The 57,671-nt window shown below is 63.6% G+C and carries 44 protein-coding genes (1 of these 44 running past the window's edge); 19 read left to right on the top strand and 25 right to left on the bottom strand.

What is annotated here, in order from left to right; all coding sequences use genetic code 11:
• Nucleotides 1–334: the 5' portion of a TIGR02444 family protein gene (locus tag V3330_RS19280; protein ID WP_354697098.1), read on the bottom strand. The gene continues 269 nt to the left of window position 1, outside the view; the window shows 334 of its 603 coding nt (coding positions 1–334); it begins with the start codon at nucleotides 332–334; the stop codon falls past the left edge of the window.
• A gap of 151 nt (nucleotides 335–485) precedes the next feature.
• Between V3330_RS19280 and V3330_RS19275 the strand changes: the two genes are divergently transcribed.
• Entirely contained in the window at nucleotides 486–1,106 is a 621-nt protein-coding gene (locus tag V3330_RS19275; RefSeq protein WP_354697097.1) for a UbiX family flavin prenyltransferase, read from the top strand.
• Between the two features lie 14 nt (nucleotides 1,107–1,120).
• Here V3330_RS19275 and cofD read toward each other — a convergent pair whose 3' ends face one another.
• Nucleotides 1,121–2,086, bottom strand: a complete 966-nt coding sequence (gene cofD / locus V3330_RS19270; RefSeq protein WP_354697096.1) for a 2-phospho-L-lactate transferase — start codon at nucleotides 2,084–2,086, stop codon at nucleotides 1,121–1,123.
• On the bottom strand, nucleotides 2,083–3,516 hold the full coding sequence (gene cofE, locus V3330_RS19265; protein WP_354697095.1) for a coenzyme F420-0:L-glutamate ligase: 1,434 nt from the start codon (nucleotides 3,514–3,516) through the stop codon (nucleotides 2,083–2,085). The genes cofD and cofE overlap by 4 nt, the downstream gene beginning before the upstream one ends.
• Nucleotides 3,517–3,681: 165 nt before the next feature.
• Here cofE and npdG point away from each other — a divergent pair, with 165 nt between their 5' ends.
• The 3 genes from npdG to V3330_RS19250 are packed head-to-tail and all read left to right on the top strand — an operon-like array spanning nucleotide 3,682 to nucleotide 5,557.
• Nucleotides 3,682–4,356 (top strand): NADPH-dependent F420 reductase, encoded by a 675-nt coding sequence (npdG, locus tag V3330_RS19260; RefSeq protein WP_354697094.1) that lies wholly within the window; start codon nucleotides 3,682–3,684, stop codon nucleotides 4,354–4,356.
• A complete protein-coding gene (gene cofC, locus V3330_RS19255; RefSeq protein WP_354697093.1) occupies nucleotides 4,356–5,027 on the top strand; it encodes a 2-phospho-L-lactate guanylyltransferase in 672 nt (223 codons plus the stop codon). The genes npdG and cofC overlap by 1 nt, the downstream gene beginning before the upstream one ends.
• An 11-nt stretch (nucleotides 5,028–5,038) precedes the next feature.
• On the top strand, nucleotides 5,039–5,557 hold the full coding sequence (locus V3330_RS19250) for a hypothetical protein (RefSeq protein ID WP_354697092.1): 519 nt from the start codon (nucleotides 5,039–5,041) through the stop codon (nucleotides 5,555–5,557).
• A 645-nt stretch (nucleotides 5,558–6,202) separates the two neighbouring features.
• Here V3330_RS19250 and V3330_RS19245 read toward each other — a convergent pair.
• The 4 genes from V3330_RS19245 to V3330_RS19230 form a co-directional block, all read right to left on the bottom strand.
• On the bottom strand, nucleotides 6,203–7,393 hold the full coding sequence (locus tag V3330_RS19245; RefSeq protein ID WP_354697091.1) for a M24 family metallopeptidase: 1,191 nt from the start codon (nucleotides 7,391–7,393) through the stop codon (nucleotides 6,203–6,205).
• Nucleotides 7,390–8,328, bottom strand: a complete 939-nt coding sequence (locus tag V3330_RS19240) for a ketopantoate reductase family protein (RefSeq protein ID WP_354697090.1) — start codon at nucleotides 8,326–8,328, stop codon at nucleotides 7,390–7,392. The genes V3330_RS19245 and V3330_RS19240 overlap by 4 nt, the downstream gene beginning before the upstream one ends.
• 19 nt (nucleotides 8,329–8,347) lie before the next feature.
• Entirely contained in the window at nucleotides 8,348–9,304 is a 957-nt protein-coding gene (locus tag V3330_RS19235) for a ketopantoate reductase family protein (RefSeq protein WP_354697089.1), read from the bottom strand.
• A gap of 183 nt (nucleotides 9,305–9,487) precedes the next feature.
• Complete coding sequence (locus V3330_RS19230; protein WP_354697088.1) at nucleotides 9,488–10,477, bottom strand: helix-turn-helix domain-containing protein; 990 nt, start codon at nucleotides 10,475–10,477, stop codon at nucleotides 9,488–9,490.
• A gap of 185 nt (nucleotides 10,478–10,662) precedes the next feature.
• Between V3330_RS19230 and V3330_RS19225 the strand changes: the two genes are divergently transcribed.
• From V3330_RS19225 to V3330_RS19190, 8 genes are all read left to right on the top strand, one after another.
• On the top strand, nucleotides 10,663–11,760 hold the full coding sequence (locus tag V3330_RS19225; protein WP_354697087.1) for an LLM class flavin-dependent oxidoreductase: 1,098 nt from the start codon (nucleotides 10,663–10,665) through the stop codon (nucleotides 11,758–11,760).
• Nucleotides 11,761–11,770: 10 nt separating this feature from the next.
• Nucleotides 11,771–12,676 carry a fumarylacetoacetate hydrolase family protein gene (locus V3330_RS19220; protein WP_354697086.1) on the top strand — a complete coding sequence of 302 codons (906 nt, stop codon included), beginning with the start codon at nucleotides 11,771–11,773 and terminating at the stop codon, nucleotides 12,674–12,676.
• A gap of 51 nt (nucleotides 12,677–12,727) precedes the next feature.
• The gene (locus V3330_RS19215; protein ID WP_354697085.1) at nucleotides 12,728–13,999 is read left to right on the top strand and encodes a M20/M25/M40 family metallo-hydrolase; all 1,272 of its coding nucleotides are present in this window, start codon (nucleotides 12,728–12,730) and stop codon (nucleotides 13,997–13,999) included.
• Nucleotides 14,000–14,006: 7 nt separating this feature from the next.
• Entirely contained in the window at nucleotides 14,007–16,382 is a 2,376-nt protein-coding gene (gene cofH, locus V3330_RS19210; RefSeq protein WP_354697084.1) for a 5-amino-6-(D-ribitylamino)uracil--L-tyrosine 4-hydroxyphenyl transferase CofH, read from the top strand.
• Between the two features lie 28 nt (nucleotides 16,383–16,410).
• A complete protein-coding gene (locus V3330_RS19205; RefSeq protein ID WP_354697083.1) occupies nucleotides 16,411–17,298 on the top strand; it encodes a polysaccharide deacetylase family protein in 888 nt (295 codons plus the stop codon).
• Nucleotide 17,299: 1 nt separating this feature from the next.
• Nucleotides 17,300–18,505: a LeuA family protein gene (locus V3330_RS19200; protein WP_354697082.1), complete on the top strand. Its 1,206-nt coding sequence runs from the start codon at nucleotides 17,300–17,302 to the stop codon at nucleotides 18,503–18,505.
• Nucleotides 18,506–18,618: 113 nt separating this feature from the next.
• Complete coding sequence (locus tag V3330_RS19195; RefSeq protein ID WP_354697081.1) at nucleotides 18,619–18,834, top strand: hypothetical protein; 216 nt, start codon at nucleotides 18,619–18,621, stop codon at nucleotides 18,832–18,834.
• A gap of 297 nt (nucleotides 18,835–19,131) precedes the next feature.
• Complete coding sequence (locus V3330_RS19190; protein ID WP_354697080.1) at nucleotides 19,132–20,709, top strand: SulP family inorganic anion transporter; 1,578 nt, start codon at nucleotides 19,132–19,134, stop codon at nucleotides 20,707–20,709.
• 410 nt (nucleotides 20,710–21,119) lie between these two features.
• On the opposite strand, the gene V3330_RS19185 is transcribed toward V3330_RS19190, so the two are convergent.
• The 5 genes from V3330_RS19185 to V3330_RS19165 form a co-directional block, all read right to left on the bottom strand.
• Nucleotides 21,120–23,618, bottom strand: a complete 2,499-nt coding sequence (locus tag V3330_RS19185; protein ID WP_354697079.1) for an efflux RND transporter permease subunit — start codon at nucleotides 23,616–23,618, stop codon at nucleotides 21,120–21,122.
• The gene (locus tag V3330_RS19180) at nucleotides 23,615–24,598 is read right to left on the bottom strand and encodes a WD40/YVTN/BNR-like repeat-containing protein (RefSeq protein ID WP_354697078.1); all 984 of its coding nucleotides are present in this window, start codon (nucleotides 24,596–24,598) and stop codon (nucleotides 23,615–23,617) included. Before V3330_RS19180 ends, V3330_RS19185 begins: the two co-directional genes overlap by 4 nt.
• A gap of 99 nt (nucleotides 24,599–24,697) precedes the next feature.
• Complete coding sequence (locus tag V3330_RS19175) at nucleotides 24,698–26,062, bottom strand: DUF1329 domain-containing protein (protein WP_354697077.1); 1,365 nt, start codon at nucleotides 26,060–26,062, stop codon at nucleotides 24,698–24,700.
• Between the two features lie 15 nt (nucleotides 26,063–26,077).
• Entirely contained in the window at nucleotides 26,078–27,997 is a 1,920-nt protein-coding gene (locus V3330_RS19170) for a DUF1302 domain-containing protein (protein WP_354697076.1), read from the bottom strand.
• Nucleotides 27,998–28,009: 12 nt separating this feature from the next.
• A complete protein-coding gene (locus V3330_RS19165; RefSeq protein ID WP_354697075.1) occupies nucleotides 28,010–30,151 on the bottom strand; it encodes an alpha/beta hydrolase in 2,142 nt (713 codons plus the stop codon).
• A gap of 222 nt (nucleotides 30,152–30,373) precedes the next feature.
• On the opposite strand from V3330_RS19165, the gene V3330_RS19160 reads away from it, so the two are divergent.
• Together V3330_RS19160 and V3330_RS19155 are read left to right on the top strand one after the other, a co-directional pair.
• Nucleotides 30,374–31,738 carry an SLC13 family permease gene (locus tag V3330_RS19160; RefSeq protein ID WP_354697074.1) on the top strand — a complete coding sequence of 455 codons (1,365 nt, stop codon included), beginning with the start codon at nucleotides 30,374–30,376 and terminating at the stop codon, nucleotides 31,736–31,738.
• Nucleotides 31,739–31,879: 141 nt separating this feature from the next.
• A complete protein-coding gene (locus tag V3330_RS19155; RefSeq protein ID WP_354697073.1) occupies nucleotides 31,880–32,641 on the top strand; it encodes a class I SAM-dependent methyltransferase in 762 nt (253 codons plus the stop codon).
• 51 nt (nucleotides 32,642–32,692) lie between these two features.
• Here the strand turns inward: V3330_RS19155 and lpdA are convergent, their stop codons facing one another.
• The 7 genes from lpdA to pyk form a co-directional block, all read right to left on the bottom strand.
• Nucleotides 32,693–34,525, bottom strand: coding sequence for a dihydrolipoyl dehydrogenase (gene lpdA / locus V3330_RS19150; protein WP_354697072.1), 1,833 nt, complete (start codon nucleotides 34,523–34,525; stop codon nucleotides 32,693–32,695).
• A gap of 12 nt (nucleotides 34,526–34,537) precedes the next feature.
• Nucleotides 34,538–35,053, bottom strand: coding sequence for a retropepsin-like aspartic protease family protein (locus tag V3330_RS19145; protein ID WP_354697071.1), 516 nt, complete (start codon nucleotides 35,051–35,053; stop codon nucleotides 34,538–34,540).
• A gap of 19 nt (nucleotides 35,054–35,072) precedes the next feature.
• The gene (locus V3330_RS19140; protein WP_354697070.1) at nucleotides 35,073–36,518 is read right to left on the bottom strand and encodes a dihydrolipoyllysine-residue acetyltransferase; all 1,446 of its coding nucleotides are present in this window, start codon (nucleotides 36,516–36,518) and stop codon (nucleotides 35,073–35,075) included.
• Nucleotides 36,519–36,547: 29 nt separating this feature from the next.
• Entirely contained in the window at nucleotides 36,548–39,220 is a 2,673-nt protein-coding gene (aceE, locus tag V3330_RS19135) for a pyruvate dehydrogenase (acetyl-transferring), homodimeric type (RefSeq protein ID WP_354697069.1), read from the bottom strand.
• Entirely contained in the window at nucleotides 39,217–41,529 is a 2,313-nt protein-coding gene (locus V3330_RS19130) for an NADP-dependent malic enzyme (protein ID WP_354697068.1), read from the bottom strand. The genes aceE and V3330_RS19130 overlap by 4 nt, the downstream gene beginning before the upstream one ends.
• A gap of 101 nt (nucleotides 41,530–41,630) precedes the next feature.
• Entirely contained in the window at nucleotides 41,631–42,650 is a 1,020-nt protein-coding gene (locus tag V3330_RS19125; RefSeq protein WP_354697067.1) for a class I fructose-bisphosphate aldolase, read from the bottom strand.
• A gap of 140 nt (nucleotides 42,651–42,790) precedes the next feature.
• Nucleotides 42,791–44,284 (bottom strand): pyruvate kinase, encoded by a 1,494-nt coding sequence (gene pyk / locus V3330_RS19120; protein WP_354697066.1) that lies wholly within the window; start codon nucleotides 44,282–44,284, stop codon nucleotides 42,791–42,793.
• 118 nt (nucleotides 44,285–44,402) lie between these two features.
• Here pyk and V3330_RS19115 point away from each other — a divergent pair, with 118 nt between their 5' ends.
• Nucleotides 44,403–45,920 (top strand): tetratricopeptide repeat-containing sulfotransferase family protein, encoded by a 1,518-nt coding sequence (locus tag V3330_RS19115; RefSeq protein ID WP_354697065.1) that lies wholly within the window; start codon nucleotides 44,403–44,405, stop codon nucleotides 45,918–45,920.
• 13 nt (nucleotides 45,921–45,933) lie between these two features.
• Here the strand turns inward: V3330_RS19115 and V3330_RS19110 are convergent, their stop codons facing one another.
• From V3330_RS19110 to V3330_RS19085, 6 genes are all read right to left on the bottom strand, one after another.
• On the bottom strand, nucleotides 45,934–47,112 hold the full coding sequence (locus V3330_RS19110) for a phosphoglycerate kinase (protein WP_354697064.1): 1,179 nt from the start codon (nucleotides 47,110–47,112) through the stop codon (nucleotides 45,934–45,936).
• A 51-nt stretch (nucleotides 47,113–47,163) separates the two neighbouring features.
• On the bottom strand, nucleotides 47,164–48,171 hold the full coding sequence (gap, locus tag V3330_RS19105; protein ID WP_354697063.1) for a type I glyceraldehyde-3-phosphate dehydrogenase: 1,008 nt from the start codon (nucleotides 48,169–48,171) through the stop codon (nucleotides 47,164–47,166).
• A 48-nt stretch (nucleotides 48,172–48,219) separates the two neighbouring features.
• The gene (gene tkt, locus V3330_RS19100) at nucleotides 48,220–50,232 is read right to left on the bottom strand and encodes a transketolase (RefSeq protein WP_354697062.1); all 2,013 of its coding nucleotides are present in this window, start codon (nucleotides 50,230–50,232) and stop codon (nucleotides 48,220–48,222) included.
• Nucleotides 50,233–50,414: 182 nt separating this feature from the next.
• Nucleotides 50,415–51,953: an alanine/glycine:cation symporter family protein gene (locus tag V3330_RS19095; protein ID WP_354697061.1), complete on the bottom strand. Its 1,539-nt coding sequence runs from the start codon at nucleotides 51,951–51,953 to the stop codon at nucleotides 50,415–50,417.
• A 26-nt stretch (nucleotides 51,954–51,979) separates the two neighbouring features.
• Nucleotides 51,980–52,414 (bottom strand): universal stress protein, encoded by a 435-nt coding sequence (locus V3330_RS19090; protein WP_354697060.1) that lies wholly within the window; start codon nucleotides 52,412–52,414, stop codon nucleotides 51,980–51,982.
• Between the two features lie 116 nt (nucleotides 52,415–52,530).
• Nucleotides 52,531–53,088, bottom strand: coding sequence for a thioredoxin family protein (locus V3330_RS19085; RefSeq protein WP_354697059.1), 558 nt, complete (start codon nucleotides 53,086–53,088; stop codon nucleotides 52,531–52,533).
• Between the two features lie 185 nt (nucleotides 53,089–53,273).
• On the opposite strand from V3330_RS19085, the gene V3330_RS19080 reads away from it, so the two are divergent.
• From V3330_RS19080 to V3330_RS19065, 4 genes are all read left to right on the top strand, one after another.
• On the top strand, nucleotides 53,274–54,455 hold the full coding sequence (locus tag V3330_RS19080; protein WP_354697058.1) for a TonB-dependent receptor: 1,182 nt from the start codon (nucleotides 53,274–53,276) through the stop codon (nucleotides 54,453–54,455).
• Nucleotides 54,456–54,501: 46 nt separating this feature from the next.
• Nucleotides 54,502–55,062: a 2OG-Fe(II) oxygenase gene (locus V3330_RS19075; protein ID WP_354697057.1), complete on the top strand. Its 561-nt coding sequence runs from the start codon at nucleotides 54,502–54,504 to the stop codon at nucleotides 55,060–55,062.
• 18 nt (nucleotides 55,063–55,080) lie between these two features.
• On the top strand, nucleotides 55,081–56,694 hold the full coding sequence (locus V3330_RS19070) for a tetratricopeptide repeat-containing sulfotransferase family protein (protein WP_354697056.1): 1,614 nt from the start codon (nucleotides 55,081–55,083) through the stop codon (nucleotides 56,692–56,694).
• A gap of 94 nt (nucleotides 56,695–56,788) precedes the next feature.
• Nucleotides 56,789–57,274, top strand: a complete 486-nt coding sequence (locus V3330_RS19065; RefSeq protein WP_354697055.1) for a hypothetical protein — start codon at nucleotides 56,789–56,791, stop codon at nucleotides 57,272–57,274.
• The last annotated feature ends 397 nt before the right edge of the window (nucleotides 57,275–57,671 follow it).

The following is a 57,671-nucleotide window of genomic DNA, read 5'->3' as shown; positions in this document are numbered from 1 at the left end:
CCGGTTCCATGCCCTGCGAGCCGCACCCTTCCCGTTTCATCCACCGCCGCGCCGCGCGCAGCGGATGCACGACCTCACGGGACCAGACTCCCGGCTTGTCCAGCGCCTGGCGCAGGGTCTCCCGATCCAGCTCTCCGGAGACCGTGGCCACCCAGAACGCGAACAGCACGACGTTCACATCCGCGCCGTGGCGGTCCTGCAACTCGAGGCAGGCGGCCGGCACGCCTTCGACCGCATAGGTTTTCAATGAAAAGGACCAGAAGCCCTGATCGCGTTTGTCCGCGCGGTGCGCGGCTGCCAGGCCACTCGATTTACCATCGTTTTCGGTGTTCATGGTCAAAGGCCGGCGTGTTGCCGAAACGGTTCTCCGCGTTTCCGGATGCCTTGCGGAACGGTACACTCCCGGGACAGGCGACTCAATCAGCAGGCATCCCGGGCCGTGATCGCTACCCGCCCGGACTGCACCCGGCAGACGGATCAGCACCATGAACCAGCACGACGAGTCAAACACATCAGGCAGCGCGAAACGGCCGAAGCGGATCATCATCGGTATTTCCGGCGCCAGCGGCGCGATTTACGGCATTCGACTGCTCGAAGTGCTGCACGCCATGCCCGGCGTGGAAACCAGCGTCATCATCAGTAACGCCGCCAAGTTGACGATCGCGCACGAAACCGATTACAAACCAGCCGATGTCGCGTCCCTGGCCGACGAGGCGCCCGGCAATTCGGACATCGCGGCACGAATTTCCAGCGGTTCCCATCCGACCAATGGCATGATTGTCGCGCCGTGCTCGATGAAAACGCTGTCCGGCATCGTACATTCCTACACCGACAATCTGATCACGCGTGCGGCCGACGTGATTCTGAAGGAACAGCGCAGATTGATCCTGGTGCCCCGCGAATCCCCGCTGCACTCGGGTCACTGCGAACTGCTGTACAAGGCATCCCGGCTCGGTGCCCTCATTGCGCCGCCGATGCCGGCCTTTTACAACCGGCCCCAAAGCGTGGACGACATCGTCAACCACACCGTGGGACGCGTGCTCGATCTGCTGGACCTGGACAGCGGAATCGTCAAGCGCTGGAAGGGGTTGAAGGCCGACACCTGAACGCCGCCCGCTGTTCAGGTGGCCGCCAGATCCTCGGCGAATCGAAGGCAGGTACGCGCCAGGTCCACGCGGTCACGCAGCGACACCATCACGGTCGGCGCAACCCGTACCGCAAGGCCGAGCGCCTCGATTTCCGGTGTCCGCGAACGATCCGCTTCGTCGATCACCAGGGCGTCGATCAGTCCCCGGTAGTGCCGCCCCACCGACACCACGTCGACCGGCATGCCCAGTTCCCGCATGATCTTGGCCGTCGGTCCCTTGATCGCCTGCCCACCCACGATGGGCGAAACGGCGACCACCGGCACACCGAAGTCCCGCAAGCGCGCGCGCAGGCCGGGAATGGAAAGTATCGGATCGATGCTCAGAAACGGGTTGGACGGCCCGATCAATACTGCCTCCAGGCGTGAAGCATCCAGCGCGCCGAGCATCGGCTGCGGCGCGGCCTGGTCGGCGCCCCGGTAGGCCACCTCGTGCAAGACCGGCTCGCACCGGTGCTTGACGAAATACTCCTGAAACGGGAGCCAGCCAGCAGTCGACTCTCCGCCGGTCCGGACGAAGGTACGCACCGGATCGTCACTCATGGGCAGTATGGCGGTGCCGACTCCGAAGTGACGGGCCAGCTCGGCAGTGACTCCGGTCAGGCTGGCCCCGGACTCCAGGGCCGCGGTTCGCAGGCGGTGGGTTTCGAGATCCTTGTCGCCCAGTTGAAACCAGGCATCCTCGGGACGTTCCCGCCCCAGGCGGGCCATGAATTCCCAGGTTTCACCGGCCAGACCCCAGCCGCGCTCCCGGTCGGACAGCCCGGCCAGGGTGTAGAGCAGGGTGTCGATGTCCGGGCTGATGTGAAATCCGCAGTGGACGAAATCGTCACCGGTGTTGGCGATGACCATGAGGTCTTCGCCTTCCACTTCCTGCGCCAGGCCCAGCACCAGCTTGGCGCCGCCAATACCGCCCGACAGCGCGATCACCCGGGGACTCATCGGAACAGGTCCATCTCGCGCGGCCGCAGCAGGCTGCCCACTCCCGATTCGTCGTCGTGTATGCCGCGGAAGCCGCGCACCAGCACCAGCGGTTTCGCTTCGCTGCCCTGCCCCATCAGCGCCGAGGCGCCGGCGGCGATTTCGTCGGCCAGCCCCACTTCGGTGATCTGCATCTCGCGGCCCGCCATGTCACGGGTTCGGCGCAGGTCGAACAGGGCGCGCAGACCGGCGACACCGATGGCATGACCGACGGTGCCATTGCGCCAGGCCCGTCCGATGCTGTCGCTGATGATCACGCCCAGGCGGCGGCGCCCGGTGCGCCGTTCCAGTTCCGCGGCCAGCGCGCGCGCCGAGGCGTCCGGATCGACCGGCAGCAAAATGGCATGCCCGGGCCGGGCATTGGACTGGTCGATTCCCGCGTTGGCCATAACGAAACCCAGGCGGTGCTCGACGATGATCAGTTCGCCACGTTCGCGCACCACCTCGCGGGACTCGTCCAGGATGAGCTGAACCAGCGCCGGGTCCTTGCCCAGTCGCGTGCCGCGCTCCCGTGCCTCCGGTGACGGCGTGACGTCGGCCAGCCGGACGACCCGGTCTTCGGCCTTGGAAACGATTTTCTGTGCCAGCACCAGGATGTCGTCGTCCAGCAACGGTACGTGTTGCCGGTCCGCGGCCTGGAGTATGAGGGTGGCCAGGTCCTGGCCCGGCACGACCTCCGGCAACCCCTTGAGCGCCACCATCTCGACTCGGTCCGGAGCCTGGCTGCCAGGCGTTCGGGGCGGCTCGCCGGGTGTGATTCGTACGCCAGCGTGTGGTGTTCCGTAGCGCTCGTTCACACTGATCAGTGCCGGGGTCAGGGCTTCGGCGGCAACCGTGTTGACCAGCGGACCCACGTGCCAGGCACGCATTCCGGCCGCGACGGCGAGGTCGACCGCCACCGCGGCCGCATCGCTCCGGTCGGCGCTGACGAGAATGTCGCAATCGATGGGCCCGTCGTCATCCAGCAGCGCGGCTGCCACGTTCTGAAAGGCCGCCACCACGTGTGCCGACTGGCCGAGAATTTCCTGCGCCTCCAGCGCGGCGCCCGTGCCCGCCGGCAAGCTGACCCGCCCGGCGTCAGCCGGATCCAGAGGCACGGTGGTATCGATGACGACTTTGCCTTCAAGGTGCCCGGCGATTTCCCGCAAGGTCGCGGCGTGGTGCGCATAAGGCACCGTCAGCACGATGACGTCCGCGGCAGCCGCATCGGCGTTCGAGACCCCCTCCACCCGGGCACCGGGCACACGGCCCCGCAGATCAGCGGCGGCGGCCGCCGCCTTTTCCGGATCACGCGATCCCAGCACCAGGGTTCGGCCGGCCCGCACCCAGCGATAAGCCAGGCCGCGGCCCATGGCGCCGGTTCCACCGATCAGGGCGATTGATTTACCCACGTGCGTTTGTCTCCCAACTTACGGCCCATCGCCGTCGGGCGGAGAATACACCATGCGGGCACGTGCACGGTGCGACAAAACCTTAGCCCCGCGATACAAGACGCCCACGGGTGCGACCCGGCAGACTCTGCTCCATGATTCCCGTTTCCGAGCAGGAAAAAACGCATGAGTGAACAACGACCCACCGTTGCCGTCATCGGCGGCACCGGCAATCTCGGCCAGGGCCTGGCCTTTCAGCTGACCCAGCGCGGCTACCCCGTCGTGATTGGATCACGCAAGGCCGACAAGGCCGAGGAATCGGCCCGTGAACTGGCCGAACGCACCGGCAGCGAAATCCGCGGCCTGGATAACGCCGCGGCGGCCGAAGCCGCAGAAATCGTCATCATGACGGTTCCCTGGGCCCACCATCAAGGCACGTTGGAAACCATCCGCGAGGGCGTCCAGGGCAAGATATTCGTCGATACGACGGTACCGCTGGTGCCACCCAAAGTGGCCCGTGTGCAGTTGCCGGAAGGCGGCACGGCGGCGGCCCAGGCCCAGGAGTTTCTCGGCGAGAATGTACGGGTGGTTTCGGCCTTCCAGAACGTGGCCGCGGCCCATCTGCAGGACGACACCGATCATCACGATTGCGATGTACTGGTGTGCGGCAACGACAAGGAAGCCCGCGCCGTGGTGGTAAGGCTTGCCGAGGAAATCGGCCTGCGTGCATGGCATGCCGGATCGATCTACAACAGCGCCGTGGCCGAATCACTGACTTCCGTACTGATCTTCATGAACCGGTTTTACAAGATCAATGGTGCCGGCATCCAGATCACCGGCGAACCCGGCGAGGCCGCCTAATGTCCACCTGGGCACTGGTTCCGCTGAAGAACCTGGCCCAGGCCAAGGCACGGCTCGCGCCGCGTGCAAACGCGGCCTTGCGCCGCGCTCTGGTGCTTGCCATGGCCGATGATGTGCTGGCGGCGCTGACCGGTGTCGACTGCATCGAGCGGGTGGTGCTTGTCAGCAATGAACCGGAAGCCGGGCGCTTGCTGCACGAACAACGGCTGGATGTGTTCTACACCTCCGACCACGAAGGCCTGAACAGTGAACTCGAAGAAGCCACTGCCTACGCTGCCGCGCAGGGCGCCGACCGGGTGCTGATCATCCACGCCGACCTGCCGTGGCTGACCGCAGAGTCCCTGGACGCGTTTGTCTCCCAGTGCCCCGAAGAAACCGTCTGCGTGGCCCGCGACAAGATCGGCACCGGCACCAATGCCGTGCTGTCTCCACTTCCCCTTCCCGTACCGCTGGTTTTCGGCCAGGAAAGCCTGCCCGCTTTCCAGGCCAACGGCCGTAAACTCGGAGTGGACATCCAGGTCACCGACGACCCGGCGCTGGCCGAGGATATCGATCACCCGGATGATTTCACGAAACTGGTGTCGGAGCAGGAGGCGGGCCGGTCGCCGGGACCGGCCACGGCGCAGTTGCTGCAGGATCTGGAAAACTACCGCGCCGAGCGCGCAGGTTGAGGTAAGCCATCGTGAGTATTGAGAAATTTCTCCAGACTTTTCGAATCGAAGAGCTGTGCATCGCCCGGGACGCGGACATCCGCGACCGCGAAATCACCCGGGTGGAGGTCGCCTTCGGTACGGGCGAAGACGATGCCAGCGGCTATCGGGTGGAGTTCAAGCTGCTGGATCAGGCGGCCGACGCGCATCGCTATTTGCGTCGCATCGGGCCTCCGCCGGCCTGCGAGACGGAATGGACCGACGCCGGCGAAGGGCTGGGCGAAGAGGAGCAGAAGGCGAAAGTCGCCGCGTTGGTGAAAGCCATCGAAGGCCGGGTCGACAAGGTGCACAAGGAGCAATCCATCCTGCACATTCAGCCGGTCGGCAAATCCTTTCTGCTGATGGGCAAGACCCGCTTCGACGTGCTGTCCGACGACGGCAAGGGCCAGCTCACGATCCGGCTGCATCGCGAGGAAGGCGTCAGCGAAGCCGGACTCAACGCCAACGACCTGCTCGACGGCCTGTACACCGGACTGATCACCCGCGCCTGAGCCCCGCGAGTTCGCTCGCAGGCGCGGCGGACCACAGGTTCGTCCGCTGCACGCGGTCGGGGTTCTAATCCCCGCCGGAGACTACCACCCCCACGAAAGGCCGGCTGGCACTCCACAACGGGCCTCGACACTACACGATGGGCCGTCTTGTCACTCCATGACAACCCGGCCTGTCACAGCACGAATACTTTCACTTCGCAAACCTGCTGAAAAGCACTCCGTCATCCCGGGCTTGACCCGGGATCCATCGGGCTGAGTCCGGCAAGGCCGAACCCGCAGGCGCGAGGGCCGTGCCCGCAGGCGCGAGGGCCGTGCCAGGAAACTTGGATCCCGGCTCGCGGGCCGGGATGACGGCATCTGGGAGGCCGGTATGACGGCACCTGGAAGGCCGGGATGACGGCATCTGGGAGGCCGGGATGACGGCACCCGGGACGCCGGGTTGACGGTACCTGGAAGGCCGGGATGACGGCACCTGGGACGCCGGGTTGACGGCACTTGGGGGGGCGGGATGACGGGCCCTGGGGGCCGGGATGACGAGGGTCGGGGTGGGGAGTACACGATGGCTGCCAATCAGGGCAGGGTGAACGAAAAAGGCCGGAGCGATGGCTCCGGCCTTGTTCGGGGTTGCGGGGTAGCGACCGCGATTCAGAAGCTCGTTTCTCCGCCGGTGTAGGCCTTGATCGGAACGCCCGAAAGGGGCTCGCCCTCATCACGGCCGACCCGGTAGGTTTCCTGGAAGTACAGCGAGTGGGTGCGCTCCTGGTTCATGAAGTGCGGGTGCATGGAGCAGATCATGTTCTCGGGCAGCACGAAATCGAAGCCCTCGCCAATGCGCGGCATCTCGATCATGGTCATGCCGATGGAATGGCCACAGACATGGCCGGAACGGTAGCCACGATCAAAGATCGGTTTCATGCACTTGCGCGCCACGTCCTCGGCGTTGTTGCCGGCTTTCATGTGCTCTTTCGCCAGTTCGTGGAATTCCTCGTAAGCCTGCATCATCTCGGTCATCACCGGATCCAGTCCGTTCGGCGCGATCGGCCGCGAGAATTCGACCCAGTGGCCGCCCTCGCCGGAAATCTCCAGGCCGTACATCAGGGCGTCGCTGTCCTGCAGCGGGCGCTGGCTGGGAAACACCATCTGCGGGCGCAGGGAACCGTTTGGTCCCATCAGCACCATGTTCATGGTGTTGCGCGCCGTACCCAAGCTCGCGAAGGTTCCTTCGGCGACGCCCATCAGCTCGGCCTCGGTCTTGCCGGCTTCGTAGGCCTTGATGACCTCGAGCACGCCCTGCTTGTTGATGTCCATCGAGTGACGCACGGAAGCGAGTTCCTCCTCGCTCTTCTGCGCACGCGAGTAGTCGAACGGAATCTCGAAATCGACGATCTCGAAATCGCTGGCGGCCAGCGGCGAGTAGTCACGCACGTTGATGATGTATTCGAGCCCGTAGATGCCAACTTTCTTCGCATTCTTCGACTTCAGGAAGTCGGCCATCCACTCGCCGCAATGCGACGGGAATTCGCGATTTTCGATAAAGGTCGCGGCGTGGTCGCCCACCCAGGTGGCCTCGCGCGGAAACACACACACGGGATCGCCTTCGAGCGGCACCACGACATACGCGTAGCGGTGCAGGATATGGAATCCGCACATGTAGCGAATCGCGCCTTCGAAGCCGCTGTACTCGCTGCCGGCGATGACGAGGTAGTCGAGGCCGTGTTCCTGCATGGCCTTGCGGGTATTGGCATAGCGCCGTTCGATCTCGGCCTGGCTCGGGCGGAATCGATTGATGTATTCAGTCCCGCCGTCGGTTTCGCGGGCCGTTGCTGCTTGGTTCATGGTTTCAGATGTCTCCATTCGTCTTCGCGCCAGGAATATTCCAGGCCTTTGATGATGTCTCGGATGGCCGCGTTCAGCGGGGTCGGCACGCCGGTCTGCTCGCCAAACTGCGCGACGCCACCATTGAGCGCATCGACTTCGGTCGGACGCTGGTTGAGCACGTCGGTCAACATGCTGGGCGGATGCTGATAAGCCTTTTCACGTCCGTAGTCGATCAGCGCGTCGGGGTCGCTTTCCAGCGTGATGCCCAGTGCCTCGGCAACCGCCACGCCTTCTTTCACCAGTTCGCTCATGACCCGGCGTACACCAGGCTGGTCGCAGGCCACGCCATGCGGCAGGCGGGTCATCGCGCCCATGGCGTTTGACGCTGAATTGAATATGACCTTGGTCCAGAGCGCGCCGCGCGCATCTTCCATGGCCACCACGTCGCCGCCACCGCGGTTGACCGCGTCAGCCAGGCGCTGCACTTCCTCCATGCTGGCCGGCTTGTCCGGAAACGGGCTGATCTTGGTCTGGCCACCGGTGTCGTGGTTGACCACGCCGGGCGCGGTAATGTGGCCGGCCGGGAATGTCGTACCGAGAATCACGCGCGGCACGTACTCGGCGATGATTTCCTCGTTGCCCAGGCCGTTCTGCACCGAGCACACCGCGCCGTCGGCGAAAATGTCCCTGGTCGCCTCCATCGCGGCCCGCGTGTGCATGGTCTTGGCGGCGATGATGCCGAAGTCGCACGGCGGAATCTCGGCCGGGTCGGTGCGCGCGTTGACCTTGACCACGACGTCGCTGAGGCCGGTCAGGCGCAAACCGTTCGCATTCATCGCGTCGACGTGTTCCTGCGCCGGATCGTAGGCCCATAATTCCACGTCGTCGACGCGGCCCAGGTGTCCGGCGAACAGGCTACCAATGGCACCGCAGCCGATGATACAAACCTTCATGTGTGCTCTCCTGTCGTTCTTACCCGCGCCGCCAGCTCGCCTCACGAGCCTTGACCAGGCGGTACAGGGTTTCGTTGATCGGGGCCGGTACGCCGACTCGGGCCGCTTCGCGCACGATGGCGCCGGTGATCCAGTCGACTTCGGTCGCGCGCTTCGCCCGCACATCCTCGAGCATCGACGGCGCATGTGCGTAATCATCATTGCCCGTCTGGCCATGGCTGGTGGCCTCGACGTTCATCTCCCAGGGATCCTCATACAGATCGACCCCGCTGGCCGCGGCCACCCGCTTGCCCTCGTCCATGGCCGCATGGACCAGGTGACCGAGATCGGTGAGTTCGTCCTGCTCGGCGAACGCTTTCACGTGCGGCAGGTCGGACAGGGCCGCGACGCTGTTGACCACGGCGTTGAAAATCAGCTTGGACCACTGCGCCGGGCGAAGATCCGGAAACGCGCGGGCCCTGAGACCGCTGTCGGCGATGAGTTTCTCCACGGCCTGCGCCTGCTCGTAGTTCGAGCTGCCGCCGGCCCATGGGCCCAGCCAGGTCTCGGTGTCCAGTTCGTACTCGACGTGGGTGTCGGAATGACGCACGCCACTCATGAACGTGACTGACGACAAAATGGGCCAGTCACCAAACCCGGACACCACGTCTTCGCAGCCCAGGCCGTTCTGCACGGTCATGATGGTGGCGTTGGGGAAATGCCCCTGCAGGGTGCGCGCGCTGGGCTCGACCGCGGTGGCCTTGGTGGCGATGATCACGAGGTCGACTTCACCGAGATCAGCCGGATCGGTCGAGGCGATGATTTTCGTTTGCAGGTCGGATTTGCCACTGACCTTCAGGCCCTCGGCATTGAGCGCGTCGGCATGTTCGGACCGCCGCACCAGCACCGTCGACTCGGCGACCGTACCCAGGTGCCCGGCGAACAGGCTGCCGATCGCACCGGCACCGACGACGCAGGTTCGCTTGATGTCTGTCATTCTGGCTGTCTCATTGCGGCGTGTTCGATCATGGAATGGTTTCGATTGGCGGTCCCGCGGGGCGCAAATCCCGAACCGCGAACCGATCGTATCAGCCTAACTGAAGGTGCCCGGCCGCACTTGCTTGTAAACGCAGCCGGCCTTGTCTGCCGGTGCAGACCCGCGCGGACGGGCCAGGCGGCTTCATGAGCCGGTCTGCTGCTGCACCTTCTTGCGTAACTGGCTGGGCGCAATGTTGAAGCGTGCCTTGAAGCTGCGGCTGAAGTGCGCCGAATCGTTGAAGCCCCGGCGATAGGCGATTTCCGTGATGCTCTGGTCATTCAGGGCCGGATTGAGGAGATCCTCGCGCGCGGCCTTCAGGCGCCGTTCCCAGATCCACTTGGTGACCGTCATGCCGGAATGCTGGAACAGGTTGTGCAGATGCCGGGTCGACACCGCATTGGCCTCGGCCACCCTTGCCGGAGTGAGGTCGTGGTCGGCGAAATGCTCCTCCAGGTAGGACAGAATACGACTCATCCGCGCGACCTGGGACGAGCCATGCTGGCTGGTGCCGAAATCGGTCTCCGAATGCACCACCGCGGCGATCAGGTCCAGCGACACTTCGGCCACGGTGTACTGTTCGGTCTCGTTCAGGGCGCTGGCTTGCATCACCAGCGACTTGAGCAGATCGATGGTGATCTGGACCAGGCCTTCGCCGGAAAACACGTGCGCGCCGAAATCCCGGATCTGCCGCCCCAGTATGCGCTCGTGAAACACCCGCAGGGGAAGGCGCAGCAGCAGGCGCCGGCCGGTTTCCAGAAACGACAGGCGATACGGCAGACCGCCCGGTATGACGGCCAGGGAATCGGGATCGATGGTGAACCGGGTACCGCGCTGTTCGATTTCCGCCCTGCCTTCGAGTTGCACGAGCAGCAGATAATCGAAGGCGGAGTCGTCCTCGATGTCCTGGCTGCGACGGTTGACCGTGAACGGATCGCTTTCCGACAGATAAATGGAGAGCTGCGCCAGCCGGTGGCGGGTAATCGAGTAGTGTTCGAATTCCTCGGAGATGGGCTGGGGCAGGATCTGGAAGATCGCGCTGGACGCCTCGTCAAGCAGGGATCCGAGTTCTGGATGTGGCACCGAGGCGTCGGGAGCATCACCCGTCGCCCGGGTGCGCCTGGTCTTAGCCATCAGGTTCGTCAATTCCGGTTACCGTCCTTACCTTAGTGTACCTTTTCGGCTCGATCCCGGCATTCGCCACGCCAGACCGCCCCCCTGCGCTTGCAGTCAAAGGGGATTCGTGGACGGACAAGAACTTTCAGGATGCCGGCGCGTAGCATAATCGGAAATTCAGGTACGTTCCCCAGGAGAAACCGATGACCGTTACCGTCGACCCCAAAGTCGGGGTTATTTTCAAGTCTTACGAACCCCTTCCCGCCATGCAGAAATACGCCGCCCTGACCGAAGAAATGGGCATGACCGGCGGCTTCTGGATCGCTGAAGCCTATCACTGGTTCCGCAAGTACGGACTGGAATCGCGAGGCTGCTTCACCACCCTGGCCGCCGTCGGCATGGCCACCAAGGAGATTCCGATCGGTCTGGGCATCACTTCGCCCTACATGCGCCACCCGACCATCCAGGCCAACGAGGCAGCGGCCCTGGACGAACTGACCGGCGGACGCTTCATCATGGGCATCGGCGCCGGCATGGTCGGCATCGAGTACCTCGAGTACGACACCAAGGTGATGAAGCCGGTTCCGGTGCACCGCGAATCCATGGACATCATGCGCAAGGTGTGGTCCGGTGAGGCCTTTACCTACAAGGGCCAGTTCTACGAGTCCACCATGCCGGCCTACGACCGTGCCGCCGATGGTCTCGAAACCGAAATCCCGATCTACGTCGGAGCCACCGGCCCGTACATGCAGCGCCTCGCTGGCAAGGAAAGCGACGGCATGCTGCTGGCCGGCCTGACCGCCCCGCACTTCGTCGAGTACGCCATTGAGAACATGCAGAAGGGCGCCGCGTCGGTTGACCGCACCCTGCCCGACAATTTCCCGGTCGGCGGCGTGATCCTGTGTGCCTGCTCGGAAGACGGCGACAAGGCGCGTGACGCCACTCGCAGCTACACCGGCACCTACGTGATCAACAAGATCCGCAACATCAAGAACGACATCATCCTCGGAGGCTCCGGCCTGCCCGACTCGACCTGGGACCCGTTCCGCAAAGCCATCGCGGAAGGCACCGAGGACAACGTCACGCACCTCGTCACCGACGAGATCATGCGCCGCTTCACCGTCATCTCCGGTGACCCGGACGATTGCCTGGAAATCACCCAGGAACTGGTCGACTCCGGTCTGAACCTGCCGCTGCTCGAAGTGGTCGGCGCGTCGGAAGAGGACAACCTCGATTCCATTCGACTGATGGGCGAGCACGTGGTGCCCAACCTCAAGCCGGGCCGTTCGGCCGCGCACTGAGAGGACCCCTATGAAACTCGCAAGCTTTATCAACAAGTCCACCGGAACGGCGTCGATCGGCGCCGTTCTGGATGACGGCATCCTCGACCTGCACGCCGCCAGCGGCGGCGAACTGCCCAACGCGATGATCCCGTTCCTCGAACTGGGCGAAGCCGGCATGGCCCGGGCCCGTGAACTGGCAGCGGCCGGCGGCGATCTTCTGTCCGCCGACGACATCGAATTGCAGGCGCCGGTGCCGCGCCCGGGCAAGATCATGCACACCTCGTGCAACTTCTCCGCCCATCTCGAAGAGCTGACCACCTGGCAGGAGCCCGAATGGCAGTCGCACAACTGGAGCGATTTCCACTTCGAGCACCCGACCGGTTTTCTGGAAGCCCCGTCTTCGGTGGTTCCGCACGGCGCCAGCGTCAAGATTCCGCACTTCACACAGCAACTCGATTACGAAATCGAGATCGGCGTGATCATCGGCAAGAAGGGCTTCCGGATTCCCAAGGAAGAAGCCTTCGACTACGTGGCCGGTCTGACCATCTTCAATGACCTGTCGGCCCGCGACATTCAGGCCCGTGAACACTCCAACATGGTGATTCTGCTGGGCAAGAGCTTCGACGGATCCTGCCCGCTTGGGCCCTACCTCGTCACCATGGACGAGATCGATGATCCGGATAACATGAAGCTCAATCTGACCCTGAACGGAGAAGAGCGGCAGAACTCCAGCACCGCCAACATGGTCTACAAGATCGCAGAGATGGTTGCCTGGTGGTCCAACACCACCCTGGAACCCGGTGATGTTCTGACCACCGGCAGTCCGCCCGGCGTGATTTCCGGCATGCGTGATCCCGTATACCTGAAGCCCGGCGACCAGATCGACTGCACGGTCGAACACCTGGGCACCCTGACCACCCACATCGTTGAATAAAACGACCGGCCCGACGGGCCGGCTCCCAACCCCAATTCGAGAATCGTATTCATGACGCAAAACGTATCCCCAGACCTCCTGGCCAAGGCCACCGAACACATCGACCGTGACCGGCTGGTGCAGCTGACCGTCGATCTGACCAATATCCCGAGCCCGACCGGCTACGAGGGCGACATGGCCCGTGCCGTGCACGAAGTACTGGGCAGCGCCGGACTCGACGCCGTGCTGCAACCCATCGGCGACGAGCGCTACAACGCCGTTGGCCGCCTGCAGGGCGCCGGCGGCGGCAAGTCGCTGATGTTCAACGGCCACCTCGATACCTCGTTCGGCCCGGAACAGGCACACCGCGGCATCGGTTACGAATGCAAGGGCACCATCATCGATGACGAGTGGATCTACGGCATGGGCACCTTCAACATGAAGAGCGCCATGGCCACCTATGTCACCGCCGTCGAAGCCGTGCGCAAGGCCGGCATCCGCCTCAAGGGCGATATCGTGATTGCCGGCGTGGCCGGTGAAATCGAGAAGTCGCCGGTGGGTGAGTACGATCACCGTCAATACCAGGGTTACGGCGTGGGCACCAAGTACGCCATCACCCACGGTGCGGTCGCCGACTACTGCATCCTCGGCGAGCCCACCAACATGTCGCTGATTCCGCGGCATTGTGGCTCTACCTGGGTGAAGATCACCGTGCCCGGACACCTGATCCACACCGCTTGGTCGGATGTCGAGAAGAACGCCATCAACAAGAGCCGTGTGATGCTCGACGCCATCCACGACTGGATTCCGCAGTACCTGGAAAGAAATTCCATCGGTGATTTCCAGCCGCGGGTGAATGTGTCGGCCATCGAAGGCGGCTGGCCCTGGCGCGGCGCGCGGACGCCGGACAACTGCAACATCTACATGGATGTGCGCACCCTGCCCGACGTTCGTCCCCTGGACGCCTACAACGAAGTGCGTGAAATGGTCGCCGACACCGTGCGCGCCAACCCGCAGCTCGAGGGCACCAAGGTCGACCTGATCGTCTCGGCTCCGGGCACATCGATTCCGGACGACCACGAGTTCGTGGAAACCCTGCGCTCCGCGCACACCAACCAGCTGGGCGAGGCGCCGGCCGAGGGCATCGAAATCTGGTCCTCGGACGCCGTGCACATGAACCGCTACCACATCCCGACCGTGAACTACGGATCGGCGGGGCGCATTCGCTCCGGCGGCGGCGGCTTCTCCACCCACCAGGGTGAGCACGTGCACATCGGCGACATGGAAGACATCACCAAGGTGTATGTCGAGTCCATCCTGCGGCTGTGCGGAGTGGCGGACTGATCCGGATATGAGTCAAGCGGAACCCATGGACCCGCGTTCCTTCGTCAGCGCGCCGCCGAGCGACGCGCTGGCGCTGGAACTGGCCGGCTGCGAAGATCTGGCGGCGCTGATGTCGGCCGCCGCCGGCCTGCGCGACAAAGGTCACGGCAATATCGTGACCTACTCGCCCAAGGTGTTCATTCCGCTGACCCAGCTTTGCCGCGACGTCTGTCACTACTGCACCTTCGCCAAGACGCCGCGGCGGCTGGACCGGCCCTACCTGCTGGCAGAAGACGTGCTCGCGATCGCGCGGGCCGGTGCCGAGGCCGGCTGCCACGAGGCGCTGTTCACCCTCGGTGACAAGCCGGAACTGCGTTATAACGCGGCGCGCGAAGCACTGGCCGAACTCGGCCACGAGACCACCCTGTCCTATCTCGCCGAAATGGCACAGCTTGTGCTCGACGAGACCGGCCTGCTGCCCCATCTGAACGCCGGCGTCATGGACGCGAGTGACCTGGAATCATTGCGCGGCGTGTCCGTCTCGCAGGGGCTGATGCTGGAAAGCAGCTCGCCCCGGCTGCTGGAGCGTGGCGGCTGTCATTACGGCTCACCCGACAAGGAACCGGCGGTGCGCCTGCGCACCATCGAGGACGCGGGACGGCTCAATATTCCGTTCACTTCCGGCATTCTGATCGGCATCGGCGAAACCCGCCGCGAACGCATCGAATCCCTGCTGGAACTGCGACGCCTGCACCAGGCCCATGGCCACCTGCAGGAAATCATCATTCAGAATTTCCGGCGCAAGCCGGGCACCGTCATGGCCAATGCGCCCGAGCCCTCCGAGGAGGAACTGCTCTGGACCATCGCCGTGGCGCGGTTGATCCTGGGCGCCGAGGCCAATATCCAGGCACCGCCCAACCTGTCGCCCGATTCGCTGTCGCGAATCCTGCAGGCGGGTATCAACGACTGGGGCGGCGTATCGCCCGTCACCCCCGATCACGTGAACCCCGAAGCGCCGTGGCCGGAAGTCATGCGCCTGGCGCGCGCCACCGCCGCCGAGGGCAAGGCCCTGGCGCCGCGTCTGCCGATCTACCCCGAATACACACCGCATCTCGACCGCTGGGTCGATTCCGCGCTGCACACTGCGGTGCTGCGGCGCATGGACGCCACCGGCCACGGACGCACCGACGACTGGTGCCCGGGCGCGACGATGCCGATCCCGCGGTTTTCGCTGGACGAGATCATCGAGACGAAGACCGCGCCGGTGGCGGGCAACCCGGTGCACCGCCTGGCCATGCGCGCCGCTGAAGGCCATACGCTGAACGAGTCCGAAGTCGTCACCCTGTTCGAGGCCCGCGGCGCCGACCAGCAACTGCTGTGCCAGGCCGCCGACGAACTGCGGGCCGAGGTGAACGGAGAGACCGTCAGCTACATCGTCACGCGCAACATCAACTACACGAACATCTGCGGCTTCAAATGCGGCTTCTGCGCTTTCTCCAAGGGCCGCGGCCCGAAAGAACTGCGCGAAGCGGCCTACGACCTGCCGCTGACCGAAATTCAGCAGCGCACGCGCGAAGCACGGCTGCGCGGCGCCGTGGAAGTCTGCCTGCAGGGCGGCATCCACCCGAAGTACACCGGGCAGACCTACATCGACATCTGCCGGGCGATCAAGGAAGCCGAGCCGGGCATCCACATCCACGCGTTCTCGCCGCTGGAGATCTGGCAGGGCGCACACACGCTGGGCGTATCGCTCGAAGAGATGCTGACCGAACTCAAGGCCGCCGGCCTCAGTTCGCTGCCCGGCACCGCCGCCGAGATTCTCGATGACGAGGTGCGGCAGATCATCTGCGCCGACAAGCTCAACACGGCCGAGTGGTTCGAGGTGGTTCGCACCGCTCATTCAGTGGGACTGACCACGACCGCGACCATCATGTTCGGCCACGTCGACCGCCCGGTGCACTGGGCCCGCCACCTGCTGCGGCTGCGCGAAGCGCAGACCGAAACCGGCGGTTTCACCGAGCTGGTGCCTCTGCCCTTCGTGCACATGCAGTCACCGATTTATCGCAAGGGCCACGCCCGCAAGGGCCCGACCTACCGCGAATCGATTCTGATGCACGCAATATCGCGCCTGGTGCTGCATCCGCACATCCGCAACATCCAGACCTCGTGGACCAAGATGGGCCGCGAGGGCGCGCTGACCTGCCTGAAGGCCGGCGCCAACGACCTCGGCGGCACTCTGATGAACGAGTCCATCAGCCGGGCGGCCGGTGCATCGCACGGGCAGGAAATGCTGCCGGACGATCTGGAAGCGATGATTCGCTCCATCGGGCGGGTGCCCATGGAACGCAACAACACCTACCAGCCCGTGCTGCCGGTACGCATCGCCAGCGCCACGGCGCACTGATACCGCCGAACCCACCGGGAGGCAAGGGATGAGCATGCGACCCGAAGAACGCTTCGAATTCTCCGCCATCAACGAGCGTCCGCGCTGGGATCTGCCCAACGGCGCCCGCGTGGCCGTTTACCTGGTGGCCAGCGTGGAGGAATGGGACATCGAGAAACCGGTGGCCCGCGAATACCTTTCCTCGCCCGCCGGCGTCGTCACCGTGCCCAATGTTCCCAACTGGTCGTGGCACGAGTACGGCATGCGGGTAGGCATCTGGCGCCTGATGGACGCGCTGGCGCAACGCAATCTCAAAGCCAGCGCCGCGATCAACGCACGCGTCTGCCTGGGAGCCGGCGAACCGGTGGCCCGCGCGATGCGCGAAGCCGGCTGGGCCTTCATCGGCCACAGCTACCACCAGGCCGCCATCCACATCGTCGAAAACCAGCGCCAGGTCATCCAGGACTCCTTCAAAGTCCTGAGCGATTACACCGGAACCGCCCCCAAGGGCTGGCTGGGCCCGGGCCTGCACGAAACGCTGGACACCCTGGAACATCTGGCCGAGGCCGGGTTCCAATACGTCTGCGACTGGCCGATGGACGAGCACCCGGTAACGATGAAAACCGACCACGGGCCCATTGTGGCCATGCCGTACAGCATGGAGGTCAGCGACCTGCCGATGATGGTCGTGCACCAGCACGAATCGGACGCGTGGTTGAAACGCGCCAGGGACCAGTTCGACCGCCTCTACCAGGACGGCGCCACCCAGCCGCGGGCGATGTCGATGAGCGTCCACCCCTATATCACCGGCCAGCCACACCGCATCAAGTACTTCGAGGAAACCCTGGACTACATCCTCGGTCACGATGACGTGTGGTTCGCCACCGCCGAAGAAATCTACGACTGGTACACCAACGCCGGTCCGAAAGGAGCCTGACATGAGCACCACAACCATCCGTGACGACCAGATCTGGATCAGCCCGCTGAACGACGACGAAGCGGTACAGGGCGGTTTCGACCGCAGCCGCACCGTGCGTTTCTACGACACCACCCTGCGCGACGGCGAACAGGCCATCGGCGTGGTGCTGAATCCGGACAACAAGTTCGAAATCGCCCGCAAACTGGACGAACTCGGCGTTGGCCGCATCGAATCCGGCTTTCCGCGCGTGTCCGCCGAGGACACCGAGGCCGTGCGCCGCATCATGGACGCCGGTCTGAACGCCGAGATCTGGGGCTTCTCGCGTTGCGTGATCGCCGACCTCGACGCCCACGTCGAACTCGGCACCCAGCAGGTGCTGATCGAGATTTCGACCAGCGAATCGAAGATGAAGGCCTACGGTTTCACCCGCGAAAGCGTTATGGAGAAAGTCGGCAACGCGGTGCGGCACGCCCGTGACAACGACATGCGGGTCAACTTCTTCGCCGTCGACGCGACCCGCTCCGACCAGGCCTTTCTGAAAGACGTCTACGCACACGCACTGGAACAGGGCGCCGAGGAAATCTCGGTGGTCGACACCATCGGCGCGATGGCCCCCGAGGCCGTCGAGCGCATGGTGCGCGACATCGCCACCCACGTCGGCCAGGACATCCCGATTCACTGGCACGGCCACAACGACTTCGGTCTCGCCACCGCCTCGGCCATCGCCGCGGTGCGCGGTGGTGCGACCTGGATCCAGGGCACCGTCAACGGCATGGGCGAGCGGGCCGGCAACGCCGACATCTGCGAGGTCGCACTCGCGCTGTCCTGCCTGTACAAGGTGCCGGTGGAAATGAATCTGGCCAAGGCCCGCGAGGCCTCCCGGGTGGTGGCGAAGGCCGGCGGCTACACCGTCGACGGCTGGAAGCCGGTGGTCGGCGAGAACCTGTTCACCCGCGAGAGCGGCGCCGTGGCCAGCCAGTTCCACAGCCCAGAGGCCATCGAGCCCTATTCGGCCGACATCGTCGCCGCCGAGCGCCGCATCGTGCTGGGCAAGAAGAGCGGTCTGGACAGCATCCGTCTGAAAGCGAAGGAACTCGGCATCGACATCCCGGACGACCAGGTCCCGGCCATCCTGGCCGAGGTCAAGGCCCTGGGCGTGCGCAACGAGCGCCTCGTCACCGACCAGGAGTTCCGGCAGATCGCCGAGAAAGCGCTGGCGGCCTGAATCACCCATCACCGGCGGAGCGGAAAATTCCGCTCCGCCGCAGCCCCACCGAAAAGGGGCCGGATACATCTTCTTTAGTGTGTATCCGGCCCCTTTTTCGTATGGGCTCGCAGGTGAGTCCCGGGTCGCTTCGGCTTGACGAATCCCTGCCGATCAACCACCCGTGCGTCGATGCCAACAAACGCGTCGCATTCTTCGCGACGGATGTTTTTCTCCGCCTGAACGGCTGGCAACTCGATGTCGAAGCGGGTCCCGCCCATGCGTTCCTGATGGGACGGTTCGACTCGGACACCAGCGACTTCGATCACCTGCTGGCCTGGATCCGGTAGTCCCTGCGCCGGCTTTGACTGCCCACTGGCAGCGACGGGCGGAAATCAGGCACGGGCAGTGGCCAATCGCTCCCGTCGCTTGGCCTGCGGGATTTCCGCTGGTGGGTGGTTCCGCGCACCGATAGCGGATAGAATCGCGCGCTTCGGGAAGTCTGCCAGGCGGCTTCTGCGGTGAACCGGACTACGGGTTCGCCTGACCCGCCCGCACGTTTCACTGTTCATTTTCCGCAAAGACACTGCTTTGGTCGCGCCTGAGCGCCCGGCCGCGGCGGGTCATTGCCCAAGAAAAAACTCAGCATGCTATTCAATCTGTTCGTCAAGAAGAACGGTAACTGGCGGGACGACACCCTGTCCGGCTTCACCGTGGCACTCGCACTGGTTCCGGAAGCCATTGCCTTTTCGTTCATCGCCGGGGTGGACCCGCTGGTGGGACTGTGGTCGGCGGTATTCCTGGGCTTCGTCACCTCGACCTTTGGCGGCCGGCCGGGCATGATTTCGGGCGCTACCGGCGCGATTGCCGTTGTGGTGGCCAAGGCGGTTGAGATGGGCAACACCGCCGGCGCGGAAGCCGGCATCGACGATCTCGGCATGCAGTACCTGTTCGCCACCGTGATGCTGGCCGGCCTGATCCAGGGGTTGGTGGGCCTGTTCAAACTGGGCCGCTTTATCCGGCTGGTGCCCTACCCCGTCATGATGGGCTTTGTGAACGGTCTGGCCATACTGATTCTGCTGGCCCAATTTGATTCATTCAAAACGGCGGAGGGTGCCTGGTTACCCGGCAATGCACTATGGGTCATGGGTGGATTGGCAATGCTGACCATGGCCATCATCCAGTTTTTTCCGCGAATCACTCGCGCGATTCCGTCCATCCTGGTCGCCATCATCGCCGTCGGGCTCATGAGCCATTTCAACGTGATCGACACCAAGACCATCGGCGATGTGCTCTACGAGGGAACCGGTAGCGCCAAACTGACCGGCGCCTTTCCCATGCTGGCCTGGCCTTCGGATATCGTCTGGACGTGGGACACCTTCGTGCTGATCGGCGGAACCGCCCTGACCGTGGCCCTGGTCGGCCTGATCGAGTCGCTCATGACGCTCCAGCTGATCGACGATCTCACGGAAACCCGCGGCCAGGGCAATCGTGAATGTTTCGCCCAGGGCGGAGCCAACTTCCTCTCCGGCCTGTTCGGCGGGATGGGCGGCTGCGCGATGATCGGACAGAGCCTGATCAACATCAAATCCGGCGGGCGCGGACGCGTTTCGGGCGTGGTCGCCGCCCTCACCTTGGCGGTACTGATCATGGTCGGCGGACCGGTCATAGAGCAGATCCCCATCGCCGCCCTGGTGGGGGTGATGTTCATGGTCGTCATCGGCACCTTTGAATGGGCGACTTTCCGCACCCTCGGCAAGGTACCGGCGGCCGAAGTCGTGGTGATACTGACGGTGACCCTGATCACCGTGATTCTGCACAATCTGGCCCTGGCCGTGTTTGCCGGCGTGATCGTCTCAGCGCTGGTATTCGCCTGGGAAAGCGCACGACACGTTCGGCTCAACCCCCAGGACACGGAACGGGGAACCCGCATCTACAATCTGCAGGGTGTGCTGTACTTCGGTTCGGTCCATGAATTTGCGCAAAGAATGTCACCCCTTACCGACCCGGACGAGGTGATCATCGACTTCAAGGATGCCCGGGTGGCCGACTACTCCAGCCTGGAAGCACTCAACGCCGTCACCGAGCGCTATCGCAAGGCCGGCAAGCGCTTGAGACTGCGCCACCTCAGCCCGGAATGCCGCAAACTGATCACCGCGGCCGGCAGCCTGGTCGAGGTAGAAGTGGCCGAAGACGATCCGCGTTACAGCGTGGCCAGAATCTAGCGCGGACGACCTTCAAGGGATTCCCGGGGTCGGGCCAACACATGTCACTGGATTCCCGGGGTCGGGCCAACTTGTTAGATTCCCGGGGTCGGGCCAACACATGTCACTGAAAATTAGAACGTTTTCGCATCAAAAAGCCATTGGAACGGCTTAAGCGTGGGATTTATGGGCAGGAAAAGCAGGTTCCAAGGATTGGAAGGCGGGCCCTGTTCAAACGTCCACAACACCTCTTGAATCGTCGACTTTGACGCCCCGCCGACGCATTGCGCTCAGGGTGGGCTCTGAACTCGCCCTCGATTACCTATGTTTCGCCACTGTCGGAAACCGGGTCAACCCTCCCAGCCTCGGCACCCGGAGCACCGGCAAACGCACATGAACCCACCGCCAGCGGACCCGGCCCGCAGGGAATTTCAGCGCCCGGCGCGCCGCGCCGTCGTTTCAGCGTCGCCGCTGCGGTAGATCAGCCAGCGCACCAGCGCGGGCAGCACGATGATGGCGCCCACCATGTTGGCCAGGAAGATGAAGGCCAGCAGAATGCCCATGTCGGCCTGGAACTGCAGCGGCGAGAAGATCCAGGTGCCCACGCCGGCGGCGAGGGTGAAGCCGGTGAAGATCACGGCCCGGCCGGTCAGCCGAAGCGTGCGGTAATAGGCTTCCCGGAGCGGATGCCCGATGGCCAGCAGATGGGCGAGGCGGTTGTACATGTAAATACCGTAGTCGACGCCGATGCCGACACCCAGCGCGACCACCGGCAGGGTGTTCACCTTCAGCCCGATGCCGTACAAGGCCATCAGTGCTTCCGCCAGTGTCGAGACCACGACCAGCGGCAAAACGATGCATATCGTTCCGAGGAAGGAACGATAAGTGATCATGCACAAAACGATGATCGAAGCGAACACCAGGATCAGCATGGGTTTTTCGGCTGCGCTGATGTCGTCGTTGGTCGCGGCCATCACGCCGACATTGCCCGTGGCCAGGCGAAACTGCAGGAATGGTTCGGGAGCCGCATCGTCGCCATCTTCCTGACTTGCGTGCAGCGAAGCCTTTTCGAGGGTGAACGGCACGTCACCGATCTTCAGTTCTTCCTGCATTTCCTCGGCCCGCTCGACCACGCGCGTAATCGTTTCCGCCCGGTGATCCGTGGTAAACACCAGCACCGGCATCGAACTGCAGTCGCGGTTGAGCAGCCCGGTATCGGTGTCGATGCTGCTGAGAGCCTGCCGCATGACGTAATTGTCCCGCGGCAGTATCCGCCAGTTGATGTTGCCTTCGTTCCAGCCGGCGTTCACCACCTTCGCGACCATCGGCAAGGTAATCACTTTCTGCACGCCTTCCACGTTGCGCATGTGCCAGGCGAATCGATCGATCCGCTCCATCACCTCGTAATTCTCGGTGCAGGCGTCCGGAATGGTTTCCGCCACGACGGTGAAGACATCGACGCCAAGCGAAAACTCGTCTGAAATCAGCAGGGCATCCTGGTTGTAGCGCGAATCGGGGCGCAGTTCGGGTACGCCGGGCTCGGAGTCGCCAATCTTCATGTCCTGCGCCAGCCAGAACCCCACCACGAACAGCAGCACGCTGATGCCGATGACGATGGCGGCGCGCCGCGGCTGGGTGATGTTGGTCAGGAACATCCAGAACGCGGAATGGTCGTGCGCCTTGCGCAGCAGCCGTTCGCGATATTCATGGGCGTTGCTCAGGTGGACCCAGGACAGCAACACGGGCAGCAACAACAGGTTGGTCAGAATGATGACGGCCACACCCAGGCTGGCCGTTATGGCCAGTTCCTGGATGATCCGGATGTTGATGAACAGGATGGTCAGAAAACCGATGGTGTCCGACACCAGGGCAATGATGCCCGGCGCCAGCAACTTCTTCATGGTTTCGCGTGAACCGTGCATTGGCGAGCGGCGCGGAATCGTATCGACATCGGTTACGCCGTCCTGCGCCCAGGCATCGGGGGTACGCCCGGAAAACTCCTTCTCCACGGTCCAGGCGCTGATCTTCTGCACGCCGTGGCTGACGCCGATGGCGAAAATCAGGAACGGCGTCAGGATGTTCATCGGATCCAGGCTGTAACCCAGCAGGCTCAGGGAACCCAACTGCCAGATGACGGCGATCAGGGAGCACGCCAGTGGCAGCACGGTCAGCCAGATCGAATGCGAATACAGGTAGAGGAGAATGGCGGTGATGACCAGTGCGATGCTGAAAAACCAGACCACGGACTTCGCGCCATCCGAAATATCGCCGATGATCTTGGCGAAGCCGATGACGTGCACCGAATAGGCCTCGTCTTCGTAATCGGTCCGTATCTGCTCCAACTGGCTCGCGACTTCACGGTAATCGAGCTGCTCCCCGGTCTGCGGGTCCTCCTCGAGCAGGTTGGCCCAGACCATGGCGCCGCTGAAGTCATTGGCCACGAGACGGCCGACCTCACCCGACTTGACGATATTGCCGCGAACGCGCTCGAACATTTCGGGGGAAGGCGAGAAATCGGAAGGAATCACATTGCCACCCGCGAAACCGTCCTCGACCACCTCGACGAAACGCACGTTGGGCGTGAAGATGGAGCGAACGCTGGCGCGGTCGACACCGGGAATGAAGAAAACCTGGTTGGTGATTTCCTCGAATCGCTCGAAGAACTCGGGCGCGAACATGTCGCCGTCGCGCGCCATCAGCGCCACCAGGATGCGATTGGCGCCGCCAAACTCCTGCTCGTATTTCAGGAAGGTCTGCATGTACTCATGCTCGAGCGGCAACTGCTTCTTGAAACCCGTCTCGATGCGCAGACTGGTCATGGAATAAAGCATGAAGACCGTAGCGACAACGAACAGGCTGACCACCGCGTAGCGGTAATTGATCAGGAAGGTCGCCAGCTTGTGCAGACGGGTATGGGTCGTGTCGTTCATGATCCGTCCCCGGTGTCTGTTGCGACCGGATAGCGGTAGAAACCTTCCTCACCGGTGAGCAGAAAACGTCCATCCCCGAGATTCAGCACCGATGCGAAATCGACCCCGCTGGGATGCGCGACCGCACGGTAGTCGTTCGCGCCCAGCCGTTCGATAATCACGCCGCCATTACCCACCAGCAGGGTGCGCCGCCCAGCCTGCACGCCATCCATCAGGGTGGCCTCCAGACCGGTGCCGGCTTCGCTCCAGGTATCCCCGCCGTCACAGGAGCGCATCACATGGCCGCGCAGACCGGCGAACAACACGCAGCCCTTTTCAATCTCCAGCGCGCGGAACATTGAACCCTGGTAGGGCAGATCCAGCGCCTCCCAGGTTTCCCCCTGATCGTGGCTGCGGTACGAATAGCCTGCCTCGCCGGCAATCAACAGGGTGCCGTCCCCGAGTTCGACAATTGAATTCAGGTGCCAGCTGTCCTCGTCGTTGACGGCCCAGTCCTCCCAGGTCTCGCCGCCGTCCCGGGTAACCAGCATCAAACCGTAGGCGCCGATGGCCAGTCCGTGCCGCTCATCGAAAAAATGCAGGTCCATGACCGGCTGGAAGCGCTCCGGATCGAAGAACTGACGGGTCCAGTTGCGCCCGCCGTCGCTGCTGGTGAGGATGACCGTATCGTGGCCGGCCGCCCACAACCGGCCACCGCTGGATTCCAGCGTCGTCAAAGTAGAGCGGGTGGGGACGACATCGGCCTGTTGCCAGGTTTCCCCGTCGTCATCGGACCAGACGATGTGCCCGCGCTCACCAACCGCCAGCAATCGATCACCCGCTTTGATCGTGTCGAGCAACAGCGACTGTGTGACCAGCGGCAGGTGCTCCGCGTATTCGATTTCCTCAATGGAATCTTCGGTCTGGGCCAGCAGCAGCCCCGGCGCGCCAGCCGCGGTGAGCAGCAGGCAACAGCAGACGATCACTTCAATCCGCATCATGGCGAAGATCCGCAGCGGTGGGGGACACATGAAACCATCATGCAACGGCAAAGCCGTCGCAGGCAACAAGGCCGGCAATTGCCGGCCTTGCGTACGACCTCATCTTCGGCCGCGGGTTCTGAGCGCCTGCGGCGTGAACTGACCCGGGTTCAGCTCGACATTGAACGTATTCACCGGGCCGGTATTGTCGAACCCCTGCGCGACGTAGCGTCCGGACTGCAGGTCGTAATGGGCCTCGATGGTGGACCAGTAAGTCGGCACGTCGTAGTAGTTGATCGCGTGCCCCTCCGACGAACGCCACAGTTGGCCACGCGCGTCGTAATGATCGGTCAGCACGATCTGGTAGCTGTCCTCGTCCAGGTAGAAGGTACGCCGCGGGTTGATGTGACGCATGCCTTCCTTGAGGTTGGCCTCGATCACCCAGACCCGGTGCAATTCATACCGGAACAGCTCGGGATTCAGGTGTCCGGGCCGCACGAAATCATCGTAGCCGAGGCCTTCGGCGTGGGCCTTGTAGGAGTTGTACGGCACGTACATTTCCTTCTTGCCGACTACTGTCCAGTCGAAGCGGTCCATGGCGCCGTTGAACATATCGGTCATGTCATTGGTACGCAGACCGTCGGATGCGGTGCCCGGGTTGTCGTAGGCGACGTTCGGCGCCCGGCGCACGCGGCGCTGTCCGGGGTTGTAAATCCAGGCCTGGCGCGGCTGCTCGACCTGGTTGAGGGTTTCGTGCACCAGCAGGATGTTACCCGCGAGCCGGGCCGGTGATTCCACTTCCTGGAAGAAATACAGCAGGATGTTGCCGATGGACGCGCTGGTCTCGCCTTCCTTGTAGTACAGGCCGAGCAATTCCTCGCGGATGACGGTCACCGAGTAGTCACCGTTCGTGGTCGGCGCGATCTGGTTGTTGTACCGAACACCGCCGATGCCCTTGTACTTGAGTTTGTGATTCCACATCAACTCATAGGCGTTCTCCGGGAACGGGAAAGGAAATCCTTCCGCGGCATCGACCACACCCTCACCTTCTGCGGCAAGCTTCGCGGTCTCACCGTTGCGGGCCGTGTACTCATAGACCCGTTGCGGAAAGGATACGGATCGCCGGGTAGGGTAAACATCCATGTAATACGTGTCGGCGTACTGCGCCAGCATGGCTTTCTGACCTTCGCTGAGCTGGTCCGCGTACTGCTGGTAATTACTGCCGTCAATCCGGAACAGAGGCTGGTCATCCGCGAACGGATCGGGATGGTGGTCGCCCGGACTGTAGCCCGCGGGCGGCTCCAAAATGCCACCGGTCCACTCCGGAATCGTGCCATCCGCATTGCCCGCGCGCTCGGAGCCCATTGGCGTCAGATCCTCGCTCAGACGATGGATTTCGTCCGGCTTGGGTCCGGCCAGGGCCTGGCCCGTCGCCAGCACAATGCCGACGCAGACGGCGAGGGATTTGGTAGTGATCATGCGCATGAAGTCCTCCGGCGATCAGAATGAGTAACGAATGCTGGCACCGATGAAATCCCGGTCCTTGAGCAGGTTGTAGCGGCCGGCGCCAAAATACGACGTGTAACTCAGGTCGAAGCCCCACTGCTGCAGGTAGCTGAAACCCAGGCCCAGAGTGAGTTGCTTGCGGCCGTCGATGAATGAACCGCCCGGCCCGGGCGTGGTGCCGCTGACGTCGTGCGCCCAGCCGATCGAGGGCGTCATCGTCCACGCGGTGCCGAACACGTTGTTGTAGTCGGCCCGGACCAGCAGGCGATAGCCCCAGCTGAAGTCATCCGCGAAACCGTCCGTTTCGGTCTGTGGATTGCGGAAATCGCCGCTCAGGTAGTCCGGCCCACCGCCGGTGTCGGTGCCGTCCCCGTTATATCGCAGGTAATCCTTGTCGGGGAGGTCGGAAATGTAGTTGAAACCCACTTCCGCCACGAATGCGATCTGATTGGCCTTGAGGAAATTTCCGGGTCCGAACAGCCGGGTCGTGGTGGTCTGGGCCTGCCACATGTTGTGCTCGTCCCAACCCTGGATCAACTCACCCGGCCCGAATTCGCCCAACTGGCTCTTGAAACGGTTGACCGGGGCGGGAATCAGCACGTTCAGCGGCGTCAGGCCGGCGAACAGCACCTCGACGTCGTCGATCTGAAGCGGGGCATTGGGCCGGTAGCTGACCTCGCCGGAAAGCGACCAGGTGCCGATGGTGGTGTTGAAGCTCGCACCCCACAGGTGGATGTCCTCGGGGTACTCGGTCCAGTACTGTCCGCTGCTCAGTGCTGTCGACGTAATCGACCGGCCGCTGATCAGGGGAAGGCGGCTGTGGTAGTTGAGGAAGTAAAAACCGAACTCGGTGTAATTCAGGTTCTCCGCGAAGTACCGCATCGCGAGACCATATTGGCCGCTTTCCGACGGGAAGCGCGTTTCCACCCGGGGAAAGGACAAGGCACACCCGGCGGCCACGAGATCAGGAGGCAACCCGGTGTCCGAACCGCCATAGTTACCGAACAGGCAGACATCGTGATACAGGTCCGGATTGATCACGGGTTGCGGCACCGTGCCAAATCCCAGCATGGCATAGGCCCCGCCCGGAGTCGCCAGGTCGTTGGTCGAGAAATAGGTGCCGGCCGGATCGGGATCGACCTGCTGGTATTCGAAGATGTACAGCGGCTCAACGGAAAAGTTCGGAGTCACCTCAAAGCTGGCCCAGATCATGTTCACGCCTTCGAACGCTTCCTTGAGCTCGGCTCCGGCCACGCGCAGCTTGGACACGTCCACCGGATTGATGACGTTGATTCCTCCCTGGATGAAGGTGGATTCGCCCCAGCTCACGACCTGGGACCCGAGGCGCCAGGTCACGGCGCTGTCGCCGAACAGATGGTCACCCCAGATGTAGGCATCGAGCAGGCGAATGTCCTTGCCGACCTTTTCCTCGGCGATATCGGACAGCACGTCACGGTCTTCGTTTTCGAAGTCGTAAAACGCACTGAATCGAACAAAAGCGCCAAAGTTGCGGTACTGCAGATCCAGCTCTGAAGTGAGCTTGATGGTGTTGGAAATCAGATCGCCCGAATCGGGGTAATTCAGATTGCCGTCGTCACCGTTGTTCGACCAGCGCCCGAGCGCGGCGCGCTGCCCGGAATTGGGCAGGAAGCCGACCGTGGGATTGAACACGGCCTTGGCGACGTTGTCCTCGTCCAGGTCGCTGGCTCGCCATGACGCACCGTAGGTGATGGTCGTGTCGAAACTGCCGGTAATTTCACCGGACGAAATGTCGATGGCGTAAGCCGCTGGTGCCGACCAGCCCAGAACGGCCGCGGCACAGGCTGCCACCATCGGAGCTGAAACGCTGCGATTCCGGTTCATGATGCTTTCGTCTCCACGGGCGGGGAGGATGCGGGTGCGGTTCGTTTTCATGTCTCGGCCCCCTTATTCCGACACCATGGTCGCGGCATTGTTCACCACCACCGTTGTGCCCTTGCTGGATACGAAGGAAGCCACCTGGCCCTGCATTTCCGCGGTCGCTTCGGGCGAGCTCGCCGGACTCAGCAATGAACCGTGCGATGCCGGCGGCGGGAATCGTCCGACCAGGGACAGGCCGGCCGGGTCCGAGCGGGACGAGGAATACGCTTCCAGACCCATCGCCCGAATCAGCGGCTCCGTGCCGGACAGTGGCGCGGTGGCCACGAAGTTCGGCACCACCGTGTCGCCGATCACTTCGTTCAGGACGATGCTTTCGAAAGTGCCCGATTCAATCGCCCAGTTGATTGGGTCCATCGAATCGATCACGGTCTGGAGCAGCGTGAAAAACTGCTGGTAGTCAGCAGTACCGGGGAACACGCCGACCGATCCGAGACCGGCCCGAATCAATGGGCCGTAGGCCTGTGATGCTTCCAGACCGCGAGCGATTCCGCCCATCGGTACGGACAGGAAAGCCCGCTCGACCATCGGCTCCGCCGCTACGAAAGGCTGGCCCAGGATCGAGCCCATCGACAAGGATACGTAAGCGATGTCGGATCCGTCGAAATCCGGAATCGGATCGCCATCGATACTGATGTGCGGAATGGATACCGTCAGTACCGACAGGTCGGCCTGTGCCTGCCGGCCGTTATCGCGGCTGGTCAGCATGCTGCCCAGATTGATGATGTGCGTTCCCGACGGGTCGGCGACACCGTCGGGGCCCGGGGCACCGGTCAGGTTGTCGATGTAGTCCACGTCGAACGTCCGCTCGTTCGCATCATCCGCGAAAGGTGTGTTCCCGACATAGAACGGTGCCAGTGTGGGCGCCAGTGCCGGAACCACTCCGTGCAGCGGAGCATCCATCGCGATGGTCGCGTAGCCCACCGATGCCAGTGTGTCGGCGATGGCCAGCATCTGGGTCCGATTGCCACCCAGGCCGTGACCGAAAATAACCACCGGCCACCCGGCTGCCGGACGGCTCCTGCCGCTGGCCGCGTTGGGCACGCTGATCAGCAGCGGCACGGTCTGATCGCTGGTCTTCACCGGGAACGGGTTGGCGACGGTCACGTGGGTCGAGGTCGGATCGAGCCCGAGCGCATCGAAAGGCGCCACGTAGGCGCCCGGCTCCGCCCGCCAGAACTCAGTGAGTGGCGCGACCGGGTTCTGCTGGCTGGGTACGCCGAGGTAATAAGGCAGGGTGATCACACCCATGTACAGGTCAGCGATTCCGGCGCCGCCGACGGCGCCTGTGTCGATGCCCATGGGAGCAGCGGTGGTGGGCGCGGGACGCGCAACGCTGCGCAGGTTCTTGAGCACCGGCGTGATGGACTGGGTCTGGGCCGTCCAGCTCACCACGATGTCGTCCGGATTCACTCCGGCGGCCGCGGCGGCGGCTTCCTGGGCGTTGATAATCTGGCGCAGGCCCTCCAGTGCCTGTGCGTTTGCGGTCGGCAGCAGGGTGGTGCTGTTGCCGTTTGCATCGATCAGCGGATCCGGGCGCTTGCCGATGAAATACTGCTGGTCAGGAGTGGCGTCGTTGCCTTCACTGTCCCGGACATCGTTGGTGATAACCGCCATGTAGGTGGTCAGCTCCTTCAAGGGCAGCAGCGGAAGAATGGCGATCGTGTCTGGCGCCGCCAGGGTGGCCGTGTACTCCACGCCCGGCTCCAGTTCACGCACCACACCGCTGACCTGGACGATGGTGCCGAACACGGTACTCACCTCGAACATTCGCACGGACTGACCCGGCACGACCGATGCCGGGTCGATGGTGGCCGTCGGTCGGAACGTATTGAGCGAACTGATGGGGTTCTTGACGAAGTTGACAGTCCAGGCCTCCGTGGTGCTGAAACCGTCCATCGCGCTCAGGGCCACGGCGGGATCGCCGAAATCGGTGGGGTCTGCCACCGGAATGTTCAGGGTCAGGTCGGTGGTGCCGGTGAACAGCAGGTTGATCGGAAACGGCAGCAGGCCGGCCGAGGCGTCGAACACGGGCGTCAATACCTCGGTGACGATACTGCCGTCCTTGTTGCGCGCGGGCTGGGTAGGCGCCGCCTGGGCCTGCAGTACGACCAGAAGCAGAATTAGCGTGAAGGAAAGGCGTTTTTTCATACAATTATTTCCCCGTGAATACGGATCGGAGATTCCGGACTCGTTTGCGGTAGATCGATCCGCCCTGTGCTAGAGTGCCGGGAATTTTTGGGGCATTCGCGGGTGGGTCGATGGAGCCCTGGGCGAACAGCCCGAATCAGTAGAACCATTCTTATCATACGATAACGTACGGTAATTGCACAGGGAGACGAAAGTGATTGATTCCGTGGGTGATCTGCGTCAATGAATCGCTGGTTGTTAGCCGGCGCCCCGCTCGCCAGCCTGCTTCTGTTCGCCTGGTTGACCAGCCAGGGATGGTCCGCCGACACGGCGATTACCGCCGCCGTCACGCTGATTTGCGCCGTATGGTGGATATTCGAGCCCGTCCCGATCCCTTTCACGTCGCTGATCCCACTGGCGGTGTTTCCGCTACTGGGCGTGCTGACACCGAGCGAGGTGGGCCAGGCCTTCGGCAGCCCGCTGATCCTGCTGCTGATGGGTGGGTTCATGCTGTCCACCGCCATGGCGGATTCGGGCGCGCACCGGCGCATCGCGCTGTACATGGTCAACCTGTTCGGCGGCGACAGCGCTCGCGGGCTGGTGCTCGGTTTCATGGCTGCCGCGGCACTGCTCAGCATGTGGATATCGAACACGGCGACCACCCTGATGCTGCTTCCGGTGGCGCTGGCCGTGCTGGAGCAGGCGCAGAAGCGCATTGCGATTCCGCTGTTGCTGGGAATCGCCTACGCAGCCAGCATCGGGGGCCTGGGAACCCCCATCGGCACTCCGCCCAATCTGATCTTCATGCAGGTCCACATGGACCAGTTCGGCAGTGCGCCCAACTTCCTGGAGTGGATGTCGCTGGGCCTGCCCATCGTCATTGTTTTCGTGCCGCTGGCCGGACTGTGGCTGACACGGGGAATCCGCCTCGAACGGCCCGTGCAGCTGCCCAACACCGGGGCCTGGCGCCCGGCCGAAAAACGGGTATTGCTGATGTTCAGCCTCACCGCCCTCGCCTGGATCACACGGCAGGCGCCGTTCGGAGGCTGGAGCGGCTGGCTGGGGCTGCCTTCCGCCAACGACGCCTCGGTGGCCATGATTGCAGTCATCCTGATGGCCATGTTGCCCAACGGCGAAGGCGGCCGTCTGCTGCGCTGGGAATCCGCCCGCCGGATTCCCTGGGGCGTCTTGATCCTGTTCGCCGGCGGCATCTGCATTGCCTCGGCGTTCGTCAGCAGCGGCCTGGCGGAGATCATGGCCGGCCAGTTGAGTGGACTGGTCGCGCTACCGACCTGGCTGCTCATCCTCGGCATTTGCCTGTCCGTGACATTTCTCACCGAAGTGACCAGCAACACCGCAACGGCCAGCCTGCTGATGCCGTTGCTTGCGGCGACGGCGGTGGCGACCGACATCAACCCTATGCTGCTGATGGTTCCGGCGGCGCTGAGCGCCACCTGCGCCTTCATGCTTCCCGTGGCGACCGCGCCGAACGCCATCGTTTACGGCAGCGGCCGGATCAAGGTGAGCGACATGGCTCACGCCGGCCTGGCGCTGAACGTTCTCGGCGCCATCATCATCACCACGACCTGCGTGTTCCTGCTGGATTGACAATTCGCTTCGGGTGCACGACCACCCCGGTTCACCGCAGGCACGGCTCCATCCATCGCCCCACGCGCCGGGTTCGGGCGTTGACGGTGCCGACCGGAACTATACTGCGGCTCTGGCGGCCGGACCGCGGGGAGAATGAAGATGACGTGCACACAGGCGCTCCTGACCTTGCTGTTGATTTCACCGTGCAGTGACGATGGCGGCGCATCGCTGGATCTGACCCTGGCCGAATCGCTGGCCCACCCCGAACGCCTGGAAACCGACCGCGTGCGCGATCCGCTTCGGCGACCGGCCGATGTGCTGGGGTTTTTCGGACTGCAGGCCGGGATGAACGTTCTCGATCTTTTCTCCGGCGGGGGTTACTACACGGAAATCCTCAGCCGGGCGGTGGGACCGGACGGATCCGTGACCGCACATAACAACCAGGCTTACGTGGACTACGTCGCCGAAGAACTGCAAGCCCGCTACGCGGGTGACCGGCTCGATAACGTGGAGCGGCTGGTCGCCGAAGCCGGAGAACTGGATCTGCCACCGAATTCATTCGACCTGGCGCTGGTGGTGCTGACCTGGCACGACTTTTACTACGTGGACCCGGAAAACGGCTGGGAGGCGATCGACGAGCCGGCCCTGACCCGCACGCTCTGTGGCGCGCTGAAGCCCGGTGCGGTACTCGGCGTCATCGATCACGTGGCCGACGCCGGCGCCGATGTGCGCGAAACGGCACAGACCCTGCACCGTATCGACCCGCAGCGCATCAAGGACGACCTGGCCGACAGCTGCTTCACCTTCGAGGCCGAGAGCACGGTGTTGCGCAATGCCGCGGACGATCACGCCCAACCCATGTTCGACCCGGCCGTGCGCGGCCGCACCGATCGCGTGGTGTACCGGTTTCGCCGCAGCTGAGCGCGTTTGGCGATCGGCGGGTGCGATTTCCCGTCGTTTACTTCCCGGCGTTCACTTTTTGCGCGGAATGTAGAGGTCGGTCACCGTACCCTCGTACACCTCGGCCGCGAACGCCACGGTTTCCGACAAAGTCGGGTGAGGATGAATGGTGAGGCCGATGTCGGCCGCCTCGCAACCCATTTCAATCGCCAGCGCGCATTCCGAAACAAGGTCTCCGGCGTGCGGACCGACGATGCCCGCACCGATGATACGGCCCGTTTCTTCGTCGAACAGCAACTTGGTGAACCCTTCACCCCGGCCGATTCCCAGCGCCCGCCCACTGGCGGCCCAGGGAAACTTCCCGACACCGTAGGCCGTGCCACCGGCTTTGGCTTCGGTTTCGGTGACGCCGACCCAGGCCACCTCGGGATCGGTATAGGCCACCGACGGTATCGCCCGCGCGTCGAAGGCACTCTTGTGCCCGGCGCAGACTTCCGCCGCGACCTTGCCTTCGTGGGTGGCCTTGTGGGCCAGCATCGGCTGACCGACGATGTCGCCAATGGCGAAGATATGCGGCACGTTCGTTCGCATGCGGTTGTCTACTGCGATGAATCCCTTGTCATCGACCTCGACCCCGGCCGCATCGGCGCCGATATTGCCGCCGTTGGGCACCCGGCCGACGGCGACCAGAACGCGGTCGAACTCGGCCGAGGACGGGGCTTTTTCGCCCTCGAACCGGGCCACCAGCGCATCATCGGCGATATCGACACCGGTCACGCGGGTCTCGAGGTAGATGTTTTCATAGCGCGATTTGATGCGCTGCTGCAGCGGGCGTACCAGGTCGGCGTCGGCGCCGGGCATCAATTGCGGCGTCAGCTCCACCACGGTGACTTTGCTGCCCAGCGCGGCGTAAACGCACGCCATCTCCAGACCGATGATGCCGCCCCCGATGACCAGCAGGCGGCCCGGAATATCCTCCAGATCCAGCGCGGCGGTCGAGTCCATCAGGCGCGGATCACCCCACGGCAGCCCGGGCAGTTCCAGTGACTGGGAGCCCGCGGCAATGATGGCATGCGCGAAGTCCAGAACCCGCTCTTCGTCGCCGCCACCCACCGTCAGCTCATTCGGTCCGGTGAAACGGCCGGTGCCCCGGACAACCTCCACCCCCCGGCGGGTGGCCATTCCGCCCAGGCCATCGGTCAGCTTGCCGACGACACCGTCCTTGAATTCACGCAGGCGTTCGAGGTCGATATCGGGATCGCCGAACCGAACACCATGGTCCGCCATTGCCGCCGCTTCGTCGATAATCGCCGCGGTATGCAACAGCGCTTTGGACGGAATGCAGCCGACGTTGAGACACACACCACCCAGACTGGGATACCGTTCAACCAGGGCCACTTTCAGCCCGAGATCGGCCGCGCGGAAGGCGGCGGTGTATCCACCGGGGCCCGAGCCCAGCACGACCACATCGTATTCATGCCCGCCTCCGGATGGCGCTTCATCATCGTCCGTGGCGGCAGTGCCGGCCGCAGCCGCATCGTTTTCCCCGGACGAGCCGTCCGCCGCTTCGTCTGCCGCCGCACCCGCGTCCGGTCTGGCTGTTTGTTCCCCCCCGGATTCGGCCGTCACTTCCCCGCCGGCCGGAGACTCCGCCACTGCTTCCGCCTCGGACTCGATGACGGCGATCACGTCACCCTCGGAAACCGCGGAGCCCTCACTGACTTTGACTTCCCGGACGATGCCGGCCACCGGAGCGGGAACTTCCATGGTCGCCTTGTCGCTTTCCAGGGTGACCAGGGATTGTTCCTCGGCGACCTCGTCGCCCGGGCTGATCAGCACCTCGATCACGGGTATGTTGGTGAAATCGCCGATATCCGGCACTTTGACTTCGGTGGTCTGACTCATGCTGGGAAACCTCTAACTTCCTGGCGCTGCAATGACCAGCGTATCGCCTTCCTGGACGATGCTGAAATGTTTCAAAAAACTCATGCCCAACAGGGCCTGTTCACCCAGCCCCGGGGTAATGGTGGCACGCACGTCGCGCAGGGTGAACACGCCGAACTGCACGCGGTCCAGCCGCGTGACCCAGCCGCCGACCGGCCCGGCCGCCGTCATGATGCCGATCCGCGGGCCGAATTCGAGCCCGATGGAACGTGCCAGCCGTTCGGAAACCGCCACATCGGTGGCGCCGGTGTCGACCAGGAAGTGCACATCGTGCCCATTGATCTGGCCATCGGCCGAAAAATGGCTGTCGCGCCGCCGTTCCAGGACGACCAGGACGCGCCCGTGCTCGTCCTCGCTGAGGCTCATGCCGCCCTGACCCCGGATCACCGCATGATAGAGCGCTGTCAGGCCCAGCAGAATGGCCACGATGGCCGCCCAGTACAGGCGGCGGCCCTGGCCCGCGGACGGGGCATCGCCCGCACCGGTCATCGGATGCCGCCGGTGCCGGTCAAAGCGTCAACCGGCGCAGGTCTTCGAGGCGGCTGCACAGGTACCGGGTGAAGCGGGCGGCGGCCGCACCGTCGATCACCCGGTGGTCATAGGACAGTGAGACGGGCAGCATCAGGCGCGGCTGAAAGGCATCACCGTTCCAGACCGGCTTCAGGCTTGAACGGGAAACACCCAGGATCGCGACTTCCGGTGCATTGATGATCGGAGTGAAGGCCGTGCCACCGATACCGCCCAGGCTGGAAATCGAAAAGCATCCCCCCTGGATGTCCTGGGGCTTGAGTTTCTGCTCGCGCGCGCGTTCGGAGAGTTCACCCAGTTCCCGGGCCAGTTCCATGATGCCCTTGCGCTCGCACTCGCGCAGCACCGGAACCACCAGCCCGTCGGGCGTGTCGACCGCGATGCCGATATTGAAATACTGTTTGAGGATCAGCGTTTCGCCGTCTTCCGCCAGCGAGGCGTTGAACTGCGGAAACTTCTTCAGGGCCGCGACGCTGGCCTTGATCAGAAAGACCAGCGGGGTCAGCTTGAATCCCTGCTCCCGGGCCTCGTCGACATGGTCCTTGCGGAAACTCTCCATGTCGGTGATGTCCGCTTCGTCATGCTGGGTGACGTGCGGAATGGATACCCAGTTGCGATGCAAATGCCCGGCTGAGAGACGCCGGATGCGCGACAGGGGCTCCTCGCGGGTTTCCCCGAAACGGGAGAAATCCACCTGGGGTGGCGGCGGCAGATTCAAGCCCGCGAAACCGGGCGCCGCGCCTGCCTGCGCAGCACCGGCGGATGCCGCGGCCTCGCCGGCAGACATCACCGACTTCACATGGCCGGATACGTCTTCCTTCAGTATGCGGCCCCGGTCGCCACTGCCCGACACCTGCAGCAGGTCCACGCCCAGTTCGCGCGCGAAGACCCGCACCGCCGGGCTTGCATAGGGGACCGAAGACGGGTCCACCGCGGCCAGGCCGCTGCGCCGGCGCTCTGCCGGCAGATCCTCGCCACGTGATGCACTTGATGACGTGGCCGGGGACGCACCCGGGGACGCTTCAGCATCCGCTTCATCGCTATTCGGCTCCGATTGCGCGGGTTCATCCGTATCGGTCCCGGTGTCTGCCGCTTTCTGCGTGTCATCCGGGCGCGAGGAGGACTCATCTCCCGCGTTCTCGCCCGCACCGGCATCCGTCCCGCTCTCCGCGGCCGGCTCTTTACTGTCCGGCTCGAGCAGGGCCACCACATCCCCCTGCGTGACGCTGTCACCCACTTTCAGCTTCAGGTCACGGACGATGCCGCTCTGCGGCGCCGGCACTTCCATGGTCGCCTTGTCGCTTTCCAGGGTGATCAGCGAATCTTCAGCTTCGACCCGGTCGCCTTCGGACACCAGCACCTCGATGACCGGCACGTCCGTGAAGTCGCCGATGTCCGGAACCGTGATTTCGATGGTTTTGCCCACTGTCTGCTCCAATCCGTTCCGTGGCGCGCTCAGACGTGCGCCGGGTTGGTCTTGTCGGGTTCGATGCCCAGTTTGCTGCGTGCGCTGATCAATTCACCCTGCCCGATCAGTCCTTTGCGGTACAGGGCGTAAAGGGCGGCATAGGCCACCTGGAAACGATCCACTTCGAAGAAGCGACGCAGATTCTCCCGCGTGTCGGAACGCCCGAAACCGTCGGTTCCCAGCACAATGTAGTCCTGCTGCGGCAGGAATCCACGTACCTGATCGGCGAATGCGCGCACGTAATCGCTGGCGGCGATGACCGGGCCCTTGCGATCGGTCAGGCATTCGGTGACCCACGGCACCCGTGGCTCCTGTTCGGGATTGAGCCGGTTGAACCGTACGCAGTCCAGGCCTTCGCGCCGCAGCTCGGTGAAACTGGTTGCGCTCCAGATGTCGGACGCGACCCCGAAGTCCTGTTCGAGGATGCTGGCCGCCGCGATCACTTCGCGCAGAATCGTTCCCGAGCCCATGAGCTGAACTTTCTTGCCGGCATCCGGACCTTCGCGGAACAGATACAGACCCTTGCAAATCCCGTCCTCCACGCCCTCGGGTTTGGCCGGGTGCGGGTAGTTTTCGTTCATGACGGTGATGTAGTAGTAGACGTCTTCCTTGTCCTGGTACATCCGCCGCAGACCATCGCGAACGATGACGGCGACTTCGTATGCGAACGTCGGGTCATAGGACACACAGTTCGGAATCGCACCGGCCAGCAGATGACTGTGGCCGTCCTCATGCTGCAGGCCCTCGCCGTTCAGGGTGGTGCGGCCCGCGGTGCCGCCGATCAGAAAGCCCTTGGCGCGCATGTCGCCGGCCGCCCAGGCCAGGTCGCCGACACGCTGGAAACCAAACATCGAGTAGTAGATGAAGAACGGCACCATGGGCACGCCACTGGTCGCGTAACTGGTGGCGGCCGCGATCCAGGACGAGAAGGCACCCGCCTCGGTGATGCCTTCCTGCAGAATCTGACCCTTCTTGTCTTCCTTGTAGAACATGAGCTGGTCGGAATCGACCGGCGTGTAGATCTGCCCGATCGACGAATAGATACCCAGTTGCCGGAACATGCCTTCCATGCCGAAGGTGCGTGCCTCGTCGGCAACGATGGGAACCAGGTGCGGCGCCAGTTTCTTGTCGCGCAACAGGATGGCCAGGGTGCGGACAAACGCCATCGTGGTGCTGATTTCTCGGTCACCGGTGTCCTTGAACACCGTCGCGAAAGCATCGAGCTCCGGCACCGGCAGGGCCTCGTACTCATGCCGGCGCTGCGGTATTGGACCGCCCAGGGCTTCACGACGCTCCTTGATGTAGCGAACCTCGTCGCTGTCCTCGCCCGGGTGGAAGTACGGCACCTCATCGATTTCGTCGTCAGCGATGGGCACATTGAACCGGTCGCGGAACTGGCGAATGGAATCCACGTCCATTTTTTTCTGCTGATGGGTAATGTTCTGCGCCTCGCCAGCGCCACCCATGCCGTAGCCCTTGACCGTTTTGGCCAGGATTACCACTGGCCGCTCGCGCGGCTCCGTAGCCTTGTGATAGGCCGCATAGATCTTGTGCGGATCGTGTCCGCCACGGTTCAGCCGCCAGATGTCCTCGTTGGACATGTGGGCGACCATTTCCCTGAGTTCGGGATACTTGCCGAAGAAATGCTCGCGCGTGTAGGCGCCGCCCTTGGCCTTGTAATTCTGGTACTCGCCATCCACCGCCTCTTCCATGCGTTGGCGCAGCAGACCGTGCTTGTCCCTGGCGAACAGCGGATCCCAGTACGAACCCCAGATGACTTTGAGCACGCTCCAGCCGGCGCCGCGGAACACGCCTTCGAGCTCCTGGATGATCTTGCCGTTACCGCGCACCGGGCCGTCCAGCCGCTGCAGGTTGCAGTTGATGACGAAGATCAGGTTGTTGAGCTTCTCGCGCCCGGCAAGGGAAATCGCGCCCAGGGATTCGGGTTCGTCGGTTTCCCCGTCACCGAGAAAACACCACACCTTGCGCTGGGAGGTGTCGGCGATGCCGCGATCGTGCAGGTACTTGAGAAAACGGGCCTGGTAGATGGCCATGATGGGACCCAGCCCCATCGACACGGTCGGGAACTGCCAGTAATCCGGCATCAACCACGGATGGGGATAGGAACTCAGTCCGTTGCCCCCCGTTTCTTCGCGGAAACGGTCGAGTTGCTCCTCGGTGATGCGGCCCTCGAGATACGAACGGGCGTAAATGCCCGGGGAACTGTGTCCCTGCATGTAGACCAGGTCGCCACCGCCTTCATGATCCGGGCCGCGGAAGAAATGGTTGAACCCCACATCATAAAGCGTGGCCGCCGATGCAAAGCTGGCGATATGGCCGCCCAGTTCCCCGCCGCGTTTGCTGGCCCTCACGACCGTGGCCATGGCGTTCCAGCGGATGATCGAACGGATGCGGTGCTCCATCTCCGCATCCCCGGGAGAACGCGCCTCCAGGTGCGGCGGAATCGTGTTGATATAGGCCGTGGTCGCATCGTAGGGCAGATAACCACCTGACCGGCGCGTGTAGTCGACCAGCTGTTCCAGCAGGAAATGCGCGCGCTCCGGCCCTTCACGGGCGATGACGGCCTGCATCGACTCCAACCACTCCCGTGTTTCGACGGGATCGGTATCGGTGTGCAGCTTGTCGTTATCGCGGGTCATCCTGCTTTCTCCTTGCCGGCCGAACCGACAATCGCTTGTTTTTCCATTAATTGGGCTTCGACAACAGCCAGTGCCGTCATGTTCACGAGACGCCTGGCCGATGCGGATGGCGTCAGCACATGCGCCGGCTGGCGCGCGCCGAGCAGGATCGGCCCGACCGTCACGCCGTTACTGATCATCCGGGCAAAATTGAACGCGATGTGTGCCGAATCCAGGTTGGGCATCACCAACAGGTTTGCGGGTCCGCTCAGACGGCTGTTGGGGAATACATGGCGGCGATAGGTTTCATCCAATGCCATGTCGGCCGTCATTTCGCCTTCGGCCTCGAGGTTGGGGTCCTGCTCGTGCAACAACTCCAGCGCGCGGCGCATCTTCGAGGCGCTCTTGTCCTCGTGGCTGCCAAATGCGGAGTGCGACAGCAGCGCGACTCGTGGGCGAATGCCGAAGATTCGAATCTTGTCCGCCGCCATCAGGGTGATCTCGGCGATCTGCTCCGCGCTGGGGTCGGGATTGACGTGCGTATCGCAGACGAAACAGGCGCCTTCGTCCGTGCTCAGCACGCCCAGCGAACCCGCGGTCTGGATGCCGGGTTGCAGGCCGATCACGTCCAGCACGTGGGTCAGGTTGTCCCGGTAGCGTCCAACGATGCCGGTGATCATCGCGTCGGCCTCACCCCGATGCACCATCAGGGCCGCGATGACACTGTTACGCGTACGAACGATGGCTTTCGCGGTATCCGGAGAGACGCCGCGCCGCTCCATGATCGCGTGATAGGTGGTCCAGTAGTCCCAGAATCGTGGATCGGACTCGGGATTGACCAGTTCGAAATCCTCGCCGGGACGCAAGCGCATGCCGAGCTTTTCCAGACGGCTCTCCACAACGGCGGGGCGGCCAATCAGGATGGGCCGGGCCATGCGGTTGTCCACCACCGTTTGCACCGCGCGAAGCACGATCGGCTCTTCGCCATTGGCATAGGCAACGCGCCTCGGTTCTGCGCGGGCGGCGTCGAACACCGGCTTCATCAACAAGCCGGTGCGGTAAACGAACTGCTCGAGTTTTTCCCGGTAGGCGTCCAGGTCTTCCAACGGCCGGGTGGCCATGCCGCTTTCCATGGCCGCGCGCGCCACGGCGGGCGCAACCTGTACCAGCAGCCGCGGATCGAACGGTTTGGGAATGATGTAATCCTGGCCGAACTGCAACTGCTCCATGCTGTATGACATCACGCCGGCCTGCTGAACCTCCTTCTGCGCCAGTTCGGCGATGGCCTCGACGGCGGCCAGCTTCATCGCCTCGTTGATGCCGCTGGCACCGACATCCAGCGCTCCGCGAAAAATGTACGGGAAGCACAGGACGTTGTTGACCTGGTTCGGATAATCGGAACGGCCGGTGGCGATGATGGCGTCAGGACTGACCTCGCGGGCGAGCTCGGGCAGAATCTCGGGGTCCGGGTTGGCCAGCGCGAGAATGACCGGGCTGTCCGCCATGCTGGCCACCATGTCCTGGCTGAGCACACCGCCCGCCGACACCCCCAGGAAAATATCCGCGCCGGCGATGGCCTCCTCGAGCGTGCGCCATTCCGTATCCGCGGCGTAGCCCGCCTTGCGGTCGTCCATGTAGGATTCGCGGCCCGCGTAAATCACGCCCTCGCGGTCGACGACGACGATGTTTTCCTTCTTCAAGCCCAGACCGACCAGCAGATCGAGACAGGCGATGCCCGCCGCACCGGCGCCGGAAGCCACCAGGCGAACCGAGTCAATGGACTTGCCGGTTATCTTCAGCGCGTTGCGCACCGCCGCGGCCGTAATGATGGCGGTACCGTGCTGATCATCGTGGAACACCGGAATCGACAGCCGCTCCTTGAGCTTGGATTCCACGATGAAGCATTCCGGTGCCTTGATGTCCTCCAGATTAACGCCGCCGAAGGTCGGTTCCAGTGCGGCGATTATGTCGACCAGCCGGTCCGGGTCAGACTCATCGATTTCCAGATCGAAGACGTCGATATCGGCAAACTTCTTGAACAGAACCCCTTTGCCTTCCATGACCGGCTTGGACGCCAGGGGACCGATATCACCCAGGCCCAGCACGGCCGTGCCGTTGCTGATGACGGCAACCAGATTGCCGCGCGCGGTGACTTCGCTCACGGTCGAGGGATCGTCGTGAATCAGTTCGCTGGCCGCCGCCACACCCGGAGAGTAAGCCAGCGCCAGATCCTGCTGCGTGGTCAGGGCCTTGGTGGGCGTGATCTTGATCTTCCCCGGCCGCGGATACCGGTGGTAGTTGAGCGCGTTTTCCTTGAGATTTGAAGTCATCAGCTCAGCAGTATCCGCCGGCGGTCGAACCCGCCGGACCAGTCAGATGACCCGGCGACGCGAGACGCGTATGCCGGGCCGGGTGGACGTTATTGACGGGCTCAGGCCGCCTCAAGCGAGGTGTCGTACTGACCCATCGCGGCCAGGCCATTCATCCGGGCGCGGTGGGCCAGCTTGTTCTGGGCCGCGGCGACATTGGCCGAAACGTTTTCGCCCCACAACGCCAGTGACGGCGCCTGTAGCGCGCGGCCGTAGGAAAAGCTCAGCGGCCAGGGCAGATCGCCGAGGCGGTTCATGGCATCGAGGTGGGCGGTGGCTTCCTGGTCGGACTGTCCGCCGGACAGAAACACCACGCCGGCCAGCGCCGCGGGCACCGCATTGAGCAGGCACTGCACCGTGGCTTCCGCCACCTCGCCAACGCCGGCGCGATCCTCGGCATCGGAACCCGAGATCACCATGCTCGCCTTCAGGATCGCTCCCTCGAGCAGGACATTGTGATCGTACAACTGGTTGAACAGGGCGCGCAGCGTGGCCTCGGTGACCTCGAAGGATTCATCCAGGCCGTGAGTTCCGTCCATCAGAACTTCGGGTTCCACCATCGGGACAATGTCCGCTTCCTGGCACAGGGCGGCATAGCGCGCCAGCGCGTGGGCATTCGCATCGACACAGGACGCGGTCGGGATGTTCTCACCGATGGTGATGACCGCGCGCCACTTGGCAAAGCGTGCGCCCAGGCCACGGTACTCTTCGAGACGGCCGCGCAGGCCATCCAGCCCCTCGGTGATCTTTTCGCCTGAATGGCCGGCCATCGGATGCGCACCGGTATCCACCTTGATTCCCGGAAGCACTCCGGCATCCTGCATGACCTGCACGAACGGAGTGCCGTCCGCTGTGGACTGGCGCAGGGTTTCGTCAAACAGAATCGCGCCGCTGATGTGGTCACCCAGTCCGGGCGTGGTCAGAAGCATTTCGCGGTAAGCCCGCCGGTTGTCCTCGTTGTTTTCGATGCCGACCGATTTAAAGCGTTTGCCGATGGTGCCCATGCTTTCGTCGATCGCGAGAATGCCTTTGCCTTCCGCGACCATTGCCTGTGCCACCGCCACCAGATCCGAACTGCTCATGCTCTGACTCCTGAAATGGGTTTAATGCGCCGTGCCGCGGCCGCCGCCTGCAGCCGCGGCGCGTGTGAACGCACCATTTTACTGGCTTGGCGGTGACAAGACCATTGAACGCCACGTTTGATTGCGCCAATTCCGGTCGTTCAGCCGAGTTCGAGCTCCGATTGGTTCTCGGCAGCCCCTTCGGCGCCGATCTGCAGCAATCGCAGGGTGTTGGTTCCGCCCTGATCGCCCAGGTGGTCTCCCAGGGTCACGATCACCCGGTCACCGGTGCGCACGTGGCGTTTGCGGTACAGCAGGTTGAGCACTTCGCCAATCACCTGGTCCATGTCCTGTCCGTCGGGCTGATGCGCCACGGGATAAACATTGCGGAAAAGCGCCATGCGGCGCCGGCTCGCGACATTCGGCGACAACGCGAAGATGGGCACGGACGATTGCACGCGGGACAGCCACTGGGCGGTGGAACCGGATTCGGTCAGCGCGACGATGGCCTGCACGGAAACGTGCTTTGCCATGAACATGGCGGCCATGGCGATGGCCTGATCGATTCGCTGGAAGCGCACATTGAGACGCGCGGACTCACCCACCCGGTCAAAATGCCGCTCGGCACCCAGGCAGATGCGGTTCATCGCCTTCACCACCGTGGCCGGATGCTTGCCCACAGCCGTCTCGGCGGACAGCATCACGGCATCGGACCCGTCGATGACCGCATTGGCCACGTCCAGAACTTCGGCCCGGGTCGGGATCGGATTCTCGATCATCGACTGCATCATCTGGGTAGCGGTCGCCGCGACACGGTTGTAATTCAGCGCGGTCTGGATGATGCGTTTCTGCAGGCCCGGCAGTTCGGCGTCGCCAATCTCGACACCCAGGTCGCCGCGAGCGACCAGAACCGCGTCGGCCGCATCACAGATTTCCTCGAGGTTCGTTATGGCCTCGATACGTTCGATCTTGGCCATGATCGAAGCACTGCTGCCCGCCTGCCGCAACAGCTCGCGCGCCCGCTCGATATCCCCGGCGTTACTGGCGAAGGACACGGCGAGATAATCGGCTTCAAGTTCGGCGGCCAGACGAATGTGGGGCAAATCGTGTTCAGCCAGCCCGGAAACCGACAGACCCCCGCCCTGCAGGTTGATTCCCTTGCGATCCGAGAGGCGGCCGCCGTTCTCCACCTCACACACGATGCTGCGGCCGTCGATGCGGGTGACCCGCATCGAGACGAGACCGTCGTCCAGCAGCAGAACGTCGCCGGGTTTCACATCGTCCGGCAGGTCAGGGTAGCTGACGCCGACCCGGCCATTGTCACCGGGGATGCCGGGATTTCCCGCATCCAGCACGAAAGCCGCCCCCGGTTCCAGATCGGCCGCGCCGCCGTTGAATTTCTCAATCCGGATCTTCGGTCCCTGGAGGTCGAACAACACGGCCACTTCACGCCCGACCTCCGCGGCGACTTCGCGCGCCATCCGGGTGCGTTCCGCGTGTTTTTCCGCCGGGCCGTGGGACATGTTCAGCCGCAGGACGTCCGCGCCGGCCTCGATCAGGGCGTGCATCGCCTCGCGGCGATCCGTCGCCGGCCCCAGGGTCGCGATGATCTTGGTGCGGCGGACGTTCGGGTCGGTCAATGATTGATCTGCCATAAGCGGATTATAGGCCCGGACCCGGGCCGGGACCTCGTCAGGCCGGCGTGCCTCATCACCCCGCGCGCCGTTCAAATCGATTACCCTCTGCGCATGCGACACAACGTGGTCTCTGTGCATGAACGCAAGTGAGTGGCGATCCCTGCTGGCCGCGGGCCGCCAGGCCATGGACGACGGCCACGCCGACACCGCCGTGGCCCGCTTCGAGCAGGCCCTCGCGCTCGCCCCCGGCCGGCGGGAGATTCGCTACTGGCTGGGTAACGCGCTGCGCCTGGCCGGCCGGGCGCAAGCCGCGGAACAGCAGTTCCGCGATCTCCTCGTGGAACATCCTGGAGATGCCGATACGCACTTCGCGCTGGCCTTTCTGCTGCGCGAACAGGGTCGCGGGGGAGACGCGGCCCTGCTGCTGACCGATCTGGCCCGGCATGACGACGCCGCCCCGGAACTGTTGCTGAAAATCACCGGATTCCTGCGCGACTCCAACCGATTCGAGGAGGCCATCGCAACGCTGCGACTCGTCATGCGGCAGGCACCTGGCGATCCATCACTGGCTTTCCGTCTGGCACGCCTGCACCAGGCGACCGGCCGCTTCGACAAGGCGCTCGAGGCCGTGCGCGACGCTCTGACCGGCGACCCGTCATTGGGCGGGGCCTGGTTGAGCCTGGCCCACTTGCAGCGCTTCGAGGACCCGGACCACGCCGACCTGCGACGTTTGCGGGCGGCCGTCGACGCGCCCGCAGGACGCGAAGCGGCGATGTGTATCGCTTTCGCCCTCGGCAAGGCCCATGACGACCTGGGAGACTGGCGGCAGGCCTGGGACTGGTACCGGCGCGGCAATCGGCTGCGCCACGCCGAGCAAGCCTGGGATCGAGACGCCTGCGCCCGCGAGCGCCAGTCCGCCCGGACCCAGGCATGTCCGGTCCCGCCCTTCCCGGCCCATTCGGGCCGCCACCCGGTGTACATCGTCGGCATGTTGCGGTCCGGCACGACCCTGCTGGAACGGCTGCTCGATCGGCATCCGCGCATCACCGCCCGCGGGGAACTGAATTTTCTGGCGCATCAAGCGCGCGCCGCGAAGGGTTCAGTGCCAGACCCGGGCGCACTGCATGCGGCCGGAGACCTTCTGTGGACGCAACTGCGCCAGGACGGCGACGAGAATCTCCACTACATCGACAAAAACCCGTTGAATTTCCGCTTTCTGGGCTTCCTCGCGGCCGCGCTGCCGGAAGCCCGGATCATTCACGTGCGACGCGATGGCCGCGATGCGTGCCTGTCCTGCTACTTCCAGTTGTTCCAACACCCGGAAGCCGGCTTCGCCAACGATTTGGACGACCTGGTGGACTACCACCACGGATACCGCCAACTCATGGACCACTGGGAGTCGGTCCTGGGGGCGCGGATTCTGAACGTGGATTACGAAAAACTGGCGGAAAACACGGCCCCGAGCCTGCGGCGGATTCTGGAATTTCTCGGACTGGACTGGGACGACGCCATGGATGCGGACGACCAGACGTCCCGACCCATCCGCACGGCGAGCACCTGGCAGGCCCGCCAACCGGTACACCGGGCATCCATCGGTCGTTGGCGGAATTACCGGGCGTTCGCCCCTGAATTTTTCGACGCGCTGGCGGGATAAACCCGATTCCGCCTCAGTCCGCCGCCCTCGCCTCCAGCGCGGCGACCGCCGGCAGGCTCTTGCCTTCGACGAATTCCAGAAAGGCGCCGCCACCCGTGGAAGCGTAGCTGATGTCGCCGGCCACACCAAAGCGGTCGATGGCCGCCAGCGTATCGCCGCCGCCTGCGAGGCTGAATGCAGGCGCACGGCCGATGGCTTCCGCCAAAGCCCGCGTTCCGGCTGCGAAGGCGGGAAATTCGAAGACACCCACCGGCCCGTTCCAGACGATGGTCCCCGCGCCGTCCACGATGCCGGCATAGCGCACCGCGGTCAGCGGTCCGATGTCCAGAATCATTTCCTCCGGCCCGACGGAATCGACCTTGCGCACGACCGCCTTCGCATCGGCAGAGAAGCGATCGGCGACGACCACGTCCTCCGGAATGGGAATCGAACCGCCGCGCTCGTGTGCCTGGCGAATCAGGCGCTGCGCCTCCGGAATCAGATCCGGTTCGTGCAGGGAGTGCCCTACTTCGTAACCGCTGGCCGCGATAAAGGTATTGGCGATACCTCCACCGACGATGAGTTCATCGACCCGGTCCAGCAGGCTGTTCAGCACGCCGAGTTTGGTCGATACCTTGGACCCGCCCACGATGGCCAGCAACGGGCGCTCAGGTTCACTCAACGCCCGCTCCAGATTCTCCAGTTCGCGGCTGAGCAGAGGTCCGGCGCAGGCCACCGGCGCAGCGCGGATGACCCCTTCCGTGGATGCATGCGCGCGGTGTGCCGCGCCAAAAGCGTCCATGACGAAGACATCGCACAAATTCGCCATGCGCCGGGCCAGTTCGGGATCGTTGGCCTTTTCGCCGACCTCGAAACGCACGTTCTCGCACAACGCCAGATCTCCGGGTGCGACATCCACGCCGTCCATCCAGTCGCGATGCACCGCAACCGGCCGGCCGAGCAACTCGGCCAGACGCCGGGCCACCGGGGCCAGTGAAGCCTCCTCGGAAAACCGCCCCTCTTCCGGCCGCCCCAGGTGCGACAGCACCAGCACGGCCGCCCCGGCCTCCAGGGCCATTTTCAGGGTCGGCAGAGCGGCCCGGATACGGGCGTCCGACGACACTTCGCCCTGCTCGACAGGCACATTCAGGTCTTCGCGGATCAGCACCCGCTTGCCGGCGAGTTCGAGATCCTCCATGCGCAGGTAGTTCACGTGCAGACTCTCTCCACAAGCGGTACAGACCACCAGGCCCGAACCGGAAAATCAGGCATTCATCAATGCGACCGTGGTGTCCAGCATCCGGTTGCTGAAACCCCATTCATTGTCATACCAGCTCAACACTTTAACCAGTGTGCCTTCCATGACGCGGGTCAGGGTCGAATCGAATACCGATGAATGCGGATCGTGGTTGAAGTCGACCGAAACCAGCGGCCGGGTGTTGTAACCCAGCACACCCTTCAGATCGCCTTCGGCAGCGGTGCGGACCAGCTCGTTGATTTCCTCCACGGATGTGGATCGGCTGGCCACGAAACTCAGGTCGACCACCGAGACGTTGATCGTGGGCACCCGCATCGAAAAACCGTCGAGACGGCCATTCAACTCCGGTAATACCAGTCCCACCGCTGCCGCCGCACCGGTCTTGGTCGGAATCTGGCTCATGGTGGCCGAGCGCGCGCGGCGCAGGTCCTTGTGGAACACGTCGGTGAGCACCTGGTCATTGGTGTAGGCGTGAATCGTGGTCATCAGGCCGTGTTCGATGCCCACCCCGTCGTTCAGCACCTTGGCCAGCGGGGCCAGGCAGTTCGTGGTGCACGACGCATTCGAGATGATCTGGTCCGAACTGCGCAGATCCTGATGATTGACGCCGTAAACCACGGTGTTGTCGACGTTCTCACCGGGTGCCGAAATAATCACCTTCTTCGCGCCTGCGCTGATGTGGGCCGAGGCTTTTTCCTTGCTGCGGAAAAACCCGGTGGACTCCAGTACCACGTCGACCCCGAGTTCACCCCACGGAAGGTCCGCCGGGTTGCGCTCGGCCAGAACCCGAATGGGGTCACCGTCGACCACGAGGTCGCCATCGCGGACTTCGACCTCGAACGGGAACTTGCCGTGTGCCGTGTCGTAACGGGTCAGGTGCGCATTGGTCTCCGCATCGCCGAGATCATTGATTGCCACTACCTTGATTTCGTCGGTGCGGCCCGCTTCGTACAGGGCGCGGAGGATGTTGCGCCCGATGCGGCCGTAGCCGTTGATTGCCACTTTGATTGCCATGTCCAAACTCCTGGGTGAATCTGCTGTGTTACGAAACTCTGCCTGTGCTCACGCGCCCCGGGCTTGCAGGGAATCGCGCACGGCCTGGCTGACATTTTCCACAGTCAGGCCATAATTTTCGAAAAGCACCTTGCCCGGTGCCGACGCGCCGAAACGATCGACGCCGATGACTTTGCCACCATCGCCGACCAGCGGGTACCAATAGTGAGTCACTCCGGCCTCCACGGCGACCCGGGCGCGCACCGTGGGTGGCAGCACCGAGTCGCGATAGCCCTCGTCCTGGGCCAGGAACCGGCCCGGGTTCGGCATGGACACCACGCGAACCGGGATGCCGTTCGCGGACAATGATTCCGCGGCCTGGATCGCCAGGCCGACTTCCGAACCACTGGCGATGAGGACGGCCTCGGGGGCTTCGTCCGCATCACGCAAGACGTAACCGCCGCGTTCAATGGCGTCGACCTGCGCGGGATCGCGTGGTTGGTGCGGCAGGGCCTGCCGGGTAAAAATCAGGGCCGAAGGATGGCCGCTTTTCTCGATCGCCGTCTTCCAGGCCACCGCGGATTCGACGGTGTCGCACGGGCGCCAGACGTCCAGACCGGGGATCATGCGGAGACTCGCCGCGTGCTCCACCGGCTGATGCGTCGGGCCGTCCTCACCCAGACCGATGGAGTCATGGGTGTAGACGTGAATGTTGTGGGTCGGGATCAGGGCCGACATGCGCACGGCGTTGCGTGCGTAATCCGAAAACACCAGAAACGTCGCGTTGTACGGAATAAACCCGCCGTGCAGGGCCAGACCGTTGCAGATGGCGGCCATGCCGAATTCCCGAACGCCGAAATAAATGTAGTTGCCGTCGGCATTTGCTTCGCGGATATCGACACTGCCGGACCAGATCGTGTTGTTGGAACCGGCCAGGTCGGCGGAGCCGCCGATCAGTTCCGGCAGCAACGGCCCGAATGCATCAAGGGCGATCTGCGAAGATTTCCGCGTGGCGACATCGCCACCGGTTTCCTGCAATTCCGCGATTCGGGCACGGGTCTGTTCGGCCCAGTCGTCCGGAAGATCGCCCTGCATTCGACGACTGAATTCCGCAGCGAGCTCGGGATGGGCCTTCCGCCAGGTATCGTAACGCTCACGCCAGGCCCGCTCCGCCTGCCGGCCGCGCTCGCGCGCGTCCCAGGCGGCAGCGATGTCTTGGGGAATCTCGAACGGCGGATGGTTCCAGCCCAGTTCCTGGCGCGCCGCGGCGATTTCGTCCTCACCGAGCGGTGCGCCGTGCGTGGCCTCCGTTCCCTGCTTGTTGGGCGCGCCAAAACCGATCACGGTACGGCAGCAAATCAGGGTCGGACGACCGGACTCGGCCTGCGCGGTATCGATGGCCTGGCGGATTTCGACCGGATCGTGTCCGTCGACGTCACGGATGACCTGCCAGCCGTACGCCTCGAAACGTGCGGGGGTGTCATCGGTAAACCAGCCCTCGACTTCGCCGTCGATCGAAATGCCGTTGTCATCCCAGAAGGCGATGAGTTTGCCGAGCCCGAGGGTACCCGCCAGCGAGCAGGCTTCGTGAGACACGCCCTCCATCAGGCAGCCATCGCCGAGAAACACCCAGGTATGGTGGTCAACGACGTCCATCCCGTCCCGATTGAAGCGGCGCGCCAGAACGGTCTCGGCCAGCGCCATGCCGACCGCATTGGCGATTCCCTGGCCCAGGGGCCCGGTGGTGGTCTCGACACCCGGTGTCTCGCCGTACTCGGGATGGCCAGGCGTGCGCGAATGCAGCTGGCGGAAATTGCGCAACTCCTCGATGGGCAGGTCATAACCGCTGAGGTGCAACAGGGAGTACAACAGCATCGAACCGTGTCCGTTGGACAGGACGAAGCGGTCGCGGTCCCACCAGCCCGGATTCTCCGGATTGTGTTTCAGGTGGTCGTTCCACAAGACTTCGGCGATATCAGCCATGCCCATGGGCATGCCCGGATGACCGGAATTGGCTTGCTGGACCGCGTCCATGGACAGGGCGCGGATGGCGTTGGCGAGTTCGCGTCGGCTGGGGTTCACTGCATGCTTCCTGGTTAATCTGATCGGATCAGTCTGGCCTGCTCGGGGCGGCGGATCGGGGGAGCGGCCAGCATTCGGCGCCGGCTCGCTGCGGAACGAAGGGGCAATTCTCGCCCATGGCGCTGAGGCGGGGCAAGGTCTGAAGACGCACAGTTCAGGTGAAAAGTGGCATTCTCACCCCGTCAGGCCCGGTGCAGGGCCTTACCGAACTTCTGCAGACTGCCGGCCCGGTACTCCGCCCAGTAGGTGTTCAGCTCGCGTTTCACCACGGGCAACAGGAAGTACAGGCCGAGAATATTGGGAAAAGCCATGGCGAAAATCATCGCATCCGAGAAATCGATGACCGCGCCAAGTTGCATGGACGACCCGACAACCACAAATGCCAGGAACAGCACTTTGTACGTGATATCGGTAATCAGCGATTCACCGAACAGGAATGTCCAGGCCTTGAGGCCATAGTACGACCACGAAATCATTGTCGAAAACGCGAACAGCACAACCGCCAGGGTCAGCACCCACGGGAACCAGGAAATCGATGATTCGAATGCTGCGGAGGTCAGCGCGACGCCCTGCCCGGGATCCACATTGGGATCCCAGGTGCCGGTGATAATGATGACCAGCGCCGTGATGGTACATACCACGACCGTATCCACGAAAGGTTCGTACAGGGCGACGAAACCCTCGGTAATCGGTCGATTCGTGCGCACCGCCGAGTGCGCGATGGCCGCCGAACCCACGCCGGCCTCGTTGGAAAATGCCGCGCGCCTGAAGCCCTGGAACAGCACCCCGATCACGCCTCCGGCCATGCCTTCCGGGCTGAACGCACCGCTAATGATGGCGCCGATGGCTGCCGGAACCGCCGTCACGTTGGACAGAATGATGATCAGGCCCGCCAGCACATAGACAATGGCCATGAACGGGACGATTTTGGACGTGACGCGCGCGATGCCCTGGATACCACCGATGATCACGAGGCCAACCAGCGAAGCGATGACCACGCCGAACAGCCAGCCCTTGTCGGCCAGCCAACTCGCATCACCACCCGTGACCGAGACCAGCTGTTTGAAGCTCTGGTTCGCCTGGAACATGTTGCCCCCGCCGAACGATCCGCCGATGCAGAAAATGGCGAAAAGGACAGCCAGGATCTTGCCCAGGGTGCGGAGTTTGTCACTGCGTTCCGCCAGCCCTTTGGCGAGGTAGTACATCGGGCCGCCGGACACCGTGCCATCCGTGTACTCGTTGCGATATTTCACACCGAGCGTGCATTCGACGAACTTGGTCGACATGCCCAGGAAGCCGGCAACGATCATCCAGAACGTCGCCCCGGGGCCGCCCAGCGACACCGCGATCGCAACACCTGCGATGTTGCCCAGACCGACGGTTCCCGACAGCGCCGTGGCGAGCGCCTGAAAGTGGGTGACCTCACCGGCCGCGGTGGGGTCGCTGTAGTCGCCGCGCACCAGATGGAAGCCATGGCGCATGGCACGCAGGTTGATGAACCGGAAATAGAACGTGAAGAACGTCGCTGCCGCGATCAGCCAGACCAGAACGAACGGGATCTGCACCCCGGCAACCGGAAACGATGAGAACACCAGCCCGGCAACCGTGTCCGCGATCGGGCGGACGGCGTTGTCGATCCTCTCGTCGATACCGTTCTGGGCCAAGGCGCTGATCGGGGCCAGGAGGGTGGTCAGCAGGATCACGAAACGATTCTTGGACATCGGTTATTTTCTCCGGTTGTTCCGGCTCAGGGTACGACGGTGACGGGTACGTCGGCGATCTGCACCAGGGTACTGGGCACGCTGCCGAACAACTGGGATTTGATCCGCGATGTGCCGGTGCGGCCCACGACGATGTTGGTGGCGCCGGCCTCGTTCGCGAGGTCATTGAGGGTATGGGCGGGGTGTCCGTGGCGGACCAGGCCCTTGGCGTCGATCCCCTGATCACGCAGACGATCGACGACCGAATCGACGATCTCGGAGTGCGCGCGATCCAGTTCGGCTTCGCGGCGCTTGTGACGGGCTTCGTTCTCCATCGGCGTGTTGAACGAATACGGGGACCATTCGATCACGTGCACCACGACGACGGGCACATCCGCGGTCCTGGCCCAGGCGACTGCGTAGTCGAGCGCACGCTGCCCGCAGTTGCTGCAATCGATGCCCACAAGCAGTTTCTGATCCATATCAGGGTATCCTCCGGCGAGCCGGTTCTCCGGCCGAGTCGCAAATTGGCGCGCCCATACTACCCCAGTCGCAGGGTCGTAGGTGAATTAAGGCTTGACCGCTTCCCACCCACGCGTCATTCCTGACGCCACTTGATGGAACATCCCATGGATGGAATCTGGTGCTTCGGGCCATGGCCGGTTTCGGCGACCTGCTTCATCGCCAGATACAGTTCGCGCCGGACTTCACCGGCATCGGGGCGCGCACCACTCTCGTCCAGTCGCCCGCGGTACTGCAGTCCCAACTGCGCGTCGTAACCGAAAAAGTCGGGCGTGCAGACGGCGCCGTAGGCGCGGGCGACCTGTTGTGATTCGTCCAGCAAATAGGGAAACGGATACTCGTGCCGCCGTGCCTCCTCGCGCATGTGTTCAAAATCATCATCGGGGTAGGCGTCGGTGTCATTGGGCATGATGGCGACGCAGCCAATGCCCAGTGCGATCAGGTCGCGGGTGTCGCGGACGAGCTTGTGATTGATGGCCTTGACGTAGGGGCAATGATTGCAGATGAACATCACCAGCAACCCACGCGGGCCCCGGCAGTTCTGCAGGGACCAGTTGCGGCCGTCCACGCCGGGCAGATTGAAATCCGGTGCCGGTATGCCGAAATCACATACCGGCGTGTGGGTTAGAACCATGCAGGGAAACCCCTGAAATGCGGCAGGGCGGAAGTATAGCAGGACATTTTTAGGGCGTTCTCCCTGCAAAAAGAGCGCAATTTCACTGTATTTGCAGTAAACTTTTTTGTAAAACGGTCATCTAAGAAACCACGACTCACTATACTGAGGGAATCGACGGGGCTCTGGCCCTGCGAACACACACAATGAAGTCGGGCAAGGTACAGCGAGAATTCAGCCTGGCGGCGTTCGCCGCCACGGCGTTTGCGTGCCTGCTCTGCGGCATGACGCCCGCCTTCCTGCTCGCAGCGGAAGAATCCGTACTTCCGGGCAGCGATTCCCACCGCCTGGTGCACCAGCAGGACGGCAAAACACTGCACGACGGGGCCATGCACCCCGGCACCCCGATGATTCTCGATCCGGATTTCGGTGGAATTCCGTTTTCGAGCAGCACGTCCAGCAAGTTGCAGCTCCGCCTCGCGCAGCCGTTGATCCTGCAGACTTCGAGCGAGTTGAACGCCTCGCAGGACACCGGACTGCTCGGACTGGATGCCACATTGCAGGTTCCACTGACCGACGGACTGAGCCTGTCGAGCGGCATCAGGCAGGCCCTGGGTCAGGGCAATTTCCAGGCGCTGGGCAGTATCCACTGCGCCAATGGCACCCTGCGGCCGGACTCCTACACCGCATCCGGATGCCGGTTCATCAATGATGCTCGCAGCCAGTTCGACAGCCGCACGCTGAGCCTGGGTTCACAGCTCGACATCGGCAATGTTTCAACGTCGCTGAACTGGTTCACGAGCCAGGCGGAATACCGCCCGGGGCTGGCCACCGCGCTCACGCCCGGTGCGGCGCCCCTGCTGGATCCCGGCCTGGCGGCCTTCGAAGCGGGCACGTCGATGCTGCCCGGTGCCGTACGGCCCTCCGCGCTGTCCGCCGAGACCAGCGGTATCGACCTGGACTTTCAGGTTGGGTTCACCACCGATCAGGCCGGTGAAATCCGCCTCGGGCTGGCGCTCACACGGATTTACGGTGCTTCCTACGACGGCCTTTACAGCAACTCCGGCAGCCCCCTGCAGTGGAACATCGCCGCCCCCTTCAACACGGCTTCGATGGGGATCGAGTGGAGCCGCGGCGCCTTCAGTGGCGGGTTGCGCGCGTATTACCGGGAGCCGGTCAGCTTCCTCGACCGGAACACGCTGGACAGCATGGGTACGTTCGACGTGCACTTCACCTGGCGCACTCCGTGGAACGCCAACCTGAGCGTCGGCGCCAGCAACGTGCTCAATGCCGGCGTGGAAAACCGCACACCGACCGATGATGCCTCGGACCGGTTCGAATCGATCTACGGCCGCATACCCTACGTCCGTTATCAGCAGGATCTCTGAGCCGTCTGTCCCCGCGCCTGACCGGCTCGGGTTATGATCGGCCTCCATGACCGGACTCAGCCACTACATTCGCACCTACAGCGGCGCCCTGCCGGACGGCTTCTGTGAGCAGGTGGTGCAGCAATTCGAATCGGACCCCAGCAATCAAACCCGGAACGGCGGCAGCGTGCGCGCCGGCCTGTCCGAAAGCAGTTGGCTGGAAATGGATCTGTCGGACTTCACCGGGTTCAACTTCCGCAACGTCATCCTGAACTGCCTGCGGCATTACAAATCCGCCTATGAGAAAGACTGCGGAATCCGTCCCGCGCTGCCCGATGCCGGCGACCTGGCGCCCCTGGTGGTCAAGCGATACGACCCGGGCGGCGCGGATCGATTCCAGCCTCATTTCGATTCCATCGGCGAAGTCGCAGATCGCTACCTGGTGTTCCTCTGGTACCTGAATGGTGTCGACGAGGGTGGGGAGACCGAATTCGTCGACCTCGACATCCGCAGCCGGCCAGAAACCGGTAAGCTGCTGATTTTTCCACCGTTCTGGATGTACCGGCACGCGGGCCGCCCGCCGGTTTCGGGCCCCAAGTACATCCTCAGCACCTATACGCTCTGGTAAGCCGCTCACCCCGCCCGCATGTCCGCGACCGACATTCAGGCCCAACTGCAACGCGCGTCGGCGTGCCTGCAGGCGGCGGATGGCGAGGGTTGCCGCGCCATCTGCGACCACTTGCTGACCTCCCGCCCCGACCTCATCCCGGCCCGCCATCTGCGCGGCCTGGCCGCCATCCGCACCGGAGATCCACAGCGGGCTGTCGAAGACCTGTCGGTGGTGTTTCGTGCCCAGCCCGGCAACGGACATGCCGCGTTCTGGCTGGGCCGTCTGCTGCGTCAGGCCGACCGCCTGGACGAGGCCGTGGCGCCGCTGGAGCAAGCGGCGCGCCACCCGGAATTCGAAGTGGATGCCCGCTACGAACTGGCGCGGGTATTGAGCCGGTCGCGACGCGGGCAGGAAGCGGAATCCCAGTACCGCCGGGTACTGGAGCGGCGACCGGACCACGCGGATGCGGCCGCCAATCTGGCCTTCCTGCTGGAGCGCCGTAACCGCCTGGAGGAATCGGCAGACTGGGCCGACCGCGCTCTCGGGCTGGATTCCGGCAATTTCATGGCCAATCTGACGCGGGCCGTTCTCGACCGCCGCGCCGGGAATCACGGCCAGGCCCGGGATCGACTCGAGTCGCTGGCCGAATCCTGCGCGGACCCCATGAACCGCAGCGTGGTGCTGAATCAGCTGGGTCAGTGCCTGGACGGCATGGAAGCGTGGAACGAAGCCTTCGGGTGTTTTGAACAGGCCAATCGCCTACTGCGTGAGACTCACCCCCTGGGTCAGCCCGTGGACCACGGCAGTTATGGCCTCGGTCGTCTGCGCGAACTGCACGAATGGCTGACCACCGAGCGCGTGGATCACTGGTCACCGAACCCGCATGCCCGGGCGTCAGACCCGGTCTTCCTGGTGGGTTTTCCCCGTTCCGGCACGACATTGCTGGACCAGATACTCTCCGCCCACCCGGACATCGAGGTCAGCGAGGAGAACGAATTGTTCGATACCGTCAGGGCCCGCTGGGTCGAGAACGGTCCGCTGACGCGAATCGGCACGATGAACCCGGATCAACTGGACTCGGCACGCCGGCTCTACCTCGAAGCGCTGCGCGAGCGGCGACGGCATCCCGAACGAGCGGTCATTGTCGACAAACTGCCGCTGAACCTCGCCTACCTGTTTCTGATTCACCGCCTGTTTCCCGACTCGCCGGTACTGTTCGCGGTGCGCGATCCGCGCGATGCCTGCCTGTCATGCTTTTTCCAGTCGTTCGACCTCCAGGGCGCCATGCCCTACTTCCTGGATCTGCGCGATACGGCGACCTATTACGACACGGTCATGCGTCTGGCCTGGCTCAGCCGCGAACGCATCTCGAACCCGGTGCACGAAATTCGCTATGAAACCGTGGTCCGGGACCTGGAAGGTTCGGCCCGCGAAATGCTTTCATTTCTGGGCCTTGAATTCTCGAGCGAGGTTCTGGCCTACCGGCGCCAGGCCCGGGACCGGACCATCGACACACCCAGTTACCAGCAGGTGGTCCAGCCGCTTTATACTCGTTCCATAGGGCGCTGGCGGCATTACCGGCAGCATCTGACGCCGGTGTTGCCAAGCCTGACGCCCTGGGCGGAGCGATTGACCTACCCTTGCGACTGACCGAAAATTCCGCCGGACAAAGCCGGAGGCGGGCTGGACCCTGCCGCCCCCAGACATGGTAGACTTGCGCGGTTTCGCGATGGAATATCACTCTATGAACAGACTTTTCCTGGCCATGATTCTGCTCGCCATGGCGGCGCCCAGCCCGGCTCAGCAGGCGTTTTCCTCGCTCGAGGAACAGATGACCGGCAAGGAATTTACAGCCGCCGGTCTGGAAAAGTTGTCCCCCCAGGAACTCGAAGCCCTGAACCGGTGGATTCGCGGCCGCTCGCTGGCCACGCTCGATGCCAGTCGGGCTCCGACCACGCCGGGAGACTCCCGTGGTTTCGAGAACCAGCAGATTCAGAACATGGATCGCACCACCATCACCAGCCGTCTGGTCGGCACGTTCACGGGCTGGGACGGCGAGACCGTTTTCGAACTCGAGAACGGGATGATCTGGGAGCAATCCGACAAGGACAAGTTCTATATTCGCGAAATCGAGAATCCCGTGGTCACCATCGAACCCGGCGCTTTCCGTACCTGGCGCTTGTCCGTCGAAGGCTACAGCTCGGAATGCCGCGTGGAGCGTATCCAGTAAAACCGCTTCTGAGGCCCGCCAGCTGTTTCCCGGGCGCTGACTTCGGCACACCTGCCCCAGGGTAGCGACTCCCCGATTGCCGCGCGCGTCGCGGTTACCCTGTGAATTCGAAAGAATCCCAAGGCCCGCAAACCAGCAGGCACTGCGTCACATTGCCCGTGAATATGACAATAATTCCACCATTTGCCGTGACATACCCCCTCCAGGACACATGCCCCCCCGGGTTCGCTCCCCTTAATTATTTCGCCTGGAAGTGAACCTTCGCCTCTTCAAAAATCAGGGGTTGGGTGCGACTGAGGTCCGCCGCGCGCTGCGACATGCCCCTTCCAGGACCCGGCATAAACCCATCCCTGGGGCCTTGATCGAAAACGTCCTGTTTTCGACAGTCCTGGAAGGG

The organism is Elongatibacter sediminis, assembly GCF_037892215.1.
Taxonomy (GTDB): Bacteria; Pseudomonadota; Gammaproteobacteria; order Xanthomonadales; family SZUA-36; genus Elongatibacter; species Elongatibacter sediminis.
This window is presented reverse-complemented; position numbering and strand designations above follow the sequence as displayed.

Coding starts and splice junctions, on each gene's coding strand:
- V3330_RS19275 (WP_354697097.1), top strand. CDS start 486: ATGAACCAGCACGACGAGTCAAACACATCAGGCAGCGCGAAACGGCCG.
- cofD (WP_354697096.1), bottom strand. CDS start 2,086: ATGAGTCCCCGGGTGATCGCGCTGTCGGGCGGTATTGGCGGCGCCAAG.
- npdG (WP_354697094.1), top strand. CDS start 3,682: ATGAGTGAACAACGACCCACCGTTGCCGTCATCGGCGGCACCGGCAAT.
- cofC (WP_354697093.1), top strand. CDS start 4,356: ATGTCCACCTGGGCACTGGTTCCGCTGAAGAACCTGGCCCAGGCCAAG.
- V3330_RS19245 (WP_354697091.1), bottom strand. CDS start 7,393: ATGAACCAAGCAGCAACGGCCCGCGAAACCGACGGCGGGACTGAATAC.
- V3330_RS19240 (WP_354697090.1), bottom strand. CDS start 8,328: ATGAAGGTTTGTATCATCGGCTGCGGTGCCATTGGTAGCCTGTTCGCC.
- V3330_RS19235 (WP_354697089.1), bottom strand. CDS start 9,304: ATGACAGACATCAAGCGAACCTGCGTCGTCGGTGCCGGTGCGATCGGC.
- V3330_RS19230 (WP_354697088.1), bottom strand. CDS start 10,477: ATGGCTAAGACCAGGCGCACCCGGGCGACGGGTGATGCTCCCGACGCC.
- V3330_RS19225 (WP_354697087.1), top strand. CDS start 10,663: ATGACCGTTACCGTCGACCCCAAAGTCGGGGTTATTTTCAAGTCTTAC.
- V3330_RS19220 (WP_354697086.1), top strand. CDS start 11,771: ATGAAACTCGCAAGCTTTATCAACAAGTCCACCGGAACGGCGTCGATC.
- V3330_RS19215 (WP_354697085.1), top strand. CDS start 12,728: ATGACGCAAAACGTATCCCCAGACCTCCTGGCCAAGGCCACCGAACAC.
- cofH (WP_354697084.1), top strand. CDS start 14,007: ATGAGTCAAGCGGAACCCATGGACCCGCGTTCCTTCGTCAGCGCGCCG.
- V3330_RS19205 (WP_354697083.1), top strand. CDS start 16,411: ATGAGCATGCGACCCGAAGAACGCTTCGAATTCTCCGCCATCAACGAG.
- V3330_RS19200 (WP_354697082.1), top strand. CDS start 17,300: ATGAGCACCACAACCATCCGTGACGACCAGATCTGGATCAGCCCGCTG.
- V3330_RS19190 (WP_354697080.1), top strand. CDS start 19,132: ATGCTATTCAATCTGTTCGTCAAGAAGAACGGTAACTGGCGGGACGAC.
- V3330_RS19185 (WP_354697079.1), bottom strand. CDS start 23,618: ATGAACGACACGACCCATACCCGTCTGCACAAGCTGGCGACCTTCCTG.
- V3330_RS19180 (WP_354697078.1), bottom strand. CDS start 24,598: ATGATGCGGATTGAAGTGATCGTCTGCTGTTGCCTGCTGCTCACCGCG.
- V3330_RS19175 (WP_354697077.1), bottom strand. CDS start 26,062: ATGCGCATGATCACTACCAAATCCCTCGCCGTCTGCGTCGGCATTGTG.
- V3330_RS19170 (WP_354697076.1), bottom strand. CDS start 27,997: ATGAAAACGAACCGCACCCGCATCCTCCCCGCCCGTGGAGACGAAAGC.
- V3330_RS19165 (WP_354697075.1), bottom strand. CDS start 30,151: ATGAAAAAACGCCTTTCCTTCACGCTAATTCTGCTTCTGGTCGTACTG.
- V3330_RS19160 (WP_354697074.1), top strand. CDS start 30,374: ATGAATCGCTGGTTGTTAGCCGGCGCCCCGCTCGCCAGCCTGCTTCTG.
- V3330_RS19155 (WP_354697073.1), top strand. CDS start 31,880: ATGACGTGCACACAGGCGCTCCTGACCTTGCTGTTGATTTCACCGTGC.
- lpdA (WP_354697072.1), bottom strand. CDS start 34,525: ATGAGTCAGACCACCGAAGTCAAAGTGCCGGATATCGGCGATTTCACC.
- V3330_RS19145 (WP_354697071.1), bottom strand. CDS start 35,053: ATGACCGGTGCGGGCGATGCCCCGTCCGCGGGCCAGGGCCGCCGCCTG.
- aceE (WP_354697069.1), bottom strand. CDS start 39,220: ATGACCCGCGATAACGACAAGCTGCACACCGATACCGATCCCGTCGAA.
- V3330_RS19130 (WP_354697068.1), bottom strand. CDS start 41,529: ATGACTTCAAATCTCAAGGAAAACGCGCTCAACTACCACCGGTATCCG.
- V3330_RS19125 (WP_354697067.1), bottom strand. CDS start 42,650: ATGAGCAGTTCGGATCTGGTGGCGGTGGCACAGGCAATGGTCGCGGAA.
- pyk (WP_354697066.1), bottom strand. CDS start 44,284: ATGGCAGATCAATCATTGACCGACCCGAACGTCCGCCGCACCAAGATC.
- V3330_RS19115 (WP_354697065.1), top strand. CDS start 44,403: ATGAACGCAAGTGAGTGGCGATCCCTGCTGGCCGCGGGCCGCCAGGCC.
- gap (WP_354697063.1), bottom strand. CDS start 48,171: ATGGCAATCAAAGTGGCAATCAACGGCTACGGCCGCATCGGGCGCAAC.
- V3330_RS19095 (WP_354697061.1), bottom strand. CDS start 51,953: ATGTCCAAGAATCGTTTCGTGATCCTGCTGACCACCCTCCTGGCCCCG.
- V3330_RS19090 (WP_354697060.1), bottom strand. CDS start 52,414: ATGGATCAGAAACTGCTTGTGGGCATCGATTGCAGCAACTGCGGGCAG.
- V3330_RS19085 (WP_354697059.1), bottom strand. CDS start 53,088: ATGGTTCTAACCCACACGCCGGTATGTGATTTCGGCATACCGGCACCG.
- V3330_RS19080 (WP_354697058.1), top strand. CDS start 53,274: ATGAAGTCGGGCAAGGTACAGCGAGAATTCAGCCTGGCGGCGTTCGCC.
- V3330_RS19075 (WP_354697057.1), top strand. CDS start 54,502: ATGACCGGACTCAGCCACTACATTCGCACCTACAGCGGCGCCCTGCCG.
- V3330_RS19070 (WP_354697056.1), top strand. CDS start 55,081: ATGTCCGCGACCGACATTCAGGCCCAACTGCAACGCGCGTCGGCGTGC.
- V3330_RS19065 (WP_354697055.1), top strand. CDS start 56,789: ATGAACAGACTTTTCCTGGCCATGATTCTGCTCGCCATGGCGGCGCCC.